This window comes from Aliagarivorans marinus DSM 23064, assembly GCF_000429485.1.
GTDB lineage: Bacteria > Pseudomonadota > Gammaproteobacteria > Enterobacterales > Celerinatantimonadaceae > Aliagarivorans > Aliagarivorans marinus.
Window position 1 is genome coordinate 598,388 of sequence record NZ_KE386907.1, and the last position, 57,671, is coordinate 656,058.

At 53.8% G+C, this 57,671-nt stretch carries 45 protein-coding genes (1 of these 45 cut by a window edge); 26 read left to right on the forward strand and 19 right to left on the reverse strand.

Features of this window, described 5'->3' with window-relative positions; all coding sequences use genetic code 11:
• Positions 1 to 562: 562 nt before the first annotated feature.
• From G461_RS24595 to G461_RS0117180, 5 genes are all read left to right on the forward strand, one after another.
• The gene (locus G461_RS24595; RefSeq protein WP_035480491.1) at positions 563 to 1,240 is read left to right on the forward strand and encodes an ABC transporter ATP-binding protein; all 678 of its coding nucleotides are present in this window, start codon (positions 563 to 565) and stop codon (positions 1,238 to 1,240) included.
• Complete coding sequence (locus tag G461_RS0117165) at positions 1,227 to 3,728, forward strand: ABC transporter permease (protein WP_026972771.1); 2,502 nt, start codon at positions 1,227 to 1,229, stop codon at positions 3,726 to 3,728. The genes G461_RS24595 and G461_RS0117165 overlap by 14 nt, the downstream gene beginning before the upstream one ends.
• Positions 3,729 to 3,736: 8 nt before the next feature.
• A complete protein-coding gene (locus G461_RS0117170) occupies positions 3,737 to 4,933 on the forward strand; it encodes a lipocalin-like domain-containing protein (RefSeq protein ID WP_169727275.1) in 1,197 nt (398 codons plus the stop codon).
• Positions 4,934 to 5,177: 244 nt separating this feature from the next.
• Positions 5,178 to 6,596 carry a GH1 family beta-glucosidase gene (locus G461_RS24600; protein ID WP_051333645.1) on the forward strand — a complete coding sequence of 473 codons (1,419 nt, stop codon included), beginning with the start codon at positions 5,178 to 5,180 and terminating at the stop codon, positions 6,594 to 6,596.
• A gap of 406 nt (positions 6,597 to 7,002) precedes the next feature.
• Complete coding sequence (locus G461_RS0117180; RefSeq protein ID WP_026972773.1) at positions 7,003 to 7,395, forward strand: hypothetical protein; 393 nt, start codon at positions 7,003 to 7,005, stop codon at positions 7,393 to 7,395.
• Between the two features lie 195 nt (positions 7,396 to 7,590).
• Here G461_RS0117180 and G461_RS0117185 read toward each other — a convergent pair whose 3' ends face one another.
• From G461_RS0117185 to yejK, 7 genes are all read right to left on the reverse strand, one after another.
• Entirely contained in the window at positions 7,591 to 7,905 is a 315-nt protein-coding gene (locus G461_RS0117185; RefSeq protein ID WP_026960285.1) for a DUF496 family protein, read from the reverse strand.
• Positions 7,906 to 8,051: 146 nt separating this feature from the next.
• A complete protein-coding gene (locus tag G461_RS25630; RefSeq protein WP_026972774.1) occupies positions 8,052 to 8,786 on the reverse strand; it encodes an Npun_F0296 family exosortase-dependent surface protein in 735 nt (244 codons plus the stop codon).
• A 262-nt stretch (positions 8,787 to 9,048) separates the two neighbouring features.
• Positions 9,049 to 10,185 carry an ABC transporter ATP-binding protein gene (locus tag G461_RS0117195; protein ID WP_026960191.1) on the reverse strand — a complete coding sequence of 379 codons (1,137 nt, stop codon included), beginning with the start codon at positions 10,183 to 10,185 and terminating at the stop codon, positions 9,049 to 9,051.
• Positions 10,186 to 10,272: 87 nt separating this feature from the next.
• Complete coding sequence (gene malG / locus G461_RS0117200) at positions 10,273 to 11,163, reverse strand: maltose ABC transporter permease MalG (RefSeq protein ID WP_026960190.1); 891 nt, start codon at positions 11,161 to 11,163, stop codon at positions 10,273 to 10,275.
• Positions 11,164 to 11,174: 11 nt separating this feature from the next.
• Positions 11,175 to 12,806: a maltose ABC transporter permease MalF gene (malF, locus tag G461_RS0117205; protein WP_026972775.1), complete on the reverse strand. Its 1,632-nt coding sequence runs from the start codon at positions 12,804 to 12,806 to the stop codon at positions 11,175 to 11,177.
• An 88-nt stretch (positions 12,807 to 12,894) separates the two neighbouring features.
• Entirely contained in the window at positions 12,895 to 14,076 is a 1,182-nt protein-coding gene (gene malE / locus G461_RS0117210; RefSeq protein WP_026960188.1) for a maltose/maltodextrin ABC transporter substrate-binding protein MalE, read from the reverse strand.
• A gap of 287 nt (positions 14,077 to 14,363) precedes the next feature.
• Complete coding sequence (yejK, locus tag G461_RS0117220; protein ID WP_026972777.1) at positions 14,364 to 15,362, reverse strand: nucleoid-associated protein YejK; 999 nt, start codon at positions 15,360 to 15,362, stop codon at positions 14,364 to 14,366.
• Positions 15,363 to 15,435: 73 nt separating this feature from the next.
• Here yejK and G461_RS0117225 point away from each other — a divergent pair, with 73 nt between their 5' ends.
• Together G461_RS0117225 and G461_RS0117230 are read left to right on the forward strand one after the other, a co-directional pair.
• Positions 15,436 to 15,663 carry a YejL family protein gene (locus tag G461_RS0117225; protein WP_026960186.1) on the forward strand — a complete coding sequence of 76 codons (228 nt, stop codon included), beginning with the start codon at positions 15,436 to 15,438 and terminating at the stop codon, positions 15,661 to 15,663.
• A gap of 6 nt (positions 15,664 to 15,669) precedes the next feature.
• A complete protein-coding gene (locus G461_RS0117230; RefSeq protein WP_026972778.1) occupies positions 15,670 to 17,454 on the forward strand; it encodes a DUF3413 domain-containing protein in 1,785 nt (594 codons plus the stop codon).
• 71 nt (positions 17,455 to 17,525) lie between these two features.
• Here G461_RS0117230 and G461_RS0117235 read toward each other — a convergent pair whose 3' ends face one another.
• The 3 genes from G461_RS0117235 to fadI form a co-directional block, all read right to left on the reverse strand.
• The gene (locus tag G461_RS0117235; RefSeq protein WP_026972779.1) at positions 17,526 to 17,723 is read right to left on the reverse strand and encodes a hypothetical protein; all 198 of its coding nucleotides are present in this window, start codon (positions 17,721 to 17,723) and stop codon (positions 17,526 to 17,528) included.
• Between the two features lie 128 nt (positions 17,724 to 17,851).
• Positions 17,852 to 19,996: a fatty acid oxidation complex subunit alpha FadJ gene (gene fadJ / locus G461_RS0117240; RefSeq protein ID WP_026972780.1), complete on the reverse strand. Its 2,145-nt coding sequence runs from the start codon at positions 19,994 to 19,996 to the stop codon at positions 17,852 to 17,854.
• On the reverse strand, positions 19,996 to 21,300 hold the full coding sequence (gene fadI, locus G461_RS0117245) for an acetyl-CoA C-acyltransferase FadI (RefSeq protein ID WP_026972781.1): 1,305 nt from the start codon (positions 21,298 to 21,300) through the stop codon (positions 19,996 to 19,998). Before fadI ends, fadJ begins: the two co-directional genes overlap by 1 nt.
• Positions 21,301 to 21,637: 337 nt before the next feature.
• On the opposite strand from fadI, the gene G461_RS0117250 reads away from it, so the two are divergent.
• Genes G461_RS0117250 through G461_RS0117275 form a run of 6 tightly spaced genes read left to right on the forward strand, consistent with a single transcriptional unit; the run spans position 21,638 to position 28,511 of the window.
• A complete protein-coding gene (locus G461_RS0117250) occupies positions 21,638 to 22,594 on the forward strand; it encodes an AAA family ATPase (RefSeq protein ID WP_026960181.1) in 957 nt (318 codons plus the stop codon).
• 15 nt (positions 22,595 to 22,609) lie between these two features.
• Positions 22,610 to 23,548, forward strand: a complete 939-nt coding sequence (locus G461_RS24610; RefSeq protein ID WP_051333646.1) for a DUF58 domain-containing protein — start codon at positions 22,610 to 22,612, stop codon at positions 23,546 to 23,548.
• Positions 23,541 to 24,092 carry a DUF4381 domain-containing protein gene (locus G461_RS25635; RefSeq protein ID WP_051333647.1) on the forward strand — a complete coding sequence of 184 codons (552 nt, stop codon included), beginning with the start codon at positions 23,541 to 23,543 and terminating at the stop codon, positions 24,090 to 24,092. The genes G461_RS24610 and G461_RS25635 overlap by 8 nt, the downstream gene beginning before the upstream one ends.
• Positions 24,085 to 25,107, forward strand: coding sequence for a VWA domain-containing protein (locus tag G461_RS24620; protein WP_051333648.1), 1,023 nt, complete (start codon positions 24,085 to 24,087; stop codon positions 25,105 to 25,107). The genes G461_RS25635 and G461_RS24620 overlap by 8 nt, the downstream gene beginning before the upstream one ends.
• 8 nt (positions 25,108 to 25,115) lie before the next feature.
• Positions 25,116 to 26,927, forward strand: coding sequence for a VWA domain-containing protein (locus tag G461_RS0117270; RefSeq protein ID WP_035480603.1), 1,812 nt, complete (start codon positions 25,116 to 25,118; stop codon positions 26,925 to 26,927).
• Positions 26,928 to 28,511, forward strand: a complete 1,584-nt coding sequence (locus G461_RS0117275; RefSeq protein ID WP_026972783.1) for a BatD family protein — start codon at positions 26,928 to 26,930, stop codon at positions 28,509 to 28,511.
• Between the two features lie 83 nt (positions 28,512 to 28,594).
• Here the strand turns inward: G461_RS0117275 and G461_RS0117280 are convergent, their stop codons facing one another.
• Positions 28,595 to 28,879, reverse strand: coding sequence for a YfcZ/YiiS family protein (locus G461_RS0117280; RefSeq protein ID WP_026960177.1), 285 nt, complete (start codon positions 28,877 to 28,879; stop codon positions 28,595 to 28,597).
• 182 nt (positions 28,880 to 29,061) lie between these two features.
• Here G461_RS0117280 and G461_RS0117285 point away from each other — a divergent pair, with 182 nt between their 5' ends.
• The 4 genes from G461_RS0117285 to G461_RS0117300 all read left to right on the forward strand — a co-directional run bounded on the left by G461_RS0117285 (position 29,062) and on the right by G461_RS0117300 (position 32,393).
• The gene (locus G461_RS0117285) at positions 29,062 to 29,574 is read left to right on the forward strand and encodes a sigma-70 family RNA polymerase sigma factor (protein WP_035478238.1); all 513 of its coding nucleotides are present in this window, start codon (positions 29,062 to 29,064) and stop codon (positions 29,572 to 29,574) included.
• Complete coding sequence (locus G461_RS0117290; RefSeq protein ID WP_026972784.1) at positions 29,567 to 30,289, forward strand: DUF3379 family protein; 723 nt, start codon at positions 29,567 to 29,569, stop codon at positions 30,287 to 30,289. Before G461_RS0117285 ends, G461_RS0117290 begins: the two co-directional genes overlap by 8 nt.
• Before the next feature lie 213 nt (positions 30,290 to 30,502).
• A complete protein-coding gene (locus G461_RS0117295; RefSeq protein WP_026972785.1) occupies positions 30,503 to 31,783 on the forward strand; it encodes an outer membrane protein transport protein in 1,281 nt (426 codons plus the stop codon).
• A 178-nt stretch (positions 31,784 to 31,961) separates the two neighbouring features.
• Positions 31,962 to 32,393 carry a MerR family transcriptional regulator gene (locus tag G461_RS0117300; protein ID WP_026960173.1) on the forward strand — a complete coding sequence of 144 codons (432 nt, stop codon included), beginning with the start codon at positions 31,962 to 31,964 and terminating at the stop codon, positions 32,391 to 32,393.
• Here the strand turns inward: G461_RS0117300 and G461_RS0117305 are convergent.
• Positions 32,390 to 32,728, reverse strand: a complete 339-nt coding sequence (locus G461_RS0117305; RefSeq protein ID WP_026960172.1) for a Grx4 family monothiol glutaredoxin — start codon at positions 32,726 to 32,728, stop codon at positions 32,390 to 32,392. The two genes, G461_RS0117300 and G461_RS0117305, sit on opposite strands and share 4 nt — an antisense overlap.
• A gap of 194 nt (positions 32,729 to 32,922) precedes the next feature.
• Here G461_RS0117305 and sodB point away from each other — a divergent pair, with 194 nt between their 5' ends.
• Complete coding sequence (sodB, locus tag G461_RS0117310; protein ID WP_026960171.1) at positions 32,923 to 33,504, forward strand: superoxide dismutase [Fe]; 582 nt, start codon at positions 32,923 to 32,925, stop codon at positions 33,502 to 33,504.
• Between the two features lie 74 nt (positions 33,505 to 33,578).
• On the opposite strand, the gene G461_RS0117315 is transcribed toward sodB, so the two are convergent.
• Positions 33,579 to 34,196, reverse strand: coding sequence for a TetR/AcrR family transcriptional regulator (locus tag G461_RS0117315; RefSeq protein ID WP_026972786.1), 618 nt, complete (start codon positions 34,194 to 34,196; stop codon positions 33,579 to 33,581).
• Between the two features lie 171 nt (positions 34,197 to 34,367).
• Between G461_RS0117315 and G461_RS24625 the strand changes: the two genes are divergently transcribed.
• Together G461_RS24625 and G461_RS0117325 are read left to right on the forward strand one after the other, a co-directional pair.
• Positions 34,368 to 35,579 (forward strand): efflux RND transporter periplasmic adaptor subunit, encoded by a 1,212-nt coding sequence (locus G461_RS24625; RefSeq protein ID WP_051333650.1) that lies wholly within the window; start codon positions 34,368 to 34,370, stop codon positions 35,577 to 35,579.
• Positions 35,580 to 35,586: 7 nt separating this feature from the next.
• The gene (locus G461_RS0117325) at positions 35,587 to 38,775 is read left to right on the forward strand and encodes an efflux RND transporter permease subunit (protein ID WP_026972787.1); all 3,189 of its coding nucleotides are present in this window, start codon (positions 35,587 to 35,589) and stop codon (positions 38,773 to 38,775) included.
• Between the two features lie 72 nt (positions 38,776 to 38,847).
• Here the strand turns inward: G461_RS0117325 and G461_RS0117330 are convergent, their stop codons facing one another.
• The gene (locus G461_RS0117330) at positions 38,848 to 40,179 is read right to left on the reverse strand and encodes a GntP family permease (RefSeq protein WP_026972788.1); all 1,332 of its coding nucleotides are present in this window, start codon (positions 40,177 to 40,179) and stop codon (positions 38,848 to 38,850) included.
• Between the two features lie 601 nt (positions 40,180 to 40,780).
• On the opposite strand from G461_RS0117330, the gene G461_RS24630 reads away from it, so the two are divergent.
• On the forward strand, positions 40,781 to 43,162 hold the full coding sequence (locus G461_RS24630) for a DUF4238 domain-containing protein (protein ID WP_035480494.1): 2,382 nt from the start codon (positions 40,781 to 40,783) through the stop codon (positions 43,160 to 43,162).
• A 208-nt stretch (positions 43,163 to 43,370) separates the two neighbouring features.
• Here G461_RS24630 and G461_RS0117340 read toward each other — a convergent pair whose 3' ends face one another.
• From G461_RS0117340 to G461_RS0117355, 4 genes are all read right to left on the reverse strand, one after another.
• Positions 43,371 to 43,685 (reverse strand): Rdx family protein, encoded by a 315-nt coding sequence (locus G461_RS0117340; protein WP_035480496.1) that lies wholly within the window; start codon positions 43,683 to 43,685, stop codon positions 43,371 to 43,373.
• Positions 43,686 to 47,528 carry an ATP-dependent RNA helicase HrpA gene (hrpA, locus tag G461_RS0117345; protein ID WP_245587188.1) on the reverse strand — a complete coding sequence of 1,281 codons (3,843 nt, stop codon included), beginning with the start codon at positions 47,526 to 47,528 and terminating at the stop codon, positions 43,686 to 43,688. It lies immediately after the preceding gene.
• A gap of 192 nt (positions 47,529 to 47,720) precedes the next feature.
• Positions 47,721 to 48,755 (reverse strand): dihydroorotase, encoded by a 1,035-nt coding sequence (gene pyrC / locus G461_RS0117350; RefSeq protein ID WP_026972791.1) that lies wholly within the window; start codon positions 48,753 to 48,755, stop codon positions 47,721 to 47,723.
• A 123-nt stretch (positions 48,756 to 48,878) separates the two neighbouring features.
• Complete coding sequence (locus G461_RS0117355) at positions 48,879 to 49,916, reverse strand: HD domain-containing phosphohydrolase (RefSeq protein ID WP_026972792.1); 1,038 nt, start codon at positions 49,914 to 49,916, stop codon at positions 48,879 to 48,881.
• Positions 49,917 to 50,076: 160 nt separating this feature from the next.
• Here G461_RS0117355 and sbcB point away from each other — a divergent pair, with 160 nt between their 5' ends.
• Positions 50,077 to 51,489: an exodeoxyribonuclease I gene (gene sbcB / locus G461_RS0117360; protein WP_157360355.1), complete on the forward strand. Its 1,413-nt coding sequence runs from the start codon at positions 50,077 to 50,079 to the stop codon at positions 51,487 to 51,489.
• 297 nt (positions 51,490 to 51,786) lie between these two features.
• Positions 51,787 to 52,338: a hypothetical protein gene (locus G461_RS25640; RefSeq protein ID WP_026972794.1), complete on the forward strand. Its 552-nt coding sequence runs from the start codon at positions 51,787 to 51,789 to the stop codon at positions 52,336 to 52,338.
• A 51-nt stretch (positions 52,339 to 52,389) separates the two neighbouring features.
• Here the strand turns inward: G461_RS25640 and G461_RS24640 are convergent, their stop codons facing one another.
• On the reverse strand, positions 52,390 to 54,135 hold the full coding sequence (locus tag G461_RS24640) for a glycoside hydrolase family 36 protein (protein ID WP_051333652.1): 1,746 nt from the start codon (positions 54,133 to 54,135) through the stop codon (positions 52,390 to 52,392).
• A 211-nt stretch (positions 54,136 to 54,346) separates the two neighbouring features.
• On the opposite strand from G461_RS24640, the gene cdd reads away from it, so the two are divergent.
• The 3 genes in view from cdd to G461_RS0117385 are tightly spaced (at most 17 nt apart) and all read left to right on the forward strand, a layout consistent with a single transcriptional unit that may run on beyond the window.
• Positions 54,347 to 55,198: a cytidine deaminase gene (gene cdd, locus G461_RS24645; protein ID WP_051333653.1), complete on the forward strand. Its 852-nt coding sequence runs from the start codon at positions 54,347 to 54,349 to the stop codon at positions 55,196 to 55,198.
• 17 nt (positions 55,199 to 55,215) lie between these two features.
• Positions 55,216 to 56,394, forward strand: a complete 1,179-nt coding sequence (purT, locus tag G461_RS0117380) for a formate-dependent phosphoribosylglycinamide formyltransferase (protein WP_026972795.1) — start codon at positions 55,216 to 55,218, stop codon at positions 56,392 to 56,394.
• Positions 56,391 to 57,671: the 5' portion of a hypothetical protein gene (locus G461_RS0117385; protein ID WP_026972796.1), read on the forward strand. It continues 57 nt past the right edge of the window; 1,281 of the gene's 1,338 nt are visible here — the first part of the coding sequence; it begins with the start codon at positions 56,391 to 56,393; its stop codon lies off the right edge, out of view. Before purT ends, G461_RS0117385 begins: the two co-directional genes overlap by 4 nt.

Genomic DNA, 57,671 nt, shown 5'->3' on the forward strand with positions numbered 1-57,671 from the left:
CAGCGTCGTGGTTTAACCAATAAGCCCATGTTCCCCATATTACGAATGCGCAGACAGCAGAGCAGAATCGATACTCCAAACGCGCTCCCAGTCGCTGCAATAACGCCATCTTTAACAACCAACTCTCCAGCTTCCAAGATCAATAATCAGAAACAAACTGCGCTCGCAAAGCATCGCTCAAGTACCATATCGGCCCCCAATAACCGCTACCGACTGTTGCCTGGAGTCACTGACTTAGGTACTCCAGCCAATCGGAATCGTTTAAACAAAAGCTCAATAGCAAGCTAACGGTTCGAAAGCCAACCAAATCACCACGGCCAAGCTGATTATACTATCACCACGTTTTATCTTTATCTATCATAAGGTTATATAGAAAACGACCGCCGATAAGAAATAGCGAGCATCGTTACGTACGGTATCTATGAGCAAGCTATCGCTTCACGCAAGAGACGCGATGGGTAAACAGCGATAACTGCGGAAAGCCACCCACGTCGATAAGGAATAGTTCATCCAATCCAGCCCGAAACGCGTACACTAGTTCTAGTCAGCAAGTGGAGGCAAGATGCTGGAAATCAAAGGATTAGCGAAAACCTACCCAGGTGGTGAGCAGGCCGTTCTCAGTGAGCTAGCCTTTCAGCTGGCAAGCGGTGAGAGCGCGGCGTTGATGGGTGCCAGTGGTTCAGGCAAGAGCACCCTGCTCCACGTGATTGGCACCCTCGACAGCGCCGACGCCGGGCAGGTGTTGTTCGAAGGCATCGACCTACAGCAGCAAAATGACGCGCAGCGCTGCCAGTTTCGCCGCCAGCAGCTGGGTTTTATCTTTCAACAATACAACCTGCTGCCCACCCTCAATGTACTCGACAATATCCTGTTCCCGCGCCGACTGCTTGGCCTTAGCGATAAGCTATCAACGGTTGATGAACTTATCGCTGCCTTAGACATAGCCCCCTTGCTCAAACGCTGGCCCGAGCAGCTTTCTGGCGGGCAGCAGCAGCGGGTCGCCATCGCCCGAGCGCTTAGCCATCAGCCCAAGCTGTTGCTGGCCGACGAGCCCACCGGCAACCTCGATGAGCAGCTTAGCCAGCAGGTGATGGGGCTGCTTTCAGCGCAAGTTGAGCAGCAAGGCTGCGCGCTGCTGCTGGTAACCCACAGCCGTGAAGCCGCGGCCCACTGCCACCAACACTGGCGCTTACACAATGGTCAGGCCCAACTTTGCGAGCGCCTCGATGATGCCAGCTAGTGCCCTGCTGTGGACCAGCTTGGCGCTGTGGCGCCACTATCTGCGTCACCCTTTGCAGCTACTGCTATTGCTAGTGGGGGCCTGCTCGGGCGTGGTGATGATCGTCGGCGTACAGCTACTCAATCAGCAGGCCAAAGACAGCTACCAAGACGGCGAGCAGTTGCTTGGCCTGCAGCCCGCGGCCTACCTACAAGCAGAGTTTGGGCAAAGCCCGCTGCCTCAATCCGCCTACATCTGGCTACGCCGGCAAGGCTTTGATTCACTGGTGCCGATACTGCAGGGATCCTTGGCACTGGCCGAAGGTCAGATTGTCACGCTGATTGGCAGCGACCCGCTATCCAGTTTTCACTATCAAAGTACCAACAATGCAGCCCGCGATAGCTCCAGTGACAATCAGTTAGATATTGGCAGCTTTACCCTACCGCCCTATCAGATTTTGGTCAGTCGTGAACGTGCTAAGCAGCTCGGCTGGCAAGACGATACCGATGTATACAGCGCTGATGGCCGAAAACTCGCCCAGTGGCAGGCGGCGGATGAACAGGCGCTCGGCCATCAACTATGGGTCGACATCGGCTACGCCCAACAACTGCTCGGCCAGCCTCGGCTACTTAGCCAGATTGCGGTGCTTGATAATGAGCAAGCCGGACGCCTCAGCGAACTTCTGCCCGAGCTGAACCAGCGCTTTCCCTTCGATAGCCATTGGCAGCTTAGCTATCCCAGCTCGCCACTGGCGCTGGAGCAGATGGCCCAGCCACTGCACCTGAACTTGCGAGCCTTGGGGCTGCTGTCTTGGTTAGTGGGCTGCTTTATCGTGTTCAATGCTATTAGTTTTGCCCTGCAGGATCGCCGCCGCTTGCTGCATCAGCTGTTTCAAGCCGGGGTGACCCGTCAGCGCCTTGCGGCACTGCTAATCACTGAACAGGTGCTGCTGTGCGCAGTGGTAATTATCTTATCGGCACCGCTGAGCTGGCTGCTGGCCGAACAGCTGCTGCCAGCATTGGGGCGCTCACTCGCTCAGATATACGCGATCAACATCGATTATCGCTTCGCCTGGCGCAGCGATATCGTACTCTACAGCGCCATCGCCGGTGGCTGCGCCTTTTTACTGGCCGCACTGTTCCCACTGCGTAGCGCCATCAAACAGATTGCCCAGCGCCCGGCCGCAGATCTAGCCCCACAGCGCGGACAACGCCCCGAAGTGTTGGCGGGTATAGCGCTACTAGTGCTGTGCGTTGTGCTTGATTTGCTGGGACGATACACCCAGTGGGCGCTGCCACTTGGCTACCTGACACTGGCCTTGCTATTGCTGGGCAGTGGCTTGGTGGTACCCGCATTGTTGGTTGGCTTACTCAAACGCTTGCCGAGTCGATTAGCCTCGCGCCTACCGCTGCAGCACTGGTCCTTGGGCGAGCTAGGCTGGCAGCTCAGTCGCAGCAAGCTGGCACTACTGGCCCTGGTATTGGCATTGACCGCCAATGTCGGCCTTAACACCATGGTAGGCAGCTTTCGCCAAGCCGTGAGCGCTTGGCTCGACCAACGCTTGGTGGCTGATATCTACCTGCGCCCGGAGCAGGCCCAACCTCCATGGCTAAGCAAGCTACAGCAGCAAGATGTGACCTTGATTAGCCGGCGCAGCGTTTCACTCGACTATGGCATACAAGGACTGGAGGTAGTGGCACTGGACCGCCACCCACGCTTGCAGGACTCGATTTTAGATGCGCCGTTAAGTGAGCAGCAGCGACAACTGCTGGAGAACGGCCAAGGCCTGCTGATCAACCAACGGCTGCAACTGTTAGCTGGCGTGGCAATTGGCGATAACCTGCGCTTAGATAGCCAAGACTATCAAGTGCTGGCGGTCTACGCAGACTATGGCAATCCACGTTTTCAGGTGTTCCTCGATATTGAGGTGTTTGCCAAACGTTGGCCGGGTGCCCGCGATGAGGGCATCGCACTCATGCTAGACAAGCCCAGTGAGCGAGCCGATTGGCTGCGTCGCTTGGTCGATGACTACGGCTTATCGCCCACGCAGATTATCGACCAGCAACAGATCCGCAGTATCGCCCTTAAGGTGTTCGAGCAAACCTTTGTAGCCACCAGCGCACTAAACCTGCTTACCTTGTTGATTGCCGCCTTGGGGCTCGCCTGTAACCTGCTGTTATTGGCCCAGCGACGCCGTTGTGGCCTGGCATTGCTGCACTCGATGGGCGTACAGCAATCCAGCTTAAAGCGGGTCAACTTGGCCCATTGGGGGTTACTCGGGGCGGTGAGCTGCCTGTTGGCACTCCCGCTGGGTATTGGCCTGGCTTGGCTGTTGATTAAGCGCCTCAACGTCTATGGTTTTGGCTGGGACTATCCACTGGTGTTGGCCAGCAGCAACTACCTGCAGATGGTGCTACTTAGCGCTGCTGTATGTGTATTGTGCGCCTGGCTGGCACAAAAACGTATTCATTGGCAGAACCTGCCCAATGAGCTAGGGAGTGGCAATTGAGACAAGTAGTGTATACAAGTCGCCGGCTATGGATCACCGCTATCCTCGTGGTTTTAGTGTTGTTGCTAGTGTATTCGTGGCTACCCCTTGGCGATGACAGTGCTCCGCCCACCCTGCAGTCTCAGCCTCAGTCACACGAACAGCCGTCGCGCAGCCGCGATGCCAGCCTACTTTCTGCCAACTCGCAAGGTTATGCCCAAGCAAAGCCGGGAACAGCGCTGGAGTTTCCCCGCGACCACGGTGAGCATCCTGCCTATCGTATCGAATGGTGGTACTTAACCGGTAATCTGGAAGATGACCAAGGGCGGCGCTACGGCGTACAGTACACCCTGTTTCGCTTGGCCTTGGCCGAACCCGACAAAGAAGGCCAACTCAGCTGCGAAGACTGGCGCTGCGGCCAGATGTATATGGCCCACGCGGCTTTAGGCTCAGCGGATTCCCACCGCTTTAAAGAGAAGTTCAGCCGTGGCGGCGTCGGCCTGGTCGATGTGCGAAGCCAACCGTTTAGCGCCTCCATCGAGCACTGGCGCTTTGCCAGTGAGGGCGAGGAGTTACTGCCGATTCAGCTTAACGTCAACGAAGCTGATTTTAGCTACAACCTGAGGGTAAGCGGTGATAGCAGACCAGTACTGCACGGCGACGGCGGATTCAGTCAAAAACACCCCAGCCAAACCGTCGGCTCGTACTATTACAGCCTCCCCCAACTTACGCTGGATGGCGAGATTGACATTGGTGAAGGACCAATCAAGGTGAGCGGCGAGGCTTGGGTCGACCGCGAATGGAGCTCGCAATACCTTAGCGAAGAGCAACTTGGTTGGGACTGGCTGTCGCTCCACTTAGAAGACGGCCAAGCGCTAATGGCCTTTCGCTTGCGCCAACGCGATGGTAATCATTACATCTATGGCTCGCTGATTGATGCCAGCGGTAATGTCACTGCGCTCGATGGTGAACAGCTGATAATGCGACCTCTAGAGACGAGTGAGGTACTGCGAAATTTTCAAACGAAGTACTCTGCGCTAGCCAGCCACTTTACAACAGTGCCCACTCGATGGGCCTTAAGTCTGCCACAGCACCAATTAGAGCTGACTGTAGAAGCGCTTAACCCGCAACAATGGATGGATACCCTGTTCCCCTATTGGGAAGGCGCCGTTTATTGCCAGCCCCAAAGCCAGTGTCGAGGCTATCTGGAAATGACCGGATACTAAGCAAACACCTAGCAGCAAAGCCGGACTACAATCTTGGAGCTCGCTCACACTATAAGGCAACCTATCAACTGGAGATTCATGCTAAATACGGTAACGTTAGCAGGCTCACAAGGAGCAAAGTTCGTAAAACCTAAACCAATTTCAACAATGGCTAGTCGGGCCAGAGTTACTTAACTTTTAGACAAAATGGGAGCGCGTCCAGTAACGGGCTCATCAATAACGAAACCTAAACAAGAGAGAGCCAATGAGTTTTCCAGAACAGTTTATTTGGGGCGCAGCCGCCGCCAGCTATCAGATTGAGGGGAATACCCAGGGCGTCGACGGATGTGGCGACTCGGTGTGGGATATGTGTTGTCGCCGCGACGGCTTCGTAAAAGGCGGTGACACCGGCTTTGTCGCCTGCGATCACTACAACCGCTTTGAAGAAGATGTCGCCATCATGAAGAAGATGGGGCTCAAGGCTTATCGCTTCAGCATTATGTGGCCACGTGTGATGCCCAATGGCACTGGCGAGGTGAACGAAGCCGGCCTTGCTTTCTACGACAAGCTGATCGATACCTTGTTGGCTAACGATATCGAACCATGGATTACCCTATTCCACTGGGACTACCCCACTGCCCTGTTCCACCGTGGCGGCTGGCTGAATGATGAGTCCAGCGATTGGTTCGCTGACTATGTGCGTATCGTTGTTGAGCGCTACTCCGACCGAGTTAAGAACTGGTTTACCCTGAATGAGCCTCAGTGCTTTATTGGTTTGGGCCATCAAGACGGCAACCATGCACCGGGTTTGCAACTGGCCCATGGCGAGATCAATCGCGCCTGGCATAACACCATGCTGGCCCACGGCAAAGCTGTAAGCATTTTGCGCAACGAAGCCAAACTGCCTGCTAAGGTAGGCGCAGCGCCTTGCTTCCGCACCTATGTACCCGCATCAGATAAGCCAGAAGATATTGAAGCTGCTCGTCAAGCCACCTTTGCGGTAAGCGAAAAACACATGTTCCAAGCAAGCTGGTTTATGGACCCGATTACCAAGGGTGAGTACCCCGCTGATGGCATGGCGCTATATGGCGATGATGCCCCCGTCGTCAAATCCGGTGACATGGCGCTTATCTGCCAAGAGCTGGATTTTGTCGGTTACAACGTATACGAGTCTGCGACCGTTCGCGCCGGTGAAGATGGCAAGCCCGAGTTGGTAGACTACCCCAATGACTATCCTCGCACCCACTTCGACTGGCCGGTAACGCCCGAGTCGTTGCGCTGGGGCAGCCAGTTCCTGTACGAACGTTACGGCAAGCCTATCATCGTGACCGAGAACGGCCTAAGCACCAACGATTGGGTGGGCGTAGACGGCAAAGTGAACGACTATGGTCGCATCGACTTCCTAACCCGCTACCTGCGTGGTTTACACCAAAGCATCGAAGCTGGCACCGAAGTACTGGGTTACTTCCAGTGGTCGATTATGGACAACTTCGAGTGGGCAGCAGGCTACAGCCAGCGCTTTGGCTTGGTGCATATCGACTATGCCACGCAGAAACGGACCATGAAGCAGTCAGCATACTGGTACGGCGAGCAGATTGCCTCTAACGGAGCTCAACTGATTGGTAAAGAAGCACGAGAGTGCTGGCCAGAAGTGGAGAGCTACGGCAGCAATATCGGCCGATAAGCGCTCATAAACAACAAAGCCCCAATAATTGGGGCTTTCACGTCAGAGAATGGCTACTTGGCTTCTAAAGCTAGGTAGCTTTTTTATTCCATCTCAATTTACTTAATGTTCAGATTTTGCCTCTCCTCCTTGAACGTAAAACGAGTCTGTGTTGAAAGCAACAACTCCAGAGGTGGTTGTGCCTGTAGAGCCGGTCGCAGCGGTGATAGGAAAGGCTTCCAAAGAACGTTAATCTATGTGGGGGAACAGGAAGTAATCACAGGACCCAATGGTACCGGCAAGATCGACGAGGAAGGGTTTCACTGTACCCGAACAAGAGCAACACTTCTCGGTGAGAGATATCGCATTTATGGTATGGAACCACATCGCAATAAGTAAACCTACGGTTAGTGAAGCTTGTTGAGAGATGTTCGTAGTAGAGAGGGGGGAGGAAGTGCTTTACAAAACTAGCGTTGAAAACAGCCTATTTATTATGGGATTGTACTTGTTTGTTGGTGGTCATTTGGCATGGGGAATGATACAGATGAAGGACTGGAGTTGGTCGTCATTACTGCCCGCAGCCTTATCTATTGTGATTCTTTTGTCGTTATATTTTCGAGTCTCTTTTTTGAAAGGGCTCTTGCAGACATGGTCAGGACTCCTTTCAATAATGTTACTTGGTAGAGTAATTCAATGGTTCTATGGCCATCGGGCTGGCATTTATAGCGAACTGGGGTTTGGTTTTTATCACAATTTCTTAGTGTTGGTCTGTGCGATTTTGATTTTTTGGGCTTCGCAACGTTTTATTTTAAAAACCTAGCTGAGTTGTTCCTTCTAAATATGCTGAAGGCTCAGCCCCTTGAGTTGTTTAGCATTTCTATGGTGTGCCAGCAGCTACGCGGTTGATAAGCCATATAAATCGACAGGATAAAAAAGGGCTACCCATACTTTCTCATGAGCAGCCACAGTTTCACTTTATTGCTCGACCTTTTGGGCTTTTTATCGCAACCAGAGCTTAAGAAAACTTAGCGTCTTTTAGCTTTTTAGCGAGCTGGCGGCGCTCAGCAGAGAGTTCAGCATTCTTGATGGTGTATTCATCGACACGGTCTTCATAGTCACCACGCATATTCTCGATGATGATTTTGACTTCCTCGACGCTCATGTCTGATTGGATGTAGTTGTTCAGGTTATCGAGCAGCTCAACCCGCTTGCTGTTGTCGCGGATCTTCTTCTCGATATCGGTCATTTCCCGTTTTAGTTTGTTGCGGCGACGGCTCATCGATACCAGCTCTAATACGCGTGCAACCTGCTCTGCATTCTTCTTATCCATCACGTTTCCTCGGTGACAACTCTCGAACCGGTGGGAAGGCGCAAGCCCACCACCAAATAATTACTCGAAAGAGTATATCAAGCGCTGACCAAGAGAAAACACGCAAACTGTATCAGCGGGGTTACATAACGCTGGAGCGCTGACCGTTACTTTTTACGTCGCAGTAGCAACAAGCCTAACAACCCAGCCATGAGTGCCGCTACCGGTGGTTCATTAACATCGCTCACCACCCGCCCACGAACCTGTTGTAACGGCGTCACCACCACGGTGTGATTATCACTTTCAAAGTTGGAGCCATAAAAACGGATGCTCTCAATCCGCGATTGCTGATCGGTGGCAAACAAGTTGACGAAAGCGTAAGGCTCGCGCTTGTTTTTCCCCAAGTAGTTGGTATTGGGATTCCCCATATGCGCATCACTAAGGGCCTCTGCATCGTAGATAGCTTGAGTGGTGAAGTGATGGCTGTTGTTTAAGGTGTCTACATCGAGCAGGTTTCCGCCATCTCCGGCGCTCCACCAAAAACCGAAATAGCTAATCGGCTGGTCGAAAACAAGTTCAATTTGGTTGCCTCCTCGGGAAGTAAACAAATAGTTGCCCTCCCCATCTGCGCCACCGTACTGGCCGTGAGGTACGATATTGCCCGAACCACTTAACACCGAGTAGGTACCGATCTCCGTCTCTACATCTTCGACAAAGCTACCCTCGCCCCACTCATCAAAGTTCTCAACTATCTTCGTGCCGGTGACTTGAGAGTCTTGGATCCCAGCCTCTTCGATGGTCAGTATCAGACCAGCATGGGCTGACGCTGACATGGCAAGCCAAGCAAATGCTGCTGTCGCAATGTGAGACAGGCGCGCTGTTAGGTTAGTGTCTTGCTGCATATCGTTCTCCCGTATGTGCAATAGCGTCACACAGGATGTAGAGCAATTCCCGTTCCAAGCGAACTCTTTAAAATTACCTATATTTTTCAGTGAATTAGTGAACTCGCATAATGCGAAAACCGCTAACAGCGAAGGAATGGCTGTTGCAATTTGCAATTACAGAACTAGACCAATAAATACTCCGTGAACCGAGCACGACCAAACCGCAGGCACAAAAAAAGCTGCCCGGAGGCAGCTTAAATTCAGGCTAATGAAGCGACGTTTAGTCCTTGTTGTACTTGGCAGTACGAGGGAAGGCTACGCCGTCTTTGTCAAACAGGTAACAGGCGTCGGTAGGCAGACCTACTTTCAGCTCTTGGCCCGCTTCTGCAGGGAACTCTGGGCGTGCTTTAAAGGTAAAGTCGTTGCCATCTACGTCCATGTACACGTAAGACTCCGAGCCCAAGTGCTCAGTAACCTGCACGGTACCGGTGATTTGACAATCAGCGTGCGCGTGGCCCACTTCTACCAAGTGCTCAGGACGGCAGCCTAGCTCAACCTTGTCACCAACTTGCGCAGAGCTGGTGTCTACCGCAGCAACGATCTCATCACCCGTGTACAGGCGGATACGGCTAGTCTTGTCGCCTTTCTCAACCAGCTCACCGGCCAGGAAGTTCATCTTCGGCGAACCGATGAAGCCTGCAACGAACTTGTTGGCAGGGTTGTGGTATAGCTCTAGTGGCTCACCGAACTGCTCAAGGTTAGTTGGCGCATCAGGGTTGAGCGGGCTTAGTACCACAATCTTGTCGGCCAGGGTCATTGCTTCCACCTGGTCGTGGGTTACGTAGATGATGGTTGAGTTTAGCTCTTTGTGTAGCTTGGCAATCTCGATACGCATCTTCACACGCAGCGCTGCATCCAGGTTAGACAGAGGTTCGTCGAACAGGAATACGCTTGGTTGTTGAACGATACAACGGCCAATTGCTACACGCTGACGCTGACCACCACTTAGCTCTTTAGGCTTACGGTCCAGCAGCGGGGTTAGGCCCAAGATGTCAGAGGCGTGGTCAACACGCTCGTCGATGGTTTTCTTGTCCAGCTTCTTCAGCTTAAGGCCGAAATTCATGTTTTCGCGCAGATCCATGTGTGGATACAGTGCATAAGACTGGAACACCATACCTACGTTACGGTCTACCGGTGGAACGTCGTTCATGTAGTTGCCACCGATCTTCAGCTCACCGCTGGTGATGTCTTCCAGACCCGCAATCATACGTAGCAGGGTTGATTTACCACAACCTGATGGACCTACGAATACGATGAACTCTCCGTTTGCGATGTTTAGGTTGATGTCACGCAGGGTGTCCTGGTGAATTGCCGGGTCATAGTTTTTACGTACGTTGTTTAGAATTACTTCAGCCATTCTCAGCTCCAATATAAACAGCGCTGTGCTGCTTAATCGTTTAAATCTTGTGTTACCGGGCCGCGCTACGGCCCGCCTAAAAATTAATTAACCTTTCACGCCACCAGCGGTCAGACCGCCAACCAGCCAACGTTGTGCCAACAGGAACACGATGGTGATTGGGAAACCGGACAGTACAGCAGCTGCGGCAAAGTCACCCCACAATAGGTTTTGCGGGTAGAAGTATTGTTGTGAGCCCACTGCCAGGGTCATCTTATCGATGTCCTGAACCAGCACCGAGGCCATTGGTACTTCTGTAATGATGCCGATGAAGGCCAAGATGAATACCACCGCAAGAATCGGCACCGATAGCGGTAGCAGAATCAGACGGAAGGCTTGCCAAGGGGTGGCGCCATCGATGGCCGCACTCTCTTCCAGAGCCGGGTCAATGGTTTCGAAGTAGCCCTTAATTGTCCAAACGTGAAGTGCGATACCCCCCAAGTAAGCCAGAATCAGACCACCGTGGGTGTTCAGGCCTAGCCAAGGGATGAAATCGCCAATCATGTTGAAGAAGGCATAGAAGGCAACCAGCGCCAACACTGATGGGAACATCTGAAAGATCAGCATGCCGCTCAGGATGGTCGATTTGCCTTTAAACTTCATACGAGCAAACGCGTACGCACTGGTGGTAGAAAGCACCACAATCAGTACCGCAGAGATACCCGCCACCTTGATCGAGTTCCACAACCAGGTCAGAACCGGGAACGGAGGAGGCGTGATTGAGCCGTCGGCATTCTCCACAGAGATGCCCAGCGCCAAACGCCAGTGATCAAGGGTTGGATTACGAGGGATAATGTCACCCACCGAGAAGTTACCGGTACGGAATGAGATGGCGATAACCATCAGCAGTGGGAAAATAATCAAACACAGAAACGCGCAGATAGCTATGTGAGTGCCCAGTTTGCGGTATTTCAGTGATTTCGGTTGAACCATTGGCATAACTGTTCTCCTTACACAGACTTGTTAGCGTTAGTTAGACGCAGGTTGAACAAGGCTATCGCACCCACAACCAGGAAGATCATGGTGGCAATTGCACTGGCCAAACCAAAGTCTTGTGTGCCGCTGCCTTCAAAGGCGATGCGGTAGGTGTAGCTCACCAACAGGTCAGTAGTACCTGCCGGGGTAGTAGCGCCGATGATATCCGGGCCACCAGAGGTCAATAGCTGAATAAGCACGAAGTTGTTGAAGTTAAACGCGAACGAGGCGATTAGCAGCGGCGTTAGTGGCTTCATCAACAGCGGGACAGTAATGTTAAAGAAGTTCTTAATCGGACCTGCACCGTCCATCGCAGACGCTTCGTACAAGTCTTCAGGGATAGACTTCAACAGACCCATACACAGGATCATCATGTACGGATAACCCAGCCAGGTGTTCACGATAAGAATCATGGTTTTGGCTAAGGTTGGGTCGGTGAACCAGTCAGGTTTGATACCGAACCACGCATTCAGCAGCGCGTTAATCTCACCGAAGTTCTGGTTGAACAAACCTTTGAACACCAGAATCGAGATAAACGCTGGCACCGCGTAAGGCAGAATCAGCAGTACGCGGTAAATCGCGCGGCCTTTCAGCTCTTCCCACTGAATCACACAAGCCAGCACCATACCGATTGCCAGAGTGAAGGCGACCGAACAACCAGCGAAGATAACCGTCCAGATAAAGATTTGAACAAATGGCTTTTTAATACCATCATCTTTAACCACACGTTCAAAGTTCTTCCAGCCGATGTTTACGGTGAAACCAGGAGTAACACGATTGCCGACAAACTCTGCGTTGCCATCAATGTACTGATAGAAGCCGGTTTCCATGTTCGGCATCATCAGCTCGCCGGTTTGGTTGTTGCGTAGCGCAGAGCCACCCGGGATCACGACACCGCTGTCTTGTAGAACGCGGTCTTTGTCGAGCTTAGTGAACAGTGGCGCTTGGGCCGCAAACTTACGCAGGCCGCTCATTACCAGTTCATCGCCCTCAGGAGTAACCAGTACCAGGCTGTTCAAGAACTGACGGTTTTGAGTGATGGCGCGGATTTGCGCAACTTCAAGCTCAGGCTTTTGCTCAACATGAGAGAGTTTAACTTCGCTGCTCTCAAGCGTTTGCTTGCGAGCCGACAGCTCAGAGTTAGAAATTGGAGAAAGTGGCGAGCTAACCAGAACTTTGTCGTCCTGAACCAGCTGCAACACGTACTTCCCTTCGCCAGATTCCAACATTGCAAAATCGAACGTGCCGCCTTGTGCGGTGTAGGTTCTTGCTAAGTGCATACGCTCTACCCGCTCTAGCGTGAGCAGGTTGGTACCACTGTAGTTGGTAAATGCAATCCCGACGGTATAAAGCAGTGGGAAGATAATAAACATAACCATGCCCGCCATACCCGGATAAATATACCGGTGGGCATAGGCGCGCTTGCTGGTAAATACGTAAACACCAGAAGCGACGATAACGAGGTTAAGCAGCGCGAACGCATACTCACCGCTTGCATACATCATAATAATTGCGTAGCCGTTAAGCGCCACAATTGCAGTGATGAGCAACAGCTTCAGCCAGGCATACTTGCCTTGCATAAGTCCTGAAGTCGTGGAAACACCCATCTATATAACCTTTGTTTTATTGTTCCGAACAAAAAATGAGAGAAGGAGTGACCGAACTCCTCCTCTCGCTTGGAAGTGACCTTCCTACTTACTTAGCGATACGGCGCGCAGCAGCGTCCAACGCTTTATCCAGGTCTTGACGACCGCTGGTGATGTTGGTCAGTGAGGTTGCCATTGCAGACCAGAACTTGCCCATAGCCGCAACGTTAGGCATTGGCTCACCGTCTTGAGCGTTAGCAAAGGTAGCAGCGATGCGTGGATCGTCAGCCAGCTCAGCCATGTACTCTTTGTGAGCTACCGCACCCAGTGGTACGTCAGCGTTCACTTCGCTCAGACCTTCAACAGTCAGCATGTAGTTCTCTAGGAACTCGATAGCCAAGTCAGCGTTTGGAGACGCAGAGTTAACCGCACCTGCCAGTACACCTACCATCGGCTTGGCTTTGTTGCCGTTGATGGTTGGGATGTAGGTTACGCCGTAGTTGATACCGCTCTTATCAGCGTTATCCCAAGCCCAAGGACCGTTGATCATCATGGCCACTTCACCTTTGTTAAAGGCAGCGTCCATTACACCGTAGTCAGCACCACGTGGCATGTGACCATTCTCAATCAGGTCAGCGATTACACGTGCGCCCATTTTCGCGCCGTCGGTAGCAACACCGGTGTCTTTAACGTCGTACGAACCATTTTCGTACTTAAAGATGTAACCGCCGTTAGCAGCCAGAAGTGGCCAGCTGAAGTAGGTGTTGTTGTAGTCCCACAGGATGGCGTTCTTGCCTTGTTCCTGAAGCTTCTTGTCAAGCTCAGGGATCTCTTCCCAAGTAGTTGGAGGAGTAGGTACCAGATCTTTGTTGTAGATCAGGCCAACAGCTTCGATAGCAACTGGGTAACCATATACCTTGCCGTCAATGGTTACTGCGTCCCAAGCGAAATCTTCGATTTCTGCAACTTTCTCAGCGCTTGGCTTGATTTCAGCCAACAGGCCTGCGTCAACCCAGTCACCGAAACGGTCGTGAGCCCAGAAGAAAATGTCTGGACCAGCACCGGTAGCAGCAGCTTGCTGGAAACGTCCAGGTGCGTCATCTGGGTGAGCAACGGTTACTTTAACACCGGTGTCAGCTTCGAAACGCTTACCTACTTCTGCAAGACCGTTGTAGCCTTTGTCACCGTTGATCCAAATGGTCAACTGGCCTTCTTCGATGTTTGCAGACGCAGTAGCAGCCATACCCAAAGACGCAACCGCTACAGCAGTTGCCAGAATTGTCTTTTTCATTAGCCTTTCCTTAACTAAGTTATTTTGTTATGGGAGCAAGTGATGTTCTTGCTGGCGATGATAGTAACTCGTTTAGGGCTGTCGGCACATGACTTGGCTCGCATTTTTGAAATTATATTACAAACCAACAAAACGAGACTTTATGCGGCTTTAGCCCAAATACCCATCACAACAGGGTGTAATAAAACAACATTATTGGTGACATTTCCCTTTGAAAACTTTTTCATGTTGTAATTTTACTACATTTTAACTTTGACAAGGTTTTCAAGACGCGTAGGGGCTGAGCACTATTTGCTCAGCTGCTCTCTCAAATTAGGAGGGATGCCGACAATGGTCAATGTGTCGGTTTGAGGATCGTACTGAATTCGCTCACCTAATAGATCTCGATCAAAACTGATGCTCACCCCTTTGCCCTGACCAAAGAACTTGGCCATCTTTTTCAGGCTGCCGCGATCGGCCGGAAACTGCTCTTCCAGTGGGTAGTTGTCGGCGGCGAACTGATAAAAGTCCATGCCTTCATCGGTTTCCGGGAACACCTCGGTGAGCTCTTTAACCTTGATCTCTTCGCCGTCTTTGAGCTGCTGCTCGCAGTAGCTTTTTACCTCTTTACGCACCTCTGCACCTTCCTCAGCCTCAAGCTGGGTAGCAGCACAAAACTCTTCAACGGCTTGCATTAGCACGGTATTTTGCTGCTTTACATCCAGCCCGTCATCGCAGCCCAAGAACTCGACGAAGAAGTCGGAGATCTTGCGTCCGGCGCGGCCTTTTACATAAGAGAGGTAACGCGTGGACTCGCTGTTGCGTTGCATATCGGTAAGGTCGATACGGGCAGCGAGTTGAATAGAAGAGGTTTCCAGATAGTGGCTATCGGTGATCTCCCACTGCTCATTAACACTCGGCGAAACCTTACGCTCAAGCACCGCAACCAATAGGTAATCGCCTGCTACGTGCTCATACTCAGCCACCAGCAACACGCCCTGCTCCACCACTTGGTAGGCATTGACCTGCTCGACCAAAATGCTGGCAATGTCTTGCGAGAAGGCTAAAAACGGCGTTTCCTGCTTTAAATAGGCATCTAACGAGCCTTTAAATTGGCTGCTGTTCTCATTGTTGTAATAGCCAAACCCTTTCGCCGCTTTAGCGTTGTAGCCTAAGTGCAGCTCTTCGATAAGCTCCATGGCTTTATCGCTGGCAGCCAGTTCCTGCGGCCGCGCCTGCAGCTCAACGGCGCCTTCTGAACCCAGTGATAGCGAGTGTAAAATCAAGTGTTTTAGAGAAATGTTCATGCGACTCAAGGTTAGTGTTTGTAGATAAGGTGGGGTATTATACGCTTCTTTATCGTTAAATTTGCAGCAAAGCATGGCCATCGTTTCAAAGTATTCAACCCAACAAATCGAAAACATCCTCAATGAGCTACTGGAAGTGTTGAACAAACACGACGCCAGTACCGAGTTAGGACTGATGGTGCTAGGGAATGCAGCCACTCACATCATTAATAGCAAGGTAGCGCCAGAGCAGCGGGAACATATTGCCCAGCAGTTTGGTAAGGTACTGGTTAGTTCAATGCAAAGCGAGAAGCCACACTAACCCACTATGGCAGGATTGCACCCCACCCCGCTTTACCGGGATAAAGTCTCCCAGCTAATCAGCTGGGGGCACTGGTTTTGTTTCAGCAATATCTTACTAAGCCTTATCTTGGGCTTACGCTATCTGGTGCTAGCTAAACCGCCAGAAACCTTTATCGGGCAAATCTATCTGCTGGTTAGCTGGGCTGGGCAGTTTGCCTTTATTCCGTTTGTGCTGTTCCTGCTGATCCTGTTTCCACTGAGCTTCGCCATCCCCAGCTTCCGAACACTGCGCTTTATCGGCGCCCTGCTGGCAACTGCGGGGTTGTGCGCCTTAATACTGGACCTTGAGGTCTACGCCGAATATGGGGTACACCTCAACCCGGCAATGTTCAGCCTGCTTATCGACAAAGAGTCGCAAACTGCCACCAACTTTAATGGCTTCTTTGTCCTTATCCCCTTCCTGTTCTTGCTGCAGCTTTGGCTGGGTAAACTGTGTTGGTCTTATCTGCGCCGCATCGAACATAAGCAACTAGGCAAGCCAATTGCAGCCGTCTTTATACTGTGCTTTCTGGCGACTCACTTAGTGCACGCTTGGGCCGATGCAGTGAGTTACCGCCCGGTTACCCAACAGCGCTATAACTATCCGCTGTTTTATCCTCTCACCGCGCGCAGCTTCCTGCTTGAGCAAGGCATCTTTGATGCCTACTCCCATGCCGAGCAAGTGCGTGATGAGCTCGCTGGCCCCAACGACTTGCGCTACCCAGCGCGCAATCTGGACGTACGTCGCATCGATAGCCGAATGAACGTACTGCTAGTGATTGCCGAGGGCATGCGTTGGGACTTGCTGCAACCTGACGTGATGCCAACGGCCAGCGCCGCAGCAGCCTCTTCCAGCCAGTTCCAAAGCCATTTCACAGCCAGCAACCAGCAGCCTTTGAGTATGTTCTCGCTACTCTACGGCCTGCCGAGCAGCTATTGGCCAGCGGTTGAGGCTCAGCAAGTGCCGCCAGTACTGACCAAGGTGCTGTCTCAGCAAAACTACCAAAGCATGGCGTTCTATAATGGCCAAACCTCTTCGGTGATCGATTTAGGCTTCGAGAAGGCCCAGCAGCGCCGTTTTGATAGCGACCGCGAGCTTGTCAATGAGTGGAAAGGCTGGATGGATCAGCACGCCAACCTGCCTTGGTTCAACTTGGTGTACCTCGATGGTATCGCCCAGTTTGAGAACGACCTGCCAGCGCCGCCAGATCTGAGCGCCGAAACCATGCGCGAGTACTACAAAGCCTCGGCCACCCAACTCGACTCACTACTGGCGCAGATGAGCAAAACTCTGGCGGACAATGGCGTAGCGCGCAATACAGTGATTATCCTCACCGGTGATTACGGTATTGAGTTCAATGAAGAAGGCGACAATAGCTGGGGCTTTGGCAACAGCCTGTCATTAAAGCAAAGCCAGGTGCCGCTGCTGATCAAATGGCCCGGTCGTACGCCAGAGCTATTTACCCAAGATACCAGCCACTTAGACTTAGTGCCTACATTGCTACAGGATGTGTTGGCAGTGAATAACAATGCCAGCGACTTCAGTAGTGGCCAAAACATCTTCCAAGACCGTGAATTAGATTGGGTGATGATCGGCAGTGAGCAACAGCAAGCGATTGTCGAGTCGGGACGCATCACCGTATTTGATGACGACGGCGACTATCAGGTGATTGACCGCCAAACCGTTACCGAGCGCGACCGTAACAAGGTGTCACTGCGCACCATGGTGCAGGTGATGAACGAGATGCGACGTTTTTATAACAACGACTAAAACCGACGTTCAGTTAACTCAACAAAAAGGCACCTTACGGTGCCTTTTTTGAATCGACAGGATTTGAACAGTTAGGCCTTAAACCACACATCGGCAAAGCCCAGCTGCCGGCGCAGATTAAGGCTCTGATGCAGCCAGAACAGCGGCAAGACAAGCGGGCCAAACAACAAACCCAGAATGGTCCATCGTCGGATCGGCATCGCTGATTGGAAGGCGTTGAGATAGAGATAGCCGGCGAACACCAAGCAAAGCACAGGGCTTATCAACATAGTTCATACTGCTCAAAATTAATACCGGGCGATTGTAGCAAAAGATTCATGCTTGCACTCGAACAAAATTCATATTCGAGTGCAAAAAACCATCGCTCCACGCAACGCTTCACAATGGCTCGCATGGCTTAGCTATCTAAGCAAGAGGCGTTGGTCTCAGCCAGCTTCAGGAGATAGTCACAGGGCTGGAACACCTCGCCATACTGCTCAACCATCTCGCTCATCTCTTCAGCTAACTGTTTAGTTCCGATTTGCTCGATAGCGCTAAACGGGCCACCCAAAAACGGCGGGAAGCCGATACCGAAGATAGCACCTAAATCGCCATCACGGGCACTGCGGATAACCCCTTCATCCAAGCAGCGTAGCGCTTCATTGAGCATCGGATAGACGCAGCGCTTGGCAATGTCGGCTTCATCCAGCGGCTCTGCAGCTTTAATGCCTAGGAGGCTATACACCGCCTTATCCGCTTGTTTGGCCTTCTTGCCGCTAAGCTTGGCAAACGGGCTTGGCTTGGCGTAGCTGTAGAGGCCCTTGCGTGTCTTCTTACCCAGCCGCTTATCAGCTATTAGTTTGTCGAAGGCATCCGGCGCTTTAAAGCGCTCACCAAGTTCAGCTTCCAAGATGGGGGCGATCTTCGCGCCGATATCGATACCCACTTCATCGAGCAGGGTCATCGGCCCCACGGGGAAGCCATAATCCAGTAAGCTGCGGTCGATATGCTCAATGGACTGTCCTTCTAACAGCAACTTAGCCGCCTCATTCATATAGGGTGCAAGGATGCGGTTGACATAAAAGCCCGCCTTATCTTTAACCACAATGGCGGTTTTGCCCTGTTTGCGGGCGAGCTCAACGGTATCGGTGATGCACTGCTCTGAGGTGCCCGCATGGGGAATGATCTCAGCCAGTGGCATCTTCTCCACCGGGCTGAAGTAGTGCAGACCAATCACTTGCTCAGGTCGCGCCGCCTCTGCGGCGATCTGGCCAATTGGTAGTGAGGAAGTATTACTGGCAAAGATGGTATCGCTCATAGCATGCTGCTCGATATCAGCCACCATTTGCTGCTTGAGGTTGAGGTCTTCAAAGACTGCCTCAATCACGATGTCGGCCTTGCGCAGCACCGAATAATCGGTGCCACCGGAGATCTTAGCCATTTCAGATTGCAGCTGGGCATGGCTGATAAAGCGGCGCTTACGCTTTTTATCCAGCAGCTTATAGGCATAGTTAAGCGCCGCGCTAATGCCCTGCTCGTTAATGTCTTTAACCGCTACCGGTAGCCCGGCCTTGGTCGAGGAGACGAACGCAATCCCCGCGCCCATCAAACCACCACCGAGCACACCGACTTGGCTAAGCTTACGCGGCTCCACGCCATCAAACAGCTGCTCTTTCTTAAGCTCGGTGGAGCCAAAAAACAACCCTCTCAGGGCCTTGGATTCATCACTCATTACCAGCTCGGAGAAGCGCAGCGCCTCATAGGCAAAGCCCTCGGCCTCTGACTTCTCTAGTGATGCTTTGACACAATCGATAATCGCCATCGGCGCCGGGTAGTTGCCACGGGTCTTGGCCAGCGTTTGCTTCTCAACTTGGCTGAACAAGAGGTTGCGCCCAAGCGAGTTACCTTCCAGCGCTTTCGCCGCCCCTTTCAGCTTCACTTTGGCCTTACGTTTGGGTTTATCGGCGAACTTCTTAGCCACGTCCAACAGCACGGAGTTAGGCACCGCATCATCAACCAGACCTGCTTTTAAGGCTTGCTTGGGTCGCAGCTGTTTGCCGGTTAGCATCCACTGCAGCGCTAGCTGCAAGCCCACCACGCGTGGCAGGCGTTGGGTACCGCCGCCGCCGGGCAGCAAGCCCAGTTGCACTTCAGGCAGGCCAAGTGCAGTCTTGTCCCAGTCGCTACACACCCGATAGTCGCAGGCTAGCGCCAGCTCTAAACCACCGCCTAAACAGGGGCCGTGGATCGCCGCAATAACCGGAAAGGGCATGGTTTCCAAACGTTTAAATACCTTATGGCCGTCCATCGATAGTTGCTTGGCCTGCTCGGCGCTGGTGCAGCTGTCGAGCATGCTGATATCAGCGCCAGCGATAAACGAACTCTCTTTGCCGCTATACAAGATCAGCGCTTTTAGGCCACTTTTCTCTTCCAGTTCGTCAAGAATAACTTCCAATTCGGGGCCAAACTCTGCCCGCAGAGCGTTCATGCTCTCGCCCTGCACGTCAATTTTCAGCAGCGCGATATCCTGTTCAATCGTTAGCTCAAAGGTCGATTGGCTCATTATTCCACCTCCAGAATCATTGCTGCGCCCAAACCACCCGCAGCACATGCAGTGGTCAGCCCCAACCCGCCGCCGTTGCGGCGCAGGTCATTGAGCATCTGGGTAATCATACGTGCGCCGGTGGCCGCAAATGGATGGCCGTAGGCAATCGAGCTGCCAAGCGGGTTAAACTTGTCCATGTCTACTTCACCGATGGCCTTACTGCGGCCGATGGACTGGGCGAACTTGTCGCTGGCGAACATCTTCAGGTTAGCCAAGGTTTGCGCGGCAAAGGCCTCGTGCATCTCGATGCGATCCAAGTCTTGCAGAGTCAAGCCCGCCCGCTCGAGTGCAATCGGCGTGGCGTAAGAGGGCCCCATCAACATATCTTGCCAAACATCGATGGCCGAGAAGGCGTAGCTGCGGATATAGCCCATGATCGACAGACCAAGCGCTTTAGCCTTATCCTCGCGCATCAGCATGATTGCTGCAGCCCCGTCGGTTAGCGGCGTGGCGTTGGCGGCGGTGACTGAACCATGCTTGCGATCGAACACCGGTCTGAGCTTGGCCAGCTTTTCCGCAGAGATATCGGCGCGAATGTTATTATCGCGGCGCAGGTGCTCTTTATAAGGCTCTGGGTAGGCGGTCATTACTTCATCGTCGAGCAGGCCGTCTTCCCAGGCTTTATGGGCGCGCTGGTGCGAACGGATCGCCAATTGGTCTTGTTCTTCACGGGGGATCTGGTGAGTTTTGGCCATCTGCTCAGCGGTTTGCCCCATCGAAAGGCCAGTGGAGTACTCAGCCACCGCTGGCGGCACCGGCGCTAAATCCTTGGGGCGGATCTTCTTGATAATGTTCCAGCGCTGCCCCAGTGTTTTCGCCTTGGAGAGATCCAGCAGGCTATGCGCCAGCTTCTTCGACACCCCAATCGGCAACACGGAAGAGGAATCGGCCCCACCAGCAATGCCGCAATCAATGGTGCCAGCCATAATCGATTCATAGACATTCACAGTGGCTTGGAAGCTAGTGGCACAGGCACGCGACACGCTGTAGGCATCGGTACCCACATTCATCTCAGTACCCAGCACAATCTCACGGGCGATATTCGGGGCGGCGGGCATCTGCACCACTTGTCCAAACACCACTTGCTGGACCAACTCGGGGTCAAGCTCCTGACGGCGCATCAGTTCGGCAACCACCATCTTGCCCAGATCAACAGCAGGCACACCATGATAGGCGGTGGCTTGCCGGGCAAACGGCGTGCGTAGGCCGGCAACAATGGCAACCCGTTGACCGTTCGCTGCAGCGGTAGATTTGCTTCCCATATTCCTTCCTTGTAGTTGTTACCCTGTGCTCGGTATTAGGCTGACTAAACCACGCACAGGTCTGACCTGTAATCGTGAATCAAGTTTAACCATTTGATTACATTTTTCAAACAGCCATTTAAAACAACGCTAAGTGCATCACGTAAGCGCTCAACAACAAGCACGCGATTCCGTCGGATATACCTTGAAGTCGTTACAAAGCGCCTCAATATCATTGGCATGAAAAGGTAATCTCTCGGTTAATCAGCACCTTGGAACAGCAGGCACGGAGAAACTCTTTGAGCCCCACTGATCCCTGTAATATGATTTGCCAGCAATTCTTAGGTAAGAGGACGACATGAGCAATCCAAATCTAGCTGCCATTCAGGACTATCTCAACCACAGCATTATTGGCCAAAGCAGCTTTATTGAACAGTTACTCATTGCCCTATTGGCAGATGGACACATTCTGGTAGAGGGCCCTCCGGGTCTGGCCAAAACCCGCGCCGTGAAGGCCCTGTCTGAATGTATCGAAGGCGATTTTCACCGGGTACAGTTTACTCCCGACCTGTTGCCTGCCGACCTCACCGGTACCGACATCTTCCACCCGGAAACCGCCAGCTTTAGCTTCCAAAAAGGGCCGATCTTCCACAACTTGGTGTTGGCGGATGAGATCAACCGCGCTCCAGCCAAGGTGCAATCGGCACTGCTCGAGGCGATGGCAGAACAGCAGATCACCGTCGGCAGTACCAGCTATGCCCTGCCTAAGCTGTTTATGGTGATGGCCACCCAAAACCCCATTGAGCAAGAAGGCACCTACCCGCTGCCCGAGGCGCAACTGGATCGCTTTATGTTCAAGCTGTGCCTCGACTACCCCAGCGCAGAGCACGAGATGGCCATCCTCAAACTGGTTGAGCGCGAAGAGAAACAACTACCGCTGAAGCGCCCCGAGCCGCTGTCCCAGCAAAAACTGTTTGCCATGCGCCGCGCCATCTTAGAGATCCACATGGCCGATGAGCTCAGCCAATACATCGTCGATTTGATTACCGCGACGCGCCAGCCACAGCGTTACAGCGATGAGCTGGCACAATGGCTAGAGTTTGGCGCCAGCCCTCGTGCCACCCTAGCATTGGCCCGCAGTGCCCGCGCCCGCGCTTGGCTGCAAGGCCGTGATTATGTCACTCCCGACGATATCCAAAGCTTGGCCTACCCAGTGCTCCGCCATCGCCTGTTGCTCAGCTATCAGGCACAAGCCCAAGGCATCGACAGCGAGCAAGTGATTGCGCGTATGCTTGAACTGGTTGCCATTGCGTAAGCCGGAGGCTGAAACATGGACAACTACTCAGTAACTCACGGCGCTAACACCCAGCGCTCGGCGGTTGAGTTAAGCGTGCAACAGCTTATCGATATGCGCGGCTATCGCCTGCGCCTACCGCCCTGGAAGAATACCCAAGCACTACGCCATGGTAATCGCCTGAGCCGAGTACGCGGTCGCGGCATGGAGTTCGATGAGGTGCGCCACTATCAACCGGGCGATGATGTGCGCAGCATCGACTGGCGCGTGACCGCGCGCACTGGTCGTACCCACACCAAGCTGTTCCGTGAAGACCGCGAGCACCCGGTGATGATCTACTTAGATATGTCGGCCAGCATGTGGTTTGGCAGCACCCAAGTGCTTAAAAGTGTGTTGGCTGGCGAGCTCGCCGCCGCCCTTGGCTGGCTAGCTCAGAGCTTGAACGAGCGTATAGGCCTAGTGGTGCAACTGGGCGAGCAGTGTGTGGTGGAGCGCCCTGCTGCCAACCGCTCAGCTTGGCTGCGGATGCTGCACAACATCTGCGACCACCACCAACAGCAGCTGGCCCGTTTCAAAGGACAGCAACTGCAGCACCACGCCGATGCGCAGCTGGCAGCCTTAGATCAGCTACAAAAACTGGTGAAGACCGGCTATCAGCTTCATCTGATTAGCGACTTTTACCATCTACCCCAGCAAAGCGCGTCGCGCCTGCTCAAACTGGGACAGCACAACCAGTGTTTTGCCTGGCAGATAAGCGACCCGCTTGAGCAGCAGCTGCCTCGCCAATTGCGCAGCGATCTAAAAGTCAGCCGCGATGGCCGCGCCCACTGGCTAAGCGGCTCCAAGGTCAGTTTTCACAGCCAGTATGAGGCCGAGTCGCAGGCCCGTCAGCAACATATTGAGCGCGCACTGCTGCAAAGCGGCATGGCCTTTAACGCCCTCTCGACCGAACACCAATGGAGTGACCATGTCTGAGCCTATCTCCTCTGCTGTTGGCGCTCAGCTGCAAGATATCCTGCTACCGAGCCAGCTTGAGCAAGGCTGGCCTGCGCCCGGTTGGTGGCTATTGGGCAGTGTTATTGCGCTGTTGATTATCACCTTGGTCTATCTGGTTTTGCGCTATCGCCAGCTCACCGCCGCAAAACGTGAGGCACTGAGCCAAGTCGACGCCATTGAGCATATGGCAGATCTCGACCAACTGCTCAAACAAGCCGCTCTGGCTTACTTTCCCCGCTCCCGCGTGGCCGGATTGCACGGTCAGGCTTGGCTGGACTTTCTCAACAAATCGCTCAACCAATCGCTCGACCAAGCCGCTGAGCAGCCAAGTATGTTCGACGCCGAGCAGTGGCTCAATCAGCGCTATCGCCCCGAGCCTCAGCTTTGCAGCCCAGAGCAGCGCGCATCGGCCAAGCGCTGGTTAAGCAAAGCCCTGCCACCGCAGGGTATCCGCCAGCTACTTTTGCCCATTGTCAAACCAGCCATCACGGCACGCCCGGTTAAGGAGCGTCGCCATGACTGAGTTAAGCTTTGCCTGGCTGTGGATCTGGCTGCTGCTGCCCCTGCCCTTGCTACTTAAACGCTGGCGTAAACCGCAGCAGCAACTCTCGGCCAGCCTGAACAACGTCAGCCTACCGAGCCTGGATAGCCAACAGCAGCAAACCATCCATAGCAAACGCCCGCAACAGCTGTGGCAATGGCTGCTATGGTCACTGCTACTGGCCGCCCTTAGCCGCCCGCAACTGCTCGGCGATAGCCCAGAGCCGATTGTCGAACAGGGGCGCGACCTGCTGCTAGCAGTGGATATGTCGGGCAGTATGCAGATTAACGATCTGGTGCAGGACGATGAACAAGTCGACCGCCTGACTATCGTAAAAGCCCTGCTTAAAGAGTTTATTGCCGAGCGCCGTGGCGACCGTATCGGCATGATCCTGTTTGCCGATCATGCCTACCTCGCCTCGCCACTGAGCTTCGACCTGCAAGCCCTGCAGAGCCAAGTCGATGACTTGGTGCACGGCCTTGTGGGCGATATGACCGCCATCGGCGAAGCCATTGGCATGGGTGTGCGACAACTGCTAGAACAACCGGCCGAGCAGCGTATCCTGATTTTGCTGACCGATGGTCAAAATACCTCCGGTAGTGTCGATCCGATGGAGGCAGCGCAGGTTGCGGCAGATAACCAAGTGGTGATCTACACCGTCGGCATTGGCGCTGACGAGATGCTGCAGCGCAGCCTGTTTGGCGTGCGTAAGGTAAACCCGTCTTGGGATCTCGATGAGCAAAGCCTGATTGAGATAGCGCAGATGACCGGCGGGCAATACTTTCGGGCCCGCGACCAGCAGCAGCTGCAGCAGATCTACCGCGAAATCGCCGATCTCAACCCCATCAGCGAGGCAGAGCAGTTCTTTCGCCCGAAAAAAGAGCTGTTCTTCTGGCCACTGGGGCTAATGCTGGGCCTATTGCTACTTAAGCTGGCTCTCGCTGTGCCGCGCCCTGTCGCAGTTCCTAACATTAACAACCTTAAGGAGCGAACATAGTGAGCAGTATGACTCTGTTACGCCCCGGCTTTTTACTACTCGGCCTAATCGCCATGGCATTACTGTGGTATCTGCGCAAATTGCAGCGCAGCTCTAGCTGGCAGCAGCTACTGCCCACTGTAATTGCCGAGCACCTGCTAACTGATGCGGACAGCGCCAAGATGGCGGTATGGCGACCTATGCTATTAATTGCACTGCTCAGCCTGGCTGCCGCAGGCCCGAGCTTGCAGCTTCCACAGGGCCAGCTGTATCGCGACGGCTCGGCGCGAGTGCTGCTACTTAATATGTCCTACTCGATGCGCGCCGACGATGTAAAACCCGACCGTTTAGAGTTGGCCCGTTACAAGGCGCTCGATCTGATTAACAGCTGGAAGGACGGCGAAACCGGCCTTATCGCCTTCGCCGGTGATGCCTTTGTGCTCTCGCCACTGACCCACGACAGCAACAACCTCGCTAATCTGTTGCCGCATATCAGCCCCGAGATCATGCCCGTGCACGGCACCAATCTCGCTGCAGCCATCGAGCAAGCCAAAGAGCTGCTGCTCAACGCGGGCTACCCGGGCGGCGACATTATCGCCATCAGCGATGGCTTCTCTCGCGAGCAGTTTGAGCAAGCTCAGCAAGCGCTGAGCGGCAGTAACCTGCGCTTCTCGATGCTGGCAGTGGGCACCGCCGAGGGCGCGCCAATCCCCTTAGAGGGCGGTGCGCTGCTGCAAGACAGCAAAGGCAGCATCGTGATCCCCAGACTCGAGCAGCAGTACTTTTTGCCCTTATGCCAGCAAAGCGGCGGTCTGTGTCAGAGCCTGCGCGCCGATAACCTGGATATTCAGCGTTTAAGCCAGCTGGGCGAACGTGCTCTGAGCGGTAACGAAGCGGAAGGCAAGCTTATCGACCTGCGGGTCGACCTCGGTTTTTGGCTGCTGATCCCCGCCCTACTGCTGGCGCTGTGGGAGTATTTACGCCCAAGCCTACCGCTGTGGCTGCTGGCTGGCGTGATGTTGTTGCCCGGGTATAGCTTTGCTGAAGAAGCGCAAGGCAGTGCGTGGTGGAACAACCAGGCTCAGCGCGCCCATAGCGCCTTCGAGCAAGAGAACTACCAAGACGCCGAAGCGCTGTTCAACGATCCGCAGTGGCAAGCCGCTTCGGCCTATCGCGCGGGTGATTATCAGCGCGCGCAGCAGCTATTCGCCCAAGACGACAGCGCACAGGGCTGGTACAACCAAGGCAATGCCTTAGCCATGCAGGGAGAAACCGAGCAGGCCATCGCCGCCTATGACCAAGCGCTCGAACGTGACCCGAGCCTTGAGCAAGCAGCGCACAACAAAGCGGTGCTCGAGCAGCAGCAGTCTCAGCAGTCGCAAGAGCAGCAATCACAAGAACAGCAAGACAGCGGCGATCAGGGCTCTGAGCAACAGCAAGACGGTGAGCAAGGTGAAGGCCAACAAAGTGAAAGCCAACAAGGCGAAGAACAACCGGGTAATCAGCAACAAGCGCAGTCCGAGCAAAGCCCACCGCCTCAACCTGACCAAGAACAGCAAGGCGACGAGCAGCAAGCACAAGAGCAAGCCCAGCAACAACCCGGTGAAGAAGAAGGCGAGCAGCAACAGGCCGAGCAGCCCGCAGAGCCGACCGAGCAAGAGCCTGATGAGCAGGCGCAGCAAGTACCAGCGCAAGCAAACGGTGAGGGCGAGCTCGATGACCAAGAGCTGCAGCGCTGGCTGAATGCCCTGCCCAACGACCCAAGCCTGCTGCTCCGCAATAAAATGTATCTGGAATACCAAAAGCGGCGTCGCCAGCCGCAATCAGAGGAGAATTGGTAAGTGAGAGTATTCGGCTTATTTTTGGCGTTGTTTCTTAGCCATCTGGCTCACGCCGCTACCGAAGTTACCGCCAGTGTCAGCCACAACCCGGTAGCTGAAGGCCAGCCCTTTACCTTGAATATCGAGGCCAATAGCAACCTACCCGCCAATGCCTTCGACCCGCAGCTATTGTTGCGCCAAGGCTTTGTGGTGGGAAACACCTCCACCGGCCGCCGCCAAACCACCATCAATGGCGTATCAACCACCAGCACCACCTGGACCACCACGCTGATGGCCCGCACCGCTGGCGATTACACCATCCCCGCCTTTGAGGTGGGAGATGGACGCACTAAGGCAATTCAACTGCGGGTTAAACAAGGCGACGTGCAGCAGCAACAAGAGATCCGCCTGGAGTCGAGCCTGGATCGCCGCACCGTGTATATCGGTCAGCCTGCGGTCTACTCCACCAAGGTATGGGTGGCCAGTAACCTTGAGCAAGCCAATATCATTCCGCCGAGCATGCTGGGCGCGAGCTTCGAGACCTTAGGCGAAGACCAGCAGGAGATGGAGATAGTCGATGGTAAACGCTATCGCACCCTTACCCGCCGCTGGTTGCTCACCGCCGAGCAGGCCGGCAGCTTTAACATCAGCGGCACTCGTCTAAGCGGTATCACCAGTGACCGCTATGGGCGCTCATTGCCGGTGGATGTGGTGGCCGACACCCTCGCCATCGAGGTCAAACCGACCCCCGATGGGGCGATGCTCAATTGGCTCCCCAGCACCGATGTATTCTTAAACGACGAGCTGCAACCGGAGCAAAGCCGCTACCAGCAAGGTGAAGCCTTTACCCGAAGGATTACTCTAAACATTGCGGGCATTACCGAGGAGCAGCTACCGGAGATTGCCCTCGATTATGGCGACGACTTCCGAGTCTACCCCGAGCCCTACCAGGACAAAACCGTGGTACAAGACGGCATTGTGTTTGCCCAGCGGGTGCTTAGCGCCGCCATTATCCCTAGCCGTAGCGGCGAGCTCACCCTGCCCGGCTGGCAGCTAGATTGGTGGAACGTCGAGCAAGACGAAGCCATGCAGGCAGAGCTGCCAAGCAAGCAGATTGAGGTGGACGCCAGCCGGGTGAACACCCTTGCCCTGCCCGAGCCCGCCATTAGCCCAAGTGGCAATACGCCTGCTGCCGAGCGTCAGCACTCCTGGCTGACCTGGCTGTTTGGTTTAGCCTGGCTGACCACTGCGCTGTTGTGGCTATGGCACAGTCGCCGCGCACCTAAACCGGCGCTAGAGAGCGAGGATGAAACATCACCAACACTTAACCACAGCCCTGCCTGGCAGGCGTTTGAGAAGGCATGTCAGCGCGATGATGCCCATCAGGCCGAATATCAGCTACGACGTTATCTGCAGGTCGAGCCAAATCAAGAATTAGAGGCAGTACTTGGGGAGCTAAGTCAGCAGTTATGGTCGCCGCTTAAGGGCGATGTAAGTGACAAACCTGATCTACTGGCGCTGCTTCAGCGCTGCCAACAGGTTCGCAAACAAACCGCTGCAACCAGCAAAACGCAGGCTCTGCCGTCACTAAACCCTCCGCACTAGTTGTTTAGCACTGGCTGTGGCAGGTAAAAGGTAGGGAGTTTGAGGCGAGTAACGCTGGATCGCGTTACTCGCTAAAGACGGGTCTAGCGGTTCATACCCAATTGGAAGATCAGGTTTTCAGCTTGGCAGCTAAAGCCAAATGATGCGCTAAGCTGGAAGCCTTGCTCGGTTTCAACGATCTCTGATTGGATATCACACGGCTCTGACTCAGCATTGCGAGCTTTAGTGGTCAGGGTATCCAAACGCGCTTGGGCATGTTCTTGCTGCTGGAAAACTTCCACTAACTGCGTTGAGCACTCTTCGCCGTCGATAATCGCACCTACATCAACACAGCAGCAAACTTTTGACTCTTCTAGTTTAGTTTTCATCAATTTTCCTTTAAATTCATTAAGCTGTTTACAACATTGTCGCTACTTTTCTTGCGCCTTCGCAACTAAAAACAGCGCTCACCGCTATTATAAAGGGATGATTGGCGATTGGATACGCTAAAAAAATTATGATTTTGCCATTTTCGCGAAAGAAAAAGTCAAACAGCTCGGTCAACTCGGGCATGGATACTAAACAATTGCGCTACGAAGCGCTGGTGCAGGCCTTTAGCCGCGATCTTTATCGCTACGCCTACTGGCTGTGCAAAGACAAGCAAGTCGCTGAAGACGTGGTTCAGGAAACCTTCCTGCGAGCCTGGCGTTCACTCGACAGCTTGAAGGATGACAAGGCCGCTAAGTCGTGGTTGATTACTATCTTGAGGCGGGAGAATGCCCGCCGCTTTGAGAGGAAGCAGTTTGATCTGGTGGACATCGAGGATCACTCGGTAGCCGACCAAGACGCCCTCTCAAGTGAGCAAGAAATCGAGAACGAGTGGTTACGACGGCAAATTGATAAGCTCTCGCCAGAGTATCGCGAACCGCTGCTGCTACAGGTCATTGGTGGTTTTAGCGGGGAAGAGATCGCCGAGCTTCTGGAGCTTAACAAGAATACCGTGATGACCCGGTTATTCCGGGCCCGCAACCAACTCAAAGACGCTTTTGAAAAAGATGAACAGCGAGGACAGTGTAATGGATGAGCTAGAATTTCGCCGCCAGTTGTATGCCAATCCTCGGGATCGAAGTGACGCACTACTAGCTGCAATTAAAGACAGCCCTAAAAACCAGAAGTTTTACGACGAACTCCAGCAGTTCGAGGGCAAATTGCAACGCGCGATGGAAGTCGATGTACCCGATGGCTTGAGCGAACGGTTACGCCTAAGACAAAGCTTTGCTGCGCCGCCAGCCAAGCCGAAACGACCGCGTTGGCATATGGCCTTGGCCGCGTCAGTCGCCTTTGCCATGGGCATTGGTGTGAGTACCCTTAACCCGTTTACCGCAGGTCAGCCGTCGATGAGCCTTGGCGATGTAGCGTTGGATCATGTCTATCATGCGTCCCCCTATATTACCGGTACCGATGAGCGGCCATCGCTGCAAACTGTGAATGCTAAGCTAGCCCGCTACGGCGAGGCCTTTGAGCAGCTACCCGGCCAAGTGGTGTTTGTAAATCACTGTAACTACCACGGCTCACCGGCCTTCCATATGGTGATGCGCAGCGAGCAAGGCAGCGATGTGAACGTGTTTGTAGTACCGCAAACGGTGGACCTACCCAGCTCGTCAGCCTTCTCTGACAGCAAGATGCACGGTATGGTCTCCCAGCTAAGCGATGCAAACCTAGTGATTGTCGGCGAGAAAGCCGAACCGCTTGACGGCCTGCTGCACAAAATCAAAGGGCAGTTGAACCAAAGTATCTAAGCGCTGCATCGGTCAGCCAGCCATAATTAATCAAGGAGTCTGATAGGCTCCTTTTTTACGCCTTAGTGTTTAAATACACGCATTTCCCGCAAAAGTTACACTTTTTGTGCAATAGCTCTAATTTCAAACAATCGTTTTACACATCTGTTTAACATTTGCGAAACATCTCCTCTATAGTGAAGCAGCTAACCAGATAAGGATGAGAGGATTGGAATGACAGGTCGGATGTTTCGCCCCAGCGTAGTCGGGGCCGCGATTGCACTCGCAGCAAGCCAGGCACACTCAGCAGGCTTTCAATTAGTAGAACACTCAGCCACCGGCGCAGGCCGCGTGTTTGCCGGTGAAGCAGTGATTGCCGACAATGCGTCGGTACTGGCACGCAACCCCGCCGCCATGGCCCGCTTTGACCGCATCTCGGCATCAGGTGCCCTCACCTATATCGCACCCGATGTCTACGTGCGAGGCAACTATGCCACCGACCCGGGTGGTCCAGTGAACAACGCTTCGTTAACAAACAACGATGTGGTGCCGGGCGCACCGGTACCTGCCGGCTATTTCATTCAACCCCTCAACGATAAGTGGGCGTGGGGCTTTGCAATGTTCTCAAATTTCGGTCTAGCCAGTGAATTCCCTGCAGACTACCCTGCTGGCGCACTTGCCGGTGAAACCCATTTGATTACAGTGAACTTTAACCCCAACGTTTCTTACAGAATTAACGAGCAATGGAGTGTCGGTGCCGGCTTCAACGCGGTTTATGGCGATGCGGAACTGAAACGTAACTTTGGCGTTGCTGCTCCTGATCCATACTCGCCAAGCAACGTGTCAGCCTCGCTGAAAGGTGATGGCTGGGGCTTTGGCTGGAATATTGGCCTGATGTGGGAGCTTAACGAGGACCATCGCTTCGGACTCGCTTATCGGTCTAAGATTGATGTAGATTTTGAAGGTGACTACTACTCAGACCTTCCCGAGGGACTGATAGCAGGGCCCAATGGCCCAGCTGGAACCAGTGGCCAGAACATCCCTGGAGAGCTAACCCTGAATCTACCCGATATGTTGGAGTTCTCCGGTTACCACCGCCTCAATGAAAAGTTTGCAGTGCACTATAGCTATATGTGGATTGGTTGGAGCACCTTCCAAGAGATCCGCGGTACCACCGAAGAATATGGCACGGTACTGCAAAAGGATGAGAAGTTCTCGAACTCTTACCGAGTCGGCGTGGGCGGTACCTGGTATATGAACCCCAAATGGGAGTTGCGTGCCGGCGTATCGTTCGATCGCACCCCATCACGTACCCTCCCATCGATCAGTATTCCGGATAACAACCGCTGGAATTACGGCGCTGGGGCGACCTACCACTGGAGCGATCATCAGAGCTTTGATGCAGGCTTTTTCTTCATCCACGGCAAGAAAGGCGCGTTTGTGGAAGAGGAGATCCCGTTCACCTCGAAGGGTAATGCTTACGTGATCAGCATGCAGTACAACCACAGTTTCTAATCACCGCTGCAGCTAGTTTCGAGTAATTGGGGCCGCACAACGTTGTTGGAGCGGCCCTTGTTCTACCAAAGTCTCTTGACGCACCTATTAAGCAGGTAAACACTTACTATAGCCATCGAGGCAGCCGCAGGGTCTTGCCGCGATGATTATCGTAACCTTAACGTAAGGGTTAAATAGATTGGCACTAAATCACAGCCCCGCAGAGTTCACCATTGGGCAACTGGCCAAGGAGTTTGAGGTCAGCACCCGCAGCATTCGTTTCTACGAAGACGAAGGCCTGCTCAGCCCACAGCGCAGCGGCAATCAGCGTTTGTACAACAAACACGATAAGTTGCGATTAAAGCTGGTTCTGAGGGGAAAACGCTTGGGTTTCTCGCTGGCAGAGATTAAAGAGCTGTTCGACCTATACGATGCCAAGCTCACTACCAATTACGAGATTAAGGCCTTGCTGCATATCATCACCAATAAACGGCAAAGCTTGCTGCAGCAGCTGGAGGATATTCAGGTAGTGCTAATGGAGTTGAAGTCTGCCGAGCGACGCTGTTACCTCGCTCAGCAAAAGATTGGCGAAGGCAATCACGCCCCCGCCGCTCGTTCAAAAGAGCCCTAGGCTTCTTCTGAGTCGCCGTGTTTCGCTGCGCACTCTTTGATAACGGTTTGTAGTTCACCACTGCGGAACATTTCCACCACGATGTCACAACCACCCACCAACTCGCCATCTACCCAAAGCTGTGGGAAGGTTGGCCAATCTGCATATTTCGGCAGTTCCGCGCGAATATCGGGGTTTTGCAGGATATCTACATAAGCAAAGCGTTCACCGCATTCCATTACCGCTTGTACGGCCTGGGCAGAGAAACCACAGCTCGGGAACTTAGGAGAGCCCTTCATGTACAACAAAATGGGGTTCTCGGCGATCTGCTGCTTAATTTTATCTACAGTTTCCATATGTTTGTCTCTACTCAAATTTTAGTGTGCTAACACTAGCAGTTTTGCCAGGTCATTTCATCAAATTGCGCTGGATCAATTTTTTTTTGCGCTCAGGGTTTCACAGTCATAATGCGAGTGTTAGACTCATTAGTAAAGATTTTGCTTTACTAATTAATAGCAAGCCAACCAAGGCAACTAAAGGAGAGAGAAACATGGCATTCACGCTACCAGCACTACCTTACGCTCAGGACGCGCTCGAGCCACACATCTCAGCAGAAACTCTGTCTTACCACTACGGCAAACACCACAACACCTACGTGGTTAAGCTAAACGGTCTGATTGAAGGCACTGAGCTGGAAGGTAAGTCTTTGGAAGAGATCGTTAAGAGCTCAAGCGGTGGTGTATTTAACAATGCTGCTCAGGTTTGGAACCACACCTTCTACTGGAACTGCTTGGCACCTAACGCTGGCGGCGAGCCAAGCGGCGCACTGGCAGACGCTATCGCAGCTAACTTCGGTTCGTTCGACGAGTTCGTAGCCAAGTTCACCGACAGCGCAATCAACAACTTCGGTTCGAGCTGGACCTGGTTGGTGAAAAATGCCGACGGCAGCCTGGCCATCGTTAACACCAGCAACGCAGCCACTCCGCTGACCGAAGAAGGTGTAACCCCACTGCTGACTTGCGATCTGTGGGAACACGCTTACTACATCGACTACCGCAACCTGCGCCCTGACTACCTGAAAGCCTTCTGGGCACTGGTTAACTGGGACTTCGTTGCAGAAAACCTGGGCTAATCTCAGCCAGATGTAAAAAGGGCGCTAAATGCGCCCTTTTTTGTACCTTCAATTCGCGACGAGCTGCTACTAACCTACTCGTGCGCCAGATTGCTCTTGATGGTTTCAATCGCCAAAGCGGCCACTTCGCGCAGTTCTTGCTCGCTCACCCCATTAGTCACATGCACGGTCAGCCCCTGCAGTATCGTCGCCAAATAGTGGGCTAGCCCATCGGCACTGATGCCATCACGTAGCTCCCCTTGCGCTTTAGCCAGACGAACCCGCTCTTTTAGGGCCTCTCCCCCTTGCTTGCGGCGCTCAATCAGCGCTTGCTTTACGCTGCTTGCAGCATCGCTGCACAGTAATGCGCCCTGCACCACGATACAGCCTTGTGGTTGAGTCGGATCGCTAAGGTTGGTCACAGCATGCTCGAGCATATACTCGACACTCTCAAGCAAGGTTGGCTGCTCTAAAGATTGATAAAAGAAGGCACCGTGGCGGTCTTCGTAGAGCTCGATGGCCTGTAAGAACAGCTGTTCTTTGTTACCAAACGCCGAGTACAGGCTCGGTTTGTTGATACCCATCGCCTGAGTCAAATCATTAAGCGAGGTGCCGTCGTAGCCTTTTCGCCAAAATACGTCGAGCGCTTGCTCCAAAGCATGGTCTATATCAAAACAGCGAGGGCGCCCTAGGGCAGAACACGAACCAACCACGTTAGATTACCTTTAGTTTTTACTGACTCAATAATAAGCCTTGCCTATTCGTCTCGTCCAGTTGCTTTTTTATACCATTCAGTACAAAAACCCTTGATCAAGATCACTTTTAGGCCATATTATACCGAACGGTATAAAATTTTTGTCAACTTTTACTACAGGGAACGTAATATGGCCACGCTAACTCCCCGTCTATTTCTTGCGTCGCTTATCGCATCGTCCAGCCTGCTGCTGAGTGCTTGCGGAGAGCTACAAGCGTCTGAACCTGCAGCCAGTGCGCCACCACCTCCGTCAGTTGAAGTGGCAGAGGTATTGGTGGAGCAGATCGTCGAGACCGATCAATACACCGGCCGACTATCTTCACCGGATACCGTGCGGGTGATCCCGCGTGTATCCGGCTACTTGGAAGAAGTGGCGTTTGAAGAAGGCAGCTTGGTGGAAGAAGGTCAGGTGCTGTTTCGCATCGACTCGCGCATCTTCGCCGCCGAAGTTGCCCGACTGGAAGCCGAGCTAGATAGCGCCAACAGTAGCCTTAGCCAAGCTCGCAAAGACTACCAGCGCGCCAAGCAGCTAAGCGCTCAACAAGCCATCTCTGAAGAGTTACTCGATGGCCGCTTTACCAGCATGCAGCGCAGCGCCGCCTCGGTAGCCGCCATTGAAGCCTCGCTGACCCGCGCCCGCCTCGACCTTGAGTTTAGTGAGGTACGCGCGCCCATCTCAGGTCGCGTATCCAACGCGCAGGTGACCGAGGGTAACTACGTCACCGCAGGGCAAAGCGAGCTCACCCGCTTGGTCTCCACCGATGAGATCCATGCCTACTTCGATGTGGATGAGCAGAGCTTCCTGCGTTATCAGGAGCTAACCACCTCCGCCTTGGGCCAGCAGGTACAGATGGCGCTAGCCGACGAATCAGGCTTCCCCCATCAGGGTGAGATCGACTTTGTCGACAACGCGCTAAACCAGCAGACCGGCACCATTCGCCTGCGCGCCAACTTTGCCAACCCCAACAGCCAGTTGTTGCCCGGCATGTTTGCTCGCATCCAGCTTTCGGGTAGCCAGCCCTATCAAAGCGTGCTGATCGACGATAAAGCCATCGGCACTGATCTGAACAACAAGTTCGTGCTGGTGTTGGACGAACAGCAAGCAGTGCAATATCGCTTAGTGGAGCTGGGTGAGCAGGTGCATGGCCTGCGTGTTATCGCCTCAGGCTTGCAAGCTGGCGACCGTATCGTGGTGAACGGCCTGCAGCGCGTGCGTCCCGGCATGCCGGTCACGCCGGTAGATAAGCCAATGGCCAGCGAGCAGCAGCTGCAACAACTACGTCAAGCGCAGGGCGAGCTAGTAAGCGCTGCCTCCGCCGCCTTGGCCGAGCAACAAGGATAATTTGCCCATGTTTTCGCAGTTTTTCATTAAACGCCCCATCTTTGCAGCCGTATTATCGCTGCTGATCTTTATCGGTGGGGCGATTGCGGTATGGCAGCTGCCGATTACCGAATACCCAGAAGTGGTACCGCCCACCGTGGTGGTCACCGCCAACTATCCGGGCGCCAACCCGAAAGTGATTGCCAGCACCGTGGCTTCGCCGCTTGAGGAAGAGATCAACGGTGTGGAAGACATGCTGTATATGTCGTCCCAAGCCACCTCTGATGGCCGCATGACCCTCACCGTCACCTTTGCCATCGGCACCGATGTAGACAAGGCCACCACCTTGGTACAGAACCGGGTTGACCGCGCCCTGCCCCGCCTGCCCGAAGAAGTGCAGCGCTTAGGGGTGGTGACCGAGAAATCCTCGCCCGATCTCACCATGGTGGTCCACTTGGTCTCCGACCAGCCTCACTACGATTTGCTCTACCTCTCCAACTACGCAGCACTGAATGTGCGCGACGAGCTGGCGCGTATTGAAGGCGCCGGCGCGGTGCGTCAGTTTGGCGGTGGAGAGTACAGCCTGCGGATCTGGCTGGATCCAAACAAAGTGGCCTCGCTCGGCCTTAATCCCGGCGACGTGGTAGCGGCAATCCGCGAGCAAAACCAACAAGCAGCGGCCGGTAGTCTTGGCTCACAGCCAAGCAAAGAGGCGGAATTCCAACTGCTGATTAACGTGAAAGGCCGCTTGAGCAGCGTTGAAGAGTTTGCCGATATCATCATCAAGGTGGGCGATAACGGCGAGATCAGCCGCTTGGGCGATGTTGCTCGCATCGAGTTGGGCGCCGATAACTACGCCCTGCGCTCGCTGCTGGATAACCGCGACGCCATCGCGATTGCCATCTTCCAGGCACCGGGCTCCAATGCAATTCAGATCTCCGAAGATGTGCGCGCCAAGATGGCCGAGCTGTCTCAGACCTTCCCGCAAGGCCTGAACTACGAGATTGTCTACGACCCAACCGTGTTTGTACGTGGCTCGATTGAGGCGGTGGTGAAAACCCTGCTCGAAGCGGTGCTGCTAGTTGTGCTTGTGGTGGTACTGTTCCTGCAAACCTGGCGCGCCTCGATTATCCCACTGGTTGCCGTACCCATCTCCTTGGTGGGCACCTTTGCCTTTATGCAGCTAATGGGCTTCTCGCTCAACGCGCTGTCGCTGTTCGGCTTGGTACTCGCCATCGGTATTGTCGTGGACGATGCCATCGTGGTGGTAGAGAACGTGGAGCGTAACATCGCCGATGGCCTGAGCCCGATTGCCGCAACCCAGCAAGCCATGAAAGAGGTAACCGGACCAATTATCGCTACCACCTTGGTGTTGGCCGCAGTGTTTATTCCCACTGCCTTTATGTCGGGCCTGACCGGTCAGTTCTACAAGCAGTTCGCCCTGACCATTACCATCTCCACGGTGATCTCGGCGATTAACTCCTTAACCTTAAGCCCTGCACTGTCAGCCATGTTGCTGCGCAGCCATGACGCCCCCAAAGACTGGTTAACCCGGGCAATGGACGCGTTGTTTGGCCGACTGATCTTTGCCCCATTTAACCGCCTGTTTAACTGGGGTGCCGGGGTATACGCCAATGTGCTGCGCAAGGTTATCCGTATGGGCCTGCTGGTTGGTATCGTCTATGTCGGCCTGCTAGCAGTCACTGGGCAGCAGTTTAAGAACACGCCCACCGGTTATGTGCCGGGGCAAGACAAACAATACTTGGTTGCCTTTGCTCAACTGCCTGATGCGGCCTCACTGGAACGCACCGAAGCGGTAATGAAGCAGATGTCAGAGATTGCGCTGGCCCAGCCAGGGGTTGAGCACTCGGTCGCCTTCCCGGGGCTGAGCATCAACGGCTTTACCAACAGCCCGAACAGCGGGATTGTGTTTACGCCATTGGCGGATTTCGACGAGCGGCAAGACCCAAGCATGTCAGCGGGCGCCATTGCCGGAGCGCTTAATCAGAAGTTTGCCGCCATCCCCGATGCCTTTATCGCTATCTTCCCGCCTCCGCCGGTACAAGGGCTAGGCACTATTGGTGGCTTCCGCTTGCAGATCCAAGATAGAGCCAACTTGGGCTATGAAGAGCTGTATCGTGTAAGCCAAGAGGTGATTATGAAGGCATGGGCACACCCTGCGCTCACTGGCGTGTTCTCCAGCTATCAGGTGAATGTGCCACAGCTGCAGCTGGACTTGGATCGCACCAAGGCGATGCAGCAAGACCTGGCGCTCAACGATGTGTTCAGCACCCTGCAGGCGTATATGGGCTCGACCTACGTGAACGACTTCAACCAGTTTGGCCGTACCTATCAGGTCAACGTGCAAGCCGATGAAGCCTATCGTCAAACACCTGAGCAAATCAGCCAGCTTAAGGTGCGCAACGCTGAAGGCGCGATGATCCCGCTCGGCTCGTTTGTGGATGTAGACTACGTGGCAGGCCCGGACCGGGTGATGCACTACAACGCCTACACCACCGCCGAGATCAACGGTGGCCCGGCGCCCGGATTTAGCTCCGGCGAAGCCCAAGCCGCCATCGAGCAGATCTTAAGCGAGACCTTGCCCATCGGTATGAGCTACGAGTGGACCGAGCTGACCTACCAGCAGATCCTGGCCGGTAACACCGCTCTGTTGATCTACCCGCTGGTGATCCTGTTGGTGTTCCTGGTGTTGGCTGCGCAGTATGAAAGCCTGCGCCTGCCGCTGGCGATTATCCTGATTATTCCGATGACCCTGCTGTCGGCGATTACCGGAGTGATTATCTGGGGTGGCGACAACAACATCTTCACTCAGATTGGCTTAATTGTATTGGTGGGTCTGGCGACCAAAAACGCCATCTTGATTGTTGAGTTCGCCAAGGAGCTGCAGGAGCAAGGCCGCGATGCGCTAGAAGCGGTTTTGGAAGCCTCGCGCCTGCGTTTGCGCCCCATCCTGATGACCTCCATCGCCTTTATTATGGGCGTGGTGCCGATGGTTTACTCCAGCGGCGCTGGCGCAGAGATGCGCCAAGCCATGGGCGTGGCGGTATTCGCCGGGATGATTGGCGTAACCTTCTTTGGCCTGTTGCTGACGCCGCTGTTCTACTATGTACTGGCCCGCAAGAAAGCCAAGCCAGAGTCAGAACCAGAAAGCCAAGCCGCCCAGCCAGCCCTGCTGGACGAAGCCGCCGCCAAATAGCAACGCTGGCGCTAAACATCAAAGCGCGCTCGGGTTAGCCTGAGCGCGCTTTTTCATGGCTAGCGAATAAAGCTAGCGAATAAACATCGACAGCACCAGCACCGACACAAAGGCCACAGCCCCCATCACAAAGGTCGATAAGGTGACCGCGATATAGCTCTGGCGCAAATCAAAACCCGCCAGCTTGGAGACACACCAAAAGTACGAGCCGTTCGCCTGCACTCCGGTAAACGAACCCGCCGCAATCGACAGCACCGCCATCTCGGGGCTTAGGCCAATGGAATCAAGGATCGGCGCAACAATCGCCGCCGTGGTGGTTAATGCCACCGTGGCCGAGCCTTGGGCAATCAGCACCAACGAGGCAATCACAAACGGCACCACAATCATCGGCAAGCCTGCAGATGTCAGCATTTCAGCCAGCACATCGCCCACCTCCACCGCTTGCAACATCTTGCCAAAGGCGCCTGCCGCGGCGGTAATCAGCAAAATCTCGCTGCCCTTTTTCATGGCGTTGGACACCCAGGTTTCGGTTACCGTGCCATTCACTTTTTCTGGCAAAGTAAAAGCAATGGCAGTGCCTAGCAGCAGAGCCACAAAAGGCGTACCGATAAAGTTGATTACATCCGCCGCCACGCCTTGCTGGTCGATAAACTGGCGGCTAACGGATGCCACCACAATCAAGATAATCGGTACCACAATCGGCATATAGGATTTAAAGGTGGAGGGCGCGCGCTGCACCACCTCGTTAAACTCTTGCGCCTGCCGCTCTTCAGCCTCGGAGGTGGTGGCAATATCGGGAAAGCGCCGACGGATAAAGCCGCTATTGGCCCAGAGCACCAGCCCAATCACCACCGGAATGGTGACGATGATGCCGTAGATCATCACCTTGCCAAGGTCGGCGCCGAGTATCCCCGCAGCAGCAATCGGCCCGGGCGTGGGCGGCACAAAGGAGTGCGTAACCAAAAGCCCGCCCATTAGCGCAATCACCAAGGTCATATATGGGATCTTACCGAACTTCGAGATAGCCTTGATGATCGGGTTTAGAATCACAAAGCCCGAGTCGCAGAACACCGGAATCGATACCACTGCCCCGGTCAAGGTAGTCGCCATTGGCGCCCGCTTCACCCCGACCACCTGCAAGATAGAGTCAGCAATCTTCTGTGTGCCGCCGGTCACTTCCAGCACCTCGCCAATGATAATCCCGCAGATAATCACAATCCCGATATAGGACATGATCCCACCAAAGCCACCACTCACAATCGCTGCCACCTCAACTGGCCGAATTCCCGACACCAGCCCCAACAGCAGCGCCACCGTGATCAGCGAGATAAAGGCATGAATCCGAAACTTAGTGATCATCACAATCAAAAGCGCAATCGATACCACAAACAACCCGACAGCCATACTGCCATCCTCCCCTAAGCCCCCACTCGACCAACGCTCGTCGAGCAGAAAAATAAACCAAGGCTACGCCTGTTAGGTTGTTGCTATTGGCGTCCAGCCTACACTGTCACTGGCAAATGCTTTCCTGCTCAAATGACTAAAATCATTCTAATTCAGTAGGTTCTGGGGATTTTGTGATCCGCTTCGAGGGGCATGGATAAACAGCAACGAATACTCTATTTTGTGAGTTCTCGCATATTGGAGTTATGAAGAAAAGAGAGTAGATCGCGAACCAAAATCTTCTATACCCCAACCTGTTTTAGAACGCGTTTAGTTGTCAATAAGCAAAACCAATACACATTTTGCTTACACAGCTCATTAAGCGACGAACGGCATTCTTGCAAGCTGAACTACTGCAGAGTCAGTTGCAGTAGCCTGAGTGGCAAAGAAAGAACCGTTTTTCAGAATCCAAAGTAACTTGTCGCCCACATCCGCCACGAACCGTTTTGCTATTTACGATGTCGCTAACCTATTGATGTGAAGTCTGTTCTAGGTCTCTCTTTTTAACATTGAAACTCCGAGAGTGCCCCCTATATATTAAGGGGTTAGGAATGGAGGCTAGATGGCAACTAAAGACAATCATTATATCCCGCAGTGGTATCAAAAAGGCTTTATGAGTGAACGCGACAACCAGCTCTGCCATCTAGCGCGCAAAGAGATCACTTTGCCGAATGGAGAATTGAAAATTGTTGAAAGCTGTAAGTGGTACACGCCTGCTCAGCGATTTTATGAAGAGCACCTCTATTCAACGTTCTTCGGCAATCAGGTCAACGATGAAATAGAACAGAAGCTATTTGGCCCAATTGACGACAACGGTTCAAAGGCCGTTCGAGGATTCCTGACTGATGATCAGGGACAGTGGCATCAGAACTTTGAAGATTTCTTCACCTATTTAGATGCGCAGAAGCTTCGCACACCTAAAGGCTTGGATTGGATTCGAAGTAAATATCCCGAACTAAATCAACTGCAGTTAATGATTGAGATGCAATCACTACGTTCCTTGCACTGTACATTATGGGCTGAAGGCGTTCGAGAATTAGTATCAGCCGAAGAATCGGAAGTAAAGTTCATTGTTTCAGATCATCCGATAACCGTGTACAACTATGCTTGTCCTCCTGATTCTGAGTGGTGTGAGTATCCTAACGATCCTGATATTACGCTTAAGGGTTCCCAAACAATCTTCCCACTAGACAAAAATCGATGCTTGATTCTTACAAATCTTGAGTACGCTAACGACCCAGAAAATGCTAACCCGCTAGAGCAACGTACTCATGCGACCCGCATGCACAGAAGCATGGTGAGCACGATTGAATTTATCAACTCTCGTAAGCTAACTGCTTGTGACGTTACAAAGATAAACCACATTATCAAGAGTAGAGCCAAAGAATCTATTGCTGCAGGTAATAAAGATTGGCTATATCCGGAAGGTGATGTTAATTACGACTGGGCCGAACTAAGACATGTATTGATACCATCTGAAAGTGAGCTCTACCGATATGGTGGTGAAATGTTTGCCCAATTTGAAGATGGTACAGTTCATTACCAGGATGCTTTTGGTAGAACAAAACCACCTACCGAATACCTGGTTAAAGATATTGATGAGTCTCAATTGAAGCGGAACGACTTATGTGGTTGTGGCAGTGGAAAGAAATACAAGAATTGCTGTCAACGCGTGCCTCTGGAATTACGCACATCTTGGAGCGTTGCCAGTATCCGAGAACGGAACTTAACGTTTTGCAACTGCATCCGCGGAGTTCTGGGACTTGATAGTGGTAAAACGTGGCTGGACGTCAGGAAAGAGCTGTCGAACGAGCAAATTCAGAGAATTTACGAAGTCTATTCAGCATTATGGCCCCGAGAAACTGATATTTACTCGTTGCTGCCAAAATCTGATGGCAAATTTAGAGGCTTATACACAGGTCCACTAGATGTACGAACAATTGGCATCACTGCGGTACCGATGGCATCAATGTTCGATGAGTATTTAATCGAGACTCCAGTAACTAACCCTAATAACGTCAGACCTGAGTTTAGTCCAATAGAGAATCCCGCGAGATACAAGTATCAAGCATTAAAAGACTTTCTGTTTATGCTGCAGTTGGAGCCGTACATTGGTACGGGGCTCGTAAACCTGATTCCCGATCCAAGCGAATTTGATATGCCTCTAAAGAAGAGCATGATGGCACTAGCGGACAAAAGGGGTAATAGGCAGGATATTCTGAATGATCAGGAGCGTCGACTGTACTCCTCTATGTCTATAAACGATGTGTTAAATTCGACGGCATTGATGCCAAGAGAAATGAGGATTCAGTTACTACGCAATGAACTTGGGCTAGATGAAGAGGCGGCTACCAAAACCATTGAAGAGTTAGAGCATGTTGCTGAGGATTCACCTCTTGTATTGCTTCAACAAGTTGAAACTAGAAATGCTGGTCAACTCATGCAATTTCGAATGGGACCAAATTATGAAATGGCGTTACTGATTGCCCAAGCAACAGGCTCTGCACTGGTTACGGACAGCGGCTCCAGATGGCAGGAACTGATGAATGCTCAACATAAAACACTAGGAGTTGTGACATATCCTTGGCAAGAGGCTCACAATCAGTTCAATGTTGTGCCCATCGATAATCAACTAAAAGAAAACTTTCGTAAGTCTCAAGGTCATTTTGCTACTGCTCGAAACTGGCTTAAAGCGACTGATTGGATGGTCCAGAACAATAACCGCAATGCAGCCCAATTGACTCGTCTGGCAGGCCAAGCTTCTAACTTTACGGCTCGAATAGAGCATCAGAATGCAGATCCCTTATTACTAAGCAGGTTTAAAATTTCGAGCCCTGAAGGAGGGTTCTATGATGCCACTGTGCAAAGGTTGTTGGCTAGCTCTAGCTGCTTGAGGTATGACAAAAGTGTTAGGTCAGTTTACGGTATTGGAATCCAAGATTGATTAACACCAGTAACAGTAGGACTCTGCTCGTTTAAGCTAACCTAGCTCTGTTTAACTTATCGAGAGACTTGCAGAATAAAGTAACGTGTTTGTTGCCCCAAACTCTAACTAGCGGCGCTAGCCTTTGTACTTATCCAACTCAAAGAGGCTAACTATCATGGGCCGTACTCAGCGTCATTGAGTATCGCTGAACACCTCCCCATAAGTTCTATCGATCGCTATGCCCCAAGTCCCGCTCGGGCGCAATCACGTCACGTACCCGCTGCTTAAGCACCTTAGCCTCCGGAAAGCCTTCATCGGCCACCCGGCACCACACTTGCTGCCCTTCAACAAATATCTGAAAACGGCCCTTGCTGGCAGGAACAAGGGCCACCTCCCCCAGCTCATCGCTAAAGGTTGAGAGCAGTTCTTGGCTGAGCCAGCTGGCGCGCAGTAACCAGCGGCATAGTGTGCAGTAGTGGATCTCTACGCGGGGCGTTTTCACCCCCGCGCTTAGCTGTTGGTCGTCCTTGAGTTCACTCATCTAGCTTCGTTCTTTCCTGACTTGTTCGATATGGTTGAGTACCCTTTTGAGCGAGATCGGGTATTGGGTGCCTAGCTGCTGGGCGAATAGCGATACCCGCAGCTCTTGGATCATGGTGTTGATCTCTTTACGGGCCGGGTCGTAGTCCACCAGCTTAAGCGCGGCAAAGGCCTCATCGGCCTGTTGGATCTGTTGCAGCATCAGGCGATCTTTATGGGCGTCAATCGCCAGCTTCTCAAGGCGGCGCTCGATGGCGCGCATATAGCGCTGCAGATGGTTGAGCCCGGCCACGCCGGTTTGGCGTACAAAACCGCGGAACACCAGCTGCCCTAGCTGGGCTTTGATATCGGCGTGGGCCAATACCTGATCAAAGCCGACCTTGCCTTTCATCTGCTTGGCCAGCTTGTGGTGCATGCTCAGCACGGTTTCGACGTCTTTGGCCACGCTCAGCGAGCGCTCAGCCAGCTCGCCACGCACGGTTTCCACCAAGGCATCAAAGGCCTTAGGGTCGCGCACATCTTGGCCTTGGGCGAAGTCGTCAATCACCGCCAGTGAGCAGTCTTCGATCAGCGTTTCCACCTTACCGAAGGGGTTAAAGTACAGCCCCAGTTTGGCCTTGTTCGGTAGATGCTGCTGCAGGTATTTCATCGGCGATGGCACTTTAAGCTGAATCAGCTTACTTAGGCCACGCGCCTGCTGCCATTGGGCCTCGTCGGCCTTGTCGAACAGCTTGAGTGATACCTGCTTGCCCTCGTCGACCAACGCGGGGTAGGCAGTAACTTCGTAGCCTTGACGCTGCTCGGTGATCTGCTCGGGCAGCTCGCCAAAGCTCCAATCTTCCAGCGCTTGTTGCTCGAAGCTGACATCGGGCTTCATCTCGGCCAAGGTCTGCTTCACCTGCTTTTGCAGCTTCACTTGTAGCTGCTCTGGCTCGCGGCTCTCGGCCAGTACCTTGCCCTTCTCGTTGATAACCTTAAAGTTCACCCGCAGGTGCTTGGGCACGCCCAGCCAGTTCCACTCATCCACCTCGACCCGCACACCGGTCATGCGCAGTAGCTGGCGGGAGAACTGCTCCAACAGCCGCCCTTCTGGCAGCCCCATCGACTCCAACGCGGCGCGGGCATAGTTGGGCGCCGGCACAAAGTTACGGCGCAGGCTCTTGGGCAAGGCGCGGATTAGCTCGATCAGCAGCTCTTCGCGCATTGCGGGAATTTGCCACTCGAACACGTTGTAATCGAGCTGGTTTAGCAGCGCCAGTGGCACATGTACGCTCACCCCATCGTCTTCGGCGCTTGGCTCAAACACGTAGCTAAGCTTGAGGGCAATCTTGCCGTGCTGCCAGCAGCTTGGGTAATCCTTCTCGGTGACGTGCTCGGCGTCGTGCTTGGTGAGCATCTCACGCTCAAAGTGCAGCATCTTGGGCTGCTTAACCCTGGCCTTGTTCCACCACCGATTAAAGTGCGCCACTGAGACGATATCCTCGGGGATACGCTCGGCGTAGAAGTCGAACAGGATCTGGTCGTCCACCCGGATATCGCGGCGACGCTGGCGCTCTTCCAATTCTTCAATCTCGCCCAGCAGGCCTTGGTTGTGCTTAAAGAAGTCTTGCTTGCATTGCCACAACCCTTCCACCAGGGCGCTACGGATAAACACCTCGCGCGCCATCACCGGGTCGATGTTGCCAAAGTTCACCAAGCGGCGATTGACAATGGTCACGCCATACAGGCGCTGGCTCTGATAGGCCATCACCGCATTCTGCTTGACCGACCAATGGGGCTCGCTATGGCTGATATTCACCAAGTGCGGCGCCAGCTTCTCCAGCCAGGCCGGTTGGATCTTGGCGACATTTCGGGCGAACAGGCGCGAGGTTTCCACCAACTCCGAGGCCACCACCCACTTAGGCGGCTTCTTGGCTTGGCCCGAGCCGGGGAACACCAAGAAACGGGTGTTACGTGCGCCCAAGAACTCACGTTCTTTGTCTTTAAAGCCAAAGTGACTCAGCAAGCCAGAGGTAATCGACATATGAATTGCTTCGTAGTCGGCGGCTTGGTCGTTAATCGCAAAGCCCAGCTCGCGCACCACAAGGCGCAGTTGGCTATAGATATCCTGCCACTCACGCAAGCGCATATAGGCCAAGAAGCGCTGCTTACACAGCTTGCGGAACTGCGAATTACTGAGCGCTTTTTGCTGCTCTTGCAGGTAGTCCCACAGCTTGAGGAAGGCGATAAAATCCGAATCTGGGTCTTTAAACTCAGCATGGGCCTGATCGGCAGCTTGCTGTTTCTCCAGCGGGCGCTCGCGCGGGTCTTGAATCGACAGCGCGGCACAGATCACCATCACCTCACGGACACAGCCAAACTGCTGGGCGGCAATTAGCATGCGCGCCAAACGCGGGTCCACCGGGAAGGCGGCCAACTGGCGGCCCAAGCGGGTAAGCTGGCGCTGTTTGCCTTTGATTTGCAGCGCGCCCAGCTCTTCGAGCAGGTTCAGGCCGTCTTTAATGTTGCGCTGGTCGGGGGCATCGATAAACGGGAAGGCTTCGATATCGCCAAGGCGCAGCGACAGCATTTGCAACACTACCGAGGCCAAGTTGGTGCGCAGGATCTCCGGGTCGGTAAACTCCGGGCGGCCGTTAAAGTCATCCTCGCTGTACAGGCGAATACAGATACCTTCGGCGACACGGCCACAACGGCCCTTACGCTGGTTGGCGCTGGCCTGCGAGATTGCCTCAATCGGCAGGCGCTGCACCTTGGAGCGCACACTGTAGCGGCTGATGCGTGCAGTACCCGGGTCAATCACATAGCGAATACCGGGCACGGTCAAACTGGTTTCGGCCACGTTGGTGGCCAGTACGATGCGCCGCCCGCGGTGCGAGGCGAAGATACGGTTTTGCTCGGCGTTGGAGAGGCGCGAGAATAGCGGCAGGATATCGGTATTCGGTAGCTGGCGTTTGTTCAGAAAATCCGCCGCATCACGAATTTCCCGCTCGCCGTTCATAAAGATCAGGATATCGCCGGACTTTTCGCGATACAGCTCATCCACCGCCAGGCTAATCCCTTCGAGCATATCGCCATTGGCATACTCTTCGACTGGGCGATAGCGGGTCTCCACCGGATAGGTGCGACCGGCCACTTCAATCATTGGCGCATCGCCAAAGTGCTTGGAGAAGCGCTGCGGGTCGATGGTGGCCGAGGTGATAATCAGCTTTAGATCGGGGCGCTTTGGCAATAGCTGTTTTAGCAGGCCCAGCAGGAAGTCGATGTTGAGGCTACGCTCGTGCGCTTCATCGATGATGATCACTTCATACTGGCTGAGGAAGCGGTCTTGCTGCATCTCGGCCAGCAGCATACCGTCGGTCATCAGCTTAACCAGACTGTCTTGCTTGATTTGGTCGTTAAAGCGGATCTTATAACCCACCAGCTCGCCGATTGGGGTGTCTAGCTCTTCGGCAATCCGCGCTGCTACGCTGCGCGCCGCCAAACGCCGTGGTTGGGTGTGGCCAATAAAGCCCTGTGCGCCAAGGCCTAGCTCCAAGCAAATCTTCGGTAACTGAGTGGTCTTTCCCGAGCCGGTTTCACCGGCCACGATCACCACTTGGTTGTCACGAATGGCATCGGCAATCGCCTGCTTTTGTTCGGCAACTGGCAGCGCGGGGTAATCGATGGTGGGGATGCTGTCGCGGCGCACTTGGGCCTGCTCCAGCGAACGCTCGAGCTTTTGCTGCCACTTAACGGCGGCTTCGTCCTGTGCATCTAAGGATTTAATGCGATTGTACTCGCGCCCCAGACGAAACTGATCCTTGGACATACACTGCTTGATCTGCTGACGAAGCTGCTGTGACACCATCTACCTCTTTGCTCTTGCTTGCTGTTGTTACTTGCTTACTGTTGTTGCTGGACTACGTGTTGCTTGGAGCTGCGTTCGGAAATTTTTCAAACGGCTAATTACAACAAAACCCAAGTTAGCCACGCCTTAGCGACCAACTTGGGTAGTTCGATGTAGCGCTAGCCTTGGCTAACGAAACATACAGTGACCTTAGGCAACCTGCCAGGTCAGTGGCTCACCGGCCATGAACGGTACCAGTGGCTCGTCTCCTACCATCACCTGCTCTGGCATGTTCCAGGCTTTACGCACCAAGGTGATGGTGTCGGTGTTACGTGGCAGGCCGTAAAAATCTGGGCCATTGAAGCTGGCGAAGGCTTCCAGTTTATCCAGAATACCCAGCTCATCAAAAATCTGTGCGTACAGCTCAATCGCCGCTGGCGCGCTGTAACAACCGGCGCAGCCGCATGAACTCTCTTTGGCGCCTTTTAGGTGAGGCGCTGAGTCGGTACCCAGGAAGATCTTGTTGGTACCAGTGGCAACCGCTGCTTGCAAGGCCTCTTGGTGGGTGGCGCGCTTAAGTACTGGCAGGCAGTAGTTATGTGGGCGCAGGCCGCCAGCTAACAGGTGGTTACGGTTATACATCAGGTGCTGCGGGGTGATGGTGGCTGCAACGTTGTCGCCAGATGCCATCACAAATTCAGCCGCTTCTTTGGTGGTGATGTGCTCACAGACAATCTTCAGCTGTGGCATATCGGCCACCAGCTTGGCCATCTTGCTTTCGATAAACTGCGCTTCGCGGTCGAAGATATCGATATGATTGTGGGTCACTTCACCGTGTACCAACAGCAGCAGGCCGTGCTCAGCCATCGCTTCAAAGGTTGGGTATAGCGCTTCAACATCGGTCACGCCGTGGGCCGAGTTGGTGGTCGCGTTGGCCGGGTAAAGCTTACAGGCCTTCACCAAACCGCTGGCTGCTGCGCGGGCAATCAGCTCTGGGGTGGTGTTGTCGGTCAGATACAGGGTCATCAACGGCTCGAAGTTACGCCCCGCTGGTACGGCTGCGTTGATGCGTTCGGCGTAAGCCTGAGCGTGCTCCAGCTCGGTAACCGGGGGAACCAGATTCGGCATCACAATGGCTCGGGCAAAGTGCTGCGAGGTCGCTTCTGCTGCTACATCGAGCATCGCTCCATCACGTAGATGTAAATGCCAATCGTCAGGACGAGTAATGGTAAGAGTGTCGGTCACCGCGCTTCCCCTAGGTAATGTGTTTTACAGGCAGGCGGATTCTAGCGGATTCAGGGCGTTATACCAAATGAAACGCGGTGATAACTGCGCTGTAGCGCTGACAGAATGTCAGCGCTACATTAATTAATTGTGCTTAGCCTCATCGGCAAAGCGCTCTTTAACTTCTAATACTTCGGGCAGGCAATCTAAGAACAGCTTAATTAGATCTGGGTCGAAGTGCCCACCGGCTTCTTCTTTGAACATCTCAACAGCACGCTCCACCGTCCAGGCTTGCTTGTAGGGGCGCGGCGAGGTCAGCGCGTCGAACACATCGGCGATGGCGACAATTCGACCAACCAATGGGATCTCTTCACCGGCTAAGCCTTTGGGGTAGCCTTTGCCATTCCACTTTTCGTGGTGGGTGAGCGCGACAGTGCGCGCCATCTGCAGTAAATCTGATGGGTCATCACCAAGAATTTCGCCACCGATCTCCACGTGCAGCTGCATGGTGCCCCACTCGTCGCCATCGAGCTTGCCGGGCTTTTGTAAGATGGCGTCGGGAATGCCAATCTTGCCGATATCGTGCATTGGGGCAGCGTCGCGCAGGGTACGCGCCTGCTCTTCTGGCATGCCGGCGGCTTTGGCCAGAATGTAGGAGTAGTGGGCCATGCGAACAACGTGCATACCGGTATCATCGTCTTTGTACTCGGCGGCGCGACCCAGCCGTTGGATGATCTTCATCCGGGTTTCTTCAATGGTTTGGGTTTGCTCGTCTACCAAGCGCGATAGCTCGCGCTTTTGGTCGAACAGCGCCACATGGGTTTTCACCCGCGCTTTCACTAACGGGGGACTAACCGGCTTGGCGATGTAGTCCACCGCCCCCAGCTCAAAGCCGCGGATTTCATCTTCGGGGGAGATCTTAGCGGTAACAAAAATGACTGGGATATGCTTGGTCATGGGGTCGCTTTTTAGCCGTTCGCACACCTGATAACCGTCGAGCCCCGGCATCATAATATCGAGCAGAATAAGATCGAGGTTGTTGACCTTGGCGCAGATCTTTAACGCCATCTCGCCGTCACGGGCGACCCGGCAGTTGTAGTCCTGTTTTAGAATACCGAGCATGACGTCAATGTTCTCGGGCGTGTCGTCAACAATCAGAATGTTGGCCTTGCTGGTGTCCATGCGTTGTTTTATCCCTTACTCAATAACAGCTTACGATTTAAACCATTGTTAGTATGGGTCACACTCAAGATTTTCGCCGAAATGTTAAAGCCTGCCAGCGCAGCGAAAATCCATGTTTTGTGATAGGGTTGCAGCAATTAATTCTGGCTAGCCAATAACAATGACACTACAGAGCTTCCTGTTTCACGACTACGAAACCTTTGGAACCCATCCGGGCCTGGATCGCCCCTGCCAATTTGCCGCTATTCGCACCGATGCCGATCTCAACCCCATCGGCAAGCCGATGGAGTGGTTCTGCCAGCCACCGAATGACTACATGCCCCACCCCGGCGCGTGTTTGGTGACCGGAATTAGCCCGCAAATCGCCATGAGCAAAGGCTTGGTGGAAGCCGAGTTTATCAACAAGGTGAACCAAGCCTTTTCTGAACCGGGTACCTGTGGCGTTGGCTACAACAGTATTCGCTTCGATGACGAGGTGACCCGCTACACCTTGTACCGCAACTTCTTCGATCCCTATGCCCGCGAATGGCAACAAGGCAACTCGCGCTGGGATGTGATTGATTTGGTGCGCGCCTGTTACGCCCTGCGCCCCGAGGGCATTGAGTGGCCAGAGAATGAAGATGGTCTGCCGAGCTTTCGCTTAGAATTGCTTACCGCAGCCAATGAGTTGGGCCACGCCAACGCCCACGATGCGTTATCTGATGTGCAGGCAACCATCGATTTGGCCAAGCTGCTGAAAAAAGCCCAACCGCGCCTGTTCGACTTCTATTTAGAGCTGCGCAACAAGCGCAAGGTAGCCGAGCAGTTTGACCTGATTAACTTCAAGCCGATTGTGCATGTATCGGGCATGTTTGGCGCTGCTCAAGGCTGTGTAAGCTGGATGCTGCCGCTGGCCTGGCATCCGCAAAACAGCAACGCGATGATGGCAGTCGATCTCAACCAAGATGCTCAAGTACTGCTAGATCTCAGCCCCGAGCAGTTGCATGAGCGGCTTTACACCCCGCGCGCTGAGTTAGAAGAAGGCCAAAGCCGGGTGCCGGTTAAGCTCATTCACAGCAACAAGAGCCCATTTGTCGCCCCGGCCAAAAGCCTGACACCAGATCGCGCCGAAGCGCTCGGTGTATCAGCGCAGCAGTGTCGCCAAAGCTTGAACCTGCTAACGCCCCATGCAGCCGAAGTACGCGAGAAGCTGATCGCCATGTATGCGATTGAGCGAGAGTTTAACGATGATGACAACCCGGATACCGCCCTCTACCGCGGATTTGTAGGTAATGCCGACAAAAAACTGATGGAGTTGGTGCGCAGCAGCGATCCGCAGTTGATCACCCGCGAACAGTTCCAGTTCGACGATGCACGACTTAACCGGCTATTGCTGCGCTACAAGGGGCGTAACTACCCCGAGCTGTTAAACGAGAGCGAGCTGCGTGAATGGCAAAGCCACCGCGAACACAGCCTGCAACAACAGGCTAGCAAGGTACTGCCAGAGCTGGAGCAACTGAGCCTTGAGCACGCCAACGACCAAAAGAAAATGACCATCCTCAAACAGGTCTACCAGTACATTCAGCAGTTATAAATCATCATTTTCGCAGTCCCGCAATTGGTGCGACTTAACCAATTGTTGGGGCGAGCGGGTAGCCTTGATCACCCGTTCATTTCGCTAACTGGCTCATTCTGTGCCCCCTTCCCCGCTCGTAGATCCACCGCAAACAAGTGATTAGAAAACTCAGTAGTGCCAGAAGATCGTGAGCCAGCACAAAATTCTTACAGTAAATAACGTAATTTAACAAAAAAATCTCGTTAACCAGCCTGCCAGTCCATACACTGATCGATGGGCCCATGGAAGGGACAGCAAGGAGCAACGGTTAACACAATGAACAGCAAACTCTGGCTTAGCGTACTGGTATTACTTACCGCCCCGTTGAGTCTCTCACTAAGCGCCGCCGAAGCACCAGGCGTTGACCCACAAGAGGTCGACAAGCCCTACTTTCATATCTGGCAATCCACCTTCCTGCGCATAGGCGACAAACCGTTCCGCACCTTTTATGCAGCCTTCCAAAAAGCCTACGAAAAAACCGATTTCACCCCCACCCTAACCAACAGCTTTTTCGATGACACCGAGCTCTACGATGTGGTGGGGATCCCAGTTGCTCAAACTCCGCTGGAAGGTTACCAACTAGAGCTGTTCGCCCAGCTACATGACCCGCGTTATAGCGCCTATCGCGCCATGGGACGCGATTCGGTCTACTACGACATCGCCGAGCGCCAATTGGCCTATAAGATGGACAAAACCAATATCGGTGTCGGGCTAGGCTTTATGACACCGCTTAGCCCCAGCGTTAATCTGCGCTCGATGATCTCCAGCCACGATATTCCCGGTTACGGCGACAGCCGTTTCGTACTGGGCTTGGATATGAAGTTTTAGGCTGGCAGCTCTAACACTCAGCGCTAACCCACTCTTTACAACTCGTTTGTATTAACTCTTTCTTTGTAAGAGCAACGCACTGTGCCCGGCAAGCGTAGCGCGAACTTCACCATTTTCTTGCGTGAATAGCGCATCGTCGTCGCCCCACAACACCTGCCATTGCCCTTCCAAACGCTGGGTTAGCTCTTGGGTATCGCCCTGCCAGTTAAAGAAGTAGGCATGCTCTGGTTGGCTATGCGAATGTTGGGGCTTACCCTGCGCTTCACCAAGCTGATACTGCACCGCGGTGGCCAAACTCAAGTCGTGGAACTGAGCAGGTGCCAACTGCGCGCTTATCAGTGTATTCAAGGTGTCCCACTGCACTGGCTGCAGATTGGCTAAGCGATCGCCGGAGAACATCAGGCCGCTACTGGCCATTAGGCTGACGCGGTGCCAGTTGTAGGCGCGACTGTCGGTGTTTTGTCCGGGAATATCGCTCAAGGTGATGCAATCAGGGTCGTTCTGCCACAGCTGCTGATGTTGCCAGTTACGCAGGAAACACTCCTTGGCGATCTGAGCAAAGCGACCGCGATTGCGCTCCACATCATCACCAATGCGCATGCCGTGCACCAGACCTAAGCTCGGCCAAAATGCGGCGTTACAGCCAAGGATAAAGCTGTCTTCACCTGCGCCTTCGAGCATGGCTTGCATGCCCAATCGAAAAGCTTCGATACGGCTTTTGCTTGCATCGGCGCGATACCCGCCCGGCAGTACGCCCCAGTAGAGCGCATCGAGCTTGAAGTAGCGCACGCCCCATTGTTCGCGCATCTCGCGAAACACCGAGCGCAGATAGTCGCGCGGCCCGGCTTGGGTGGTATCCAACACATACCATGGCGTACAGCGCCAACCGCCGTAGGTCACCAGTTCGGCTGCCAGAGGCTGACCGTCATCGCCTTTGACAAACCAATCGGGGTGGTCGCGGAACAACTGCGATTCTGGCTGGGCAATAAACGGCGCTAGCCAGATAGCAGGCTGCTTGCCTTGCAAGGCGATCTGCTGACAGAGGGCTTTGCCGCCCGCCGCAAACTTATCGGACGGGCTTAGCCAATCGCCCATAAAGGCTTGGTAGCCATCGTCGATAAGCAGATAGTCCATATCGCTCTGTTGCATCTGTTGCAGGTTCTCGCGCACATCTTGCTCGCTCACATCGGCATAGTAGTGATACCACGAGCACCAGCCAGTGGGCGACTTGGCGACCGGCAGTTGCGGGTGATGCTGTTGAATTTGCTGGGCAAACTCGCTGAGTAAAGCTTCGCGCTCAGGGCCGGCCAGCACCACTATCGCCTCACTCAACCAGTAGCTGCGCGGGGCAAACGCCAATTGCTCCGCGTCCATACCGATAGCGACTGTTCCATCCGGGTAGACATCGAAGAACCCGGCAAAACGCAGGCAGGAGGCAAAACCGATCAGGCAGTAGCCCTCATCCCCCTCAAGCAGCAGCAGGTTATAGCCACGCTTAGCACCAGCGCCGCTGGCCAAGCGATAGCTTTGGTTATCGGGGCAGCGCCCGACATCCTCTAGAGCTGCCGAATTGCCCAAGCTTTGCGCTAGCATCTGCCACCCTTCCATATACAGGTTACGGTGCTCGGGCAGACGGCCATTGAACAAAATCAGCTCACCGGGGCGGCGACCAGTATCGGCAAGATTATCTATCCGAACCTGGCAGCAGTTATCAAACCATTGATGTGTAAGCAAATAGTCAGGATGATGCTGGCGCCAGCTACGCACTTCGGCCAAGGCCTTCGATTGGGTGTACATATACAGGTAGAAACTCAGGATATTTGGATAGCGCTAGCATCGTATGTAAGCGTGCAAATTCCAAGTAAAACCGACGTGAAAAAAGGTATACTTCCTGCCAAGATGCCAACACAAAGCAGTTAATCTTGTCGATTACCGTGGGCCTTAGCCGCTGCTACCCATCAAATATACCAAGGCATCGTTGAGTGAAGTCACATCAAGGAACCACGCTATGTCAAATACGCTCCCAGAAAAAAGTGCCATGGAAGGTGCATTACGCCAGATCCTGAACTGCGACGACTCGCAGATTAAGTTGCCGGCCTTCCTCAGCAAACAACAAGGTGAGCAGCTCTGCCAACAGTTAAGCTGTACCCTCGAGCAGTTAGCCGAAGCCATGCTTCCGCTGGTTGCCCAGTTCTCGGTTGCTCCCCGTTCCAATTTTCATGTTGGTGCTATCGCAGTCACTAAAGGCGATGAACTTTACTTTGGTGCCAACTATGAGCTGGATTACGGCTCGCTAAATGGCTCGCTGCATGCCGAGCAGTCGGCGATTTTCAATGCCTACAGCCACCAAGATAAGCCACTGCGCTGCTTGGTAATCAATGCCGCCCCCTGCGGGCTGTGCCGTCAGTTCATCCAAGAGCTAGGCTGCGCGCCAGATCTAACCCTGATTTTTTCCCAGCAGCAGTTCCCGTTTGGCGAGGTACTACCGCAAGCTTTCGGCCCGTGCGATCTGGGTATCGAAGATGGACTATGCCCGGCCAGCCCAAGCCCAGTTAGCGGAGAGCAAGCTGCGAAAGCCAGCTATTCGCCTTACACCGGGGTCAAAAGTGCACTTACCGCTCGAATCGGCGACAAACAGCTAGCCTTGAGTTATTACATGGAGAATGCGGCCTATAACCCCTCATTGTCTCCGCTACTGAGTCTGCTCTCTCAGCTGCGCCTTCAGGACTACGATTTGTCTGAAGTTGATGCCATTGAGTTGTGGGAGCCGGCCGAGCAAATGTTTTCTTATCAGGCAGAGTTAGAGCAATTCTGCCAACACCAGCAAGGCATTAGCCTTGAGATCCACCACTACGACTAAACTTTGGAGTTCCACCTATGCTAGGTACCGCGCTTTGCGCTTCAGCTACTAAAGTCATGCTTCTCGGCTCTGGTGAGCTGGGCAAGGAAGTTGCCATCGAACTACAGCGCTACGGCGTTGAAGTGATCGCCGTTGACCGTTACCCCAACGCACCGGCGATGCATGTCGCCCATCGTAGCTATGTTATCGATATGCTCGATGCCGATGCCCTGACCGCGCTGGTTGAAAAAGAGCGTCCTCAGCACATCGTCCCTGAGATTGAAGCCATTGCCACCAGTGCCTTGCTAGAGCTTGAAGCCAAAGGCTACGGCGTGACCCCTACCGCACGTGCCACCCACCTGACCATGGACCGCGAAGGCATTCGCCGCCTGGCCGCTGAAGAGCTGGAGGTGCCCACCTCTAACTATCGCTTTGCCGATACTAAAGAAGAGTTCCTCGCCGCAATCGATGCAGTAGGTATGCCTTGTGTGGTGAAGCCAGTAATGAGCTCATCGGGCAAAGGCCAGAGCGTGATTAAGCAGGCCGAACAGGCCGATGCTGCTTGGGAATACTCACAAGAAGGCGGGCGCACTGGTGCTGGCCGCGTGATCGTTGAAGGCTTTGTCGACTTCGATTACGAGATCACCCTGCTGACAGTAAGCGCGGTTGATGGTATCCACTTCTGCGCGCCTATCGGTCATCGTCAGGAAGATGGCGACTACCGCGAATCTTGGCAGCCTCAAGCAATGTCTGACGCAGCGCTGGCCGCCTCACAGCAAGTGGCAGAGAAAGTGGTTAATGCGCTGGGCGGTTATGGCCTGTTCGGCGTTGAACTGTTTATCAAAGGTGATTCGGTCTACTTCAGTGAAGTATCACCGCGCCCGCATGATACCGGCATGGTCACTCTGATTTCTCAGGACTTGTCTGAGTTTGCCCTGCACGCCAAAGCGGTACTGGGTTTGCCGATCCGCCAGATCCGCCAATTTGGCCCTGCCGCATCGGCGGTGATCCTAGGTAACGGCAGCAGTCAAGATATTGGCTTTGCTAACTTGGAACAGGCCTTGCAACTCGATGATAGCCAACTGCGTTTGTTCAGTAAGCCGGAGATCGACGGCCAACGCCGTCTGGGTGTAGCATTAAGCTTGGGTGAGAGCATCGAACAAGCAGTTGAGAAGGCGAAAACCGTTGCCAGTAAGGTGGACATTACATATCGATGAATGATTATGCCAATTTGCTAAGTAGTGAAGAGCTGGCGTTGCTGACAGCAACGCCGGACAGCTCACTACGGCAAGTTGAGCGTACTCAGCTTATCTGGCTGGGGCTCGCGCCTCAGCCTCTTAATCGTCAGGTAATCGAACACCAATTTGATGACTGGCCCAGCCTAGACCGTCAGTCTGACCTGCTGGCCAGTGTCGATGGGATTATTATCAACCCCGACGCCGTCAGTGTGGCTGAGCAAGCCCAGCTTGCCCGGCGTCTTAACGAGCACAGCCAAGTCTCTATCTTCTTAACGGCGATGCCTGCCATGCGCTTTGCCGTATCCGATTTTATCTACTGCCCCAAGCCCGACAAGCTGATAGAAGAGCTCCACAACTGGCTGCAGCGCCTCGAGCTACAGTTTCAGAGCTGGGCTAACAGCAAGTCCATCTGCTACTACCAGCCAAGGCAAAGCCAACCCGATCTAGCACAAACCCTGCGCGGCCGTAGCAACGTTAAAGCCTTTCCTTGGCAGGCGCCTTCGCCACAGTTCAACACCATGTTGGCGCAATCTCAGCTGATGGTGTTACTGGCCGAAGATGACGATAGCTATTTGGTGGATTGGTTTGAGGCCTTCGCCCAGATCCACCCACGCCCTCCGCTACTTATCTACCACGGTTACCAGTCTCCGCTGCTCACTAGCTATCTGGCTTTATGCCGCCAGTTGGGGATTTTGGTCTATGACCATCTGCCCAAACAGCAGATTGGCACCCACCTTAACCACGTAGCGGTCTCCGCGTTTCGACTCTATCGTTACCGTTTGCGCCACCAAGCCAAGCCGAAAGGCTACCTGCGCTACTTCGCCTACGGCCCTCCGGCCAAAGGACTACAACTATATTGGGACTGGCCACTGGAAGAGTTGCGGCCGGAGATGACAGCCGCCTGCTCGTGGCAGCATGTGCGCCGGGCATTTCGCGACAACGCCCATCCGGAGCAAGCCTTGGCAGCGCATAATGCAAACCTGTTGCTGATCATCCAAGGGGAAAACGACCTCAAGCGCATCGGCGAGCTGATCCGCCTTAAGCAGTTTGGTTTTCGATTGGTGTGGGAGCCGCAGGGCTTTAAACAGCTCGAACGGAGCTTTGAGAACAGCGAACTGTTCGATATGGTGGCCTTGCCCTTCGATGTATGGCTGCAAATCCAGCAGATCCCGGAGTTCAATAGCCACTGGCAACAGTGGGTGGAGAAAGCCGCCGGCTTATCGCAGCAACTGGCCCTAGTGGGCGTTCAGAGTTTG

Excerpts from the sequence above, each read along its gene's own strand:
- G461_RS24595 (WP_035480491.1), top strand. The coding sequence starts at position 563 with ATGCTGGAAATCAAAGGATTAGCGAAAACCTACCCAGGTGGTGAGCAG.
- G461_RS0117165 (WP_026972771.1), top strand. The coding sequence starts at position 1,227 with ATGATGCCAGCTAGTGCCCTGCTGTGGACCAGCTTGGCGCTGTGGCGC.
- G461_RS24600 (WP_051333645.1), top strand. The coding sequence starts at position 5,178 with ATGAGTTTTCCAGAACAGTTTATTTGGGGCGCAGCCGCCGCCAGCTAT.
- G461_RS0117180 (WP_026972773.1), top strand. The coding sequence starts at position 7,003 with ATGTTCGTAGTAGAGAGGGGGGAGGAAGTGCTTTACAAAACTAGCGTT.
- G461_RS0117185 (WP_026960285.1), bottom strand. The coding sequence starts at position 7,905 with ATGGATAAGAAGAATGCAGAGCAGGTTGCACGCGTATTAGAGCTGGTA.
- G461_RS25630 (WP_026972774.1), bottom strand. The coding sequence starts at position 8,786 with ATGCAGCAAGACACTAACCTAACAGCGCGCCTGTCTCACATTGCGACA.
- G461_RS0117195 (WP_026960191.1), bottom strand. The coding sequence starts at position 10,185 with ATGGCTGAAGTAATTCTAAACAACGTACGTAAAAACTATGACCCGGCA.
- malG (WP_026960190.1), bottom strand. The coding sequence starts at position 11,163 with ATGCCAATGGTTCAACCGAAATCACTGAAATACCGCAAACTGGGCACT.
- malF (WP_026972775.1), bottom strand. The coding sequence starts at position 12,806 with ATGGGTGTTTCCACGACTTCAGGACTTATGCAAGGCAAGTATGCCTGG.
- malE (WP_026960188.1), bottom strand. The coding sequence starts at position 14,076 with ATGAAAAAGACAATTCTGGCAACTGCTGTAGCGGTTGCGTCTTTGGGT.
- yejK (WP_026972777.1), bottom strand. The coding sequence starts at position 15,362 with ATGAACATTTCTCTAAAACACTTGATTTTACACTCGCTATCACTGGGT.
- G461_RS0117225 (WP_026960186.1), top strand. The coding sequence starts at position 15,436 with ATGGCCATCGTTTCAAAGTATTCAACCCAACAAATCGAAAACATCCTC.
- G461_RS0117230 (WP_026972778.1), top strand. The coding sequence starts at position 15,670 with ATGGCAGGATTGCACCCCACCCCGCTTTACCGGGATAAAGTCTCCCAG.
- G461_RS0117235 (WP_026972779.1), bottom strand. The coding sequence starts at position 17,723 with ATGTTGATAAGCCCTGTGCTTTGCTTGGTGTTCGCCGGCTATCTCTAT.
- fadJ (WP_026972780.1), bottom strand. The coding sequence starts at position 19,996 with ATGAGCCAATCGACCTTTGAGCTAACGATTGAACAGGATATCGCGCTG.
- fadI (WP_026972781.1), bottom strand. The coding sequence starts at position 21,300 with ATGGGAAGCAAATCTACCGCTGCAGCGAACGGTCAACGGGTTGCCATT.
- G461_RS0117250 (WP_026960181.1), top strand. The coding sequence starts at position 21,638 with ATGAGCAATCCAAATCTAGCTGCCATTCAGGACTATCTCAACCACAGC.
- G461_RS24610 (WP_051333646.1), top strand. The coding sequence starts at position 22,610 with ATGGACAACTACTCAGTAACTCACGGCGCTAACACCCAGCGCTCGGCG.
- G461_RS25635 (WP_051333647.1), top strand. The coding sequence starts at position 23,541 with ATGTCTGAGCCTATCTCCTCTGCTGTTGGCGCTCAGCTGCAAGATATC.
- G461_RS24620 (WP_051333648.1), top strand. The coding sequence starts at position 24,085 with ATGACTGAGTTAAGCTTTGCCTGGCTGTGGATCTGGCTGCTGCTGCCC.
- G461_RS0117270 (WP_035480603.1), top strand. The coding sequence starts at position 25,116 with ATGACTCTGTTACGCCCCGGCTTTTTACTACTCGGCCTAATCGCCATG.
- G461_RS0117280 (WP_026960177.1), bottom strand. The coding sequence starts at position 28,879 with ATGAAAACTAAACTAGAAGAGTCAAAAGTTTGCTGCTGTGTTGATGTA.
- G461_RS0117285 (WP_035478238.1), top strand. The coding sequence starts at position 29,062 with ATGGATACTAAACAATTGCGCTACGAAGCGCTGGTGCAGGCCTTTAGC.
- G461_RS0117290 (WP_026972784.1), top strand. The coding sequence starts at position 29,567 with ATGGATGAGCTAGAATTTCGCCGCCAGTTGTATGCCAATCCTCGGGAT.
- G461_RS0117295 (WP_026972785.1), top strand. The coding sequence starts at position 30,503 with ATGACAGGTCGGATGTTTCGCCCCAGCGTAGTCGGGGCCGCGATTGCA.
- G461_RS0117305 (WP_026960172.1), bottom strand. The coding sequence starts at position 32,728 with ATGGAAACTGTAGATAAAATTAAGCAGCAGATCGCCGAGAACCCCATT.
- sodB (WP_026960171.1), top strand. The coding sequence starts at position 32,923 with ATGGCATTCACGCTACCAGCACTACCTTACGCTCAGGACGCGCTCGAG.
- G461_RS24625 (WP_051333650.1), top strand. The coding sequence starts at position 34,368 with ATGGCCACGCTAACTCCCCGTCTATTTCTTGCGTCGCTTATCGCATCG.
- G461_RS0117325 (WP_026972787.1), top strand. The coding sequence starts at position 35,587 with ATGTTTTCGCAGTTTTTCATTAAACGCCCCATCTTTGCAGCCGTATTA.
- G461_RS0117330 (WP_026972788.1), bottom strand. The coding sequence starts at position 40,179 with ATGGCTGTCGGGTTGTTTGTGGTATCGATTGCGCTTTTGATTGTGATG.
- G461_RS24630 (WP_035480494.1), top strand. The coding sequence starts at position 40,781 with ATGGCAACTAAAGACAATCATTATATCCCGCAGTGGTATCAAAAAGGC.
- G461_RS0117340 (WP_035480496.1), bottom strand. The coding sequence starts at position 43,685 with ATGAGTGAACTCAAGGACGACCAACAGCTAAGCGCGGGGGTGAAAACG.
- G461_RS0117355 (WP_026972792.1), bottom strand. The coding sequence starts at position 49,916 with ATGGACACCAGCAAGGCCAACATTCTGATTGTTGACGACACGCCCGAG.
- sbcB (WP_157360355.1), top strand. The coding sequence starts at position 50,077 with ATGACACTACAGAGCTTCCTGTTTCACGACTACGAAACCTTTGGAACC.
- G461_RS25640 (WP_026972794.1), top strand. The coding sequence starts at position 51,787 with ATGAACAGCAAACTCTGGCTTAGCGTACTGGTATTACTTACCGCCCCG.
- G461_RS24640 (WP_051333652.1), bottom strand. The coding sequence starts at position 54,135 with ATGTACACCCAATCGAAGGCCTTGGCCGAAGTGCGTAGCTGGCGCCAG.
- cdd (WP_051333653.1), top strand. The coding sequence starts at position 54,347 with ATGTCAAATACGCTCCCAGAAAAAAGTGCCATGGAAGGTGCATTACGC.
- purT (WP_026972795.1), top strand. The coding sequence starts at position 55,216 with ATGCTAGGTACCGCGCTTTGCGCTTCAGCTACTAAAGTCATGCTTCTC.